The organism is Bacillus sp. FSL K6-1366 (assembly GCF_037976695.1).
Classification (GTDB): Bacteria; Bacillota; Bacilli; order Bacillales; family Bacillaceae; genus Bacillus; species Bacillus subtilis.
This window is the reverse complement of record NZ_CP150268.1, coordinates 2,232,501-2,290,000: the sequence shown is the minus strand read 5'-3', so window position 1 is coordinate 2,290,000 and position 57,500 is coordinate 2,232,501. Positions and strand designations below refer to the sequence as shown.

The 57,500-nt window shown below is 43.1% G+C and carries 59 protein-coding genes, 2 tRNA genes and 4 rRNA genes (2 of these 65 cut by a window edge); 1 reads left to right on the top strand and 64 read right to left on the bottom strand.

Annotation, left to right across the window (positions count from 1 at the left end; translation table 11 throughout):
* From MHI44_RS12015 to metG, 49 genes are all read right to left on the bottom strand, one after another.
* Positions 1-307: ribosomal RNA gene (locus tag MHI44_RS12015) — 23S ribosomal RNA — on the bottom strand; it reaches 2,621 nt to the left of the window's first position.
* A 170-nt stretch (positions 308-477) separates the two neighbouring features.
* Positions 478-2,027, bottom strand: a 16S ribosomal RNA gene (locus tag MHI44_RS12010).
* The 16S and 23S rRNA genes sit together here, the layout of an rRNA operon.
* Positions 2,028-2,336: 309 nt before the next feature.
* Positions 2,337-3,836, bottom strand: coding sequence for a lysine--tRNA ligase (gene lysS, locus MHI44_RS12005; RefSeq protein WP_003226674.1), 1,500 nt, complete (start codon positions 3,834-3,836; stop codon positions 2,337-2,339).
* A 91-nt stretch (positions 3,837-3,927) separates the two neighbouring features.
* Entirely contained in the window at positions 3,928-4,929 is a 1,002-nt protein-coding gene (gene dusB / locus MHI44_RS12000; RefSeq protein WP_014475588.1) for a tRNA dihydrouridine synthase DusB, read from the bottom strand.
* Between the two features lie 23 nt (positions 4,930-4,952).
* Complete coding sequence (locus MHI44_RS11995) at positions 4,953-5,162, bottom strand: helix-turn-helix transcriptional regulator (RefSeq protein WP_003226678.1); 210 nt, start codon at positions 5,160-5,162, stop codon at positions 4,953-4,955.
* Complete coding sequence (folK, locus tag MHI44_RS11990; protein ID WP_003242690.1) at positions 5,114-5,617, bottom strand: 2-amino-4-hydroxy-6-hydroxymethyldihydropteridine diphosphokinase; 504 nt, start codon at positions 5,615-5,617, stop codon at positions 5,114-5,116. Before folK ends, MHI44_RS11995 begins: the two co-directional genes overlap by 49 nt.
* Positions 5,614-5,976, bottom strand: coding sequence for a dihydroneopterin aldolase (gene folB, locus MHI44_RS11985; protein ID WP_014478613.1), 363 nt, complete (start codon positions 5,974-5,976; stop codon positions 5,614-5,616). Before folB ends, folK begins: the two co-directional genes overlap by 4 nt.
* Entirely contained in the window at positions 5,969-6,826 is an 858-nt protein-coding gene (folP, locus tag MHI44_RS11980) for a dihydropteroate synthase (protein WP_339201993.1), read from the bottom strand. Before folP ends, folB begins: the two co-directional genes overlap by 8 nt.
* Positions 6,808-7,689 (bottom strand): aminodeoxychorismate lyase, encoded by an 882-nt coding sequence (gene pabC / locus MHI44_RS11975; protein WP_024571696.1) that lies wholly within the window; start codon positions 7,687-7,689, stop codon positions 6,808-6,810. Before pabC ends, folP begins: the two co-directional genes overlap by 19 nt.
* A complete protein-coding gene (gene pabA / locus MHI44_RS11970) occupies positions 7,689-8,273 on the bottom strand; it encodes an aminodeoxychorismate/anthranilate synthase component II (protein WP_015715111.1) in 585 nt (194 codons plus the stop codon). The genes pabC and pabA overlap by 1 nt, the downstream gene beginning before the upstream one ends.
* Positions 8,274-8,286: 13 nt before the next feature.
* Entirely contained in the window at positions 8,287-9,699 is a 1,413-nt protein-coding gene (locus MHI44_RS11965; RefSeq protein ID WP_317680318.1) for an anthranilate synthase component I family protein, read from the bottom strand.
* A gap of 167 nt (positions 9,700-9,866) precedes the next feature.
* Positions 9,867-10,793 (bottom strand): cysteine synthase A, encoded by a 927-nt coding sequence (gene cysK, locus MHI44_RS11960; protein ID WP_003218399.1) that lies wholly within the window; start codon positions 10,791-10,793, stop codon positions 9,867-9,869.
* 75 nt (positions 10,794-10,868) lie between these two features.
* Positions 10,869-11,762 carry a peptidyl-prolyl cis-trans isomerase gene (locus tag MHI44_RS11955; protein WP_141950067.1) on the bottom strand — a complete coding sequence of 298 codons (894 nt, stop codon included), beginning with the start codon at positions 11,760-11,762 and terminating at the stop codon, positions 10,869-10,871.
* 46 nt (positions 11,763-11,808) lie between these two features.
* On the bottom strand, positions 11,809-12,684 hold the full coding sequence (gene hslO / locus MHI44_RS11950; protein ID WP_003226695.1) for a redox-regulated molecular chaperone HslO: 876 nt from the start codon (positions 12,682-12,684) through the stop codon (positions 11,809-11,811).
* 11 nt (positions 12,685-12,695) lie between these two features.
* The gene (locus MHI44_RS11945; RefSeq protein ID WP_010886388.1) at positions 12,696-13,472 is read right to left on the bottom strand and encodes a type III pantothenate kinase; all 777 of its coding nucleotides are present in this window, start codon (positions 13,470-13,472) and stop codon (positions 12,696-12,698) included.
* 194 nt (positions 13,473-13,666) lie between these two features.
* Entirely contained in the window at positions 13,667-15,580 is a 1,914-nt protein-coding gene (gene ftsH, locus MHI44_RS11940) for an ATP-dependent zinc metalloprotease FtsH (protein WP_003243881.1), read from the bottom strand.
* Positions 15,581-15,677: 97 nt separating this feature from the next.
* A complete protein-coding gene (hpt, locus tag MHI44_RS11935; RefSeq protein ID WP_003226700.1) occupies positions 15,678-16,220 on the bottom strand; it encodes a hypoxanthine phosphoribosyltransferase in 543 nt (180 codons plus the stop codon).
* Complete coding sequence (tilS, locus tag MHI44_RS11930; protein WP_167407792.1) at positions 16,217-17,635, bottom strand: tRNA lysidine(34) synthetase TilS; 1,419 nt, start codon at positions 17,633-17,635, stop codon at positions 16,217-16,219. Before tilS ends, hpt begins: the two co-directional genes overlap by 4 nt.
* A 103-nt stretch (positions 17,636-17,738) precedes the next feature.
* Positions 17,739-18,755: a serine/threonine protein kinase PrkT gene (gene prkT, locus MHI44_RS11925; RefSeq protein WP_032723090.1), complete on the bottom strand. Its 1,017-nt coding sequence runs from the start codon at positions 18,753-18,755 to the stop codon at positions 17,739-17,741.
* Complete coding sequence (locus tag MHI44_RS11920) at positions 18,721-19,458, bottom strand: VWA domain-containing protein (protein ID WP_003243782.1); 738 nt, start codon at positions 19,456-19,458, stop codon at positions 18,721-18,723. The genes prkT and MHI44_RS11920 overlap by 35 nt, the downstream gene beginning before the upstream one ends.
* A gap of 84 nt (positions 19,459-19,542) precedes the next feature.
* Positions 19,543-22,026, bottom strand: coding sequence for a stage II sporulation protein E (spoIIE, locus tag MHI44_RS11915; protein ID WP_015253002.1), 2,484 nt, complete (start codon positions 22,024-22,026; stop codon positions 19,543-19,545).
* Positions 22,027-22,225: 199 nt separating this feature from the next.
* Positions 22,226-22,297: transfer RNA gene (locus MHI44_RS11910), tRNA-Glu, on the bottom strand.
* A 9-nt stretch (positions 22,298-22,306) separates the two neighbouring features.
* Positions 22,307-22,383 (bottom strand) — tRNA-Met (locus MHI44_RS11905).
* A gap of 168 nt (positions 22,384-22,551) precedes the next feature.
* Positions 22,552-22,938, bottom strand: coding sequence for a S1 domain-containing RNA-binding protein (locus MHI44_RS11900; RefSeq protein ID WP_003218379.1), 387 nt, complete (start codon positions 22,936-22,938; stop codon positions 22,552-22,554).
* 80 nt (positions 22,939-23,018) lie between these two features.
* Complete coding sequence (gene divIC / locus MHI44_RS11895; protein ID WP_003243211.1) at positions 23,019-23,396, bottom strand: cell division protein DivIC; 378 nt, start codon at positions 23,394-23,396, stop codon at positions 23,019-23,021.
* Positions 23,397-23,413: 17 nt separating this feature from the next.
* The gene (gene yabQ / locus MHI44_RS11890) at positions 23,414-24,049 is read right to left on the bottom strand and encodes a spore cortex biosynthesis protein YabQ (RefSeq protein ID WP_003243260.1); all 636 of its coding nucleotides are present in this window, start codon (positions 24,047-24,049) and stop codon (positions 23,414-23,416) included.
* The gene (gene yabP / locus MHI44_RS11885; protein ID WP_003226714.1) at positions 24,046-24,348 is read right to left on the bottom strand and encodes a sporulation protein YabP; all 303 of its coding nucleotides are present in this window, start codon (positions 24,346-24,348) and stop codon (positions 24,046-24,048) included. Before yabP ends, yabQ begins: the two co-directional genes overlap by 4 nt.
* Positions 24,349-24,426: 78 nt before the next feature.
* Positions 24,427-24,687 (bottom strand): S4 domain-containing protein, encoded by a 261-nt coding sequence (locus MHI44_RS11880; protein ID WP_003226716.1) that lies wholly within the window; start codon positions 24,685-24,687, stop codon positions 24,427-24,429.
* 2 nt (positions 24,688-24,689) lie between these two features.
* Positions 24,690-26,159, bottom strand: coding sequence for a nucleoside triphosphate pyrophosphohydrolase (mazG, locus tag MHI44_RS11875; RefSeq protein ID WP_339201988.1), 1,470 nt, complete (start codon positions 26,157-26,159; stop codon positions 24,690-24,692).
* A complete protein-coding gene (locus MHI44_RS11870) occupies positions 26,149-27,747 on the bottom strand; it encodes a polysaccharide biosynthesis protein (RefSeq protein ID WP_339201987.1) in 1,599 nt (532 codons plus the stop codon). The genes mazG and MHI44_RS11870 overlap by 11 nt, the downstream gene beginning before the upstream one ends.
* A gap of 181 nt (positions 27,748-27,928) precedes the next feature.
* Positions 27,929-28,465 (bottom strand): stage V sporulation protein T, encoded by a 537-nt coding sequence (gene spoVT, locus MHI44_RS11865; protein WP_003218365.1) that lies wholly within the window; start codon positions 28,463-28,465, stop codon positions 27,929-27,931.
* 135 nt (positions 28,466-28,600) lie between these two features.
* Entirely contained in the window at positions 28,601-32,134 is a 3,534-nt protein-coding gene (mfd, locus tag MHI44_RS11860; RefSeq protein ID WP_041850256.1) for a transcription-repair coupling factor, read from the bottom strand.
* Positions 32,135-32,203: 69 nt separating this feature from the next.
* Positions 32,204-32,434, bottom strand: coding sequence for an anti-sigma-F factor Fin (gene fin, locus MHI44_RS11855; RefSeq protein ID WP_003243417.1), 231 nt, complete (start codon positions 32,432-32,434; stop codon positions 32,204-32,206).
* Between the two features lie 59 nt (positions 32,435-32,493).
* Positions 32,494-33,060 carry an aminoacyl-tRNA hydrolase gene (gene pth, locus MHI44_RS11850; protein ID WP_003226727.1) on the bottom strand — a complete coding sequence of 189 codons (567 nt, stop codon included), beginning with the start codon at positions 33,058-33,060 and terminating at the stop codon, positions 32,494-32,496.
* 106 nt (positions 33,061-33,166) lie between these two features.
* Positions 33,167-33,781 (bottom strand): 50S ribosomal protein L25/general stress protein Ctc, encoded by a 615-nt coding sequence (locus MHI44_RS11845; RefSeq protein WP_003243443.1) that lies wholly within the window; start codon positions 33,779-33,781, stop codon positions 33,167-33,169.
* 84 nt (positions 33,782-33,865) lie between these two features.
* Complete coding sequence (locus MHI44_RS11840; RefSeq protein ID WP_003218353.1) at positions 33,866-34,819, bottom strand: ribose-phosphate diphosphokinase; 954 nt, start codon at positions 34,817-34,819, stop codon at positions 33,866-33,868.
* Positions 34,820-34,841: 22 nt separating this feature from the next.
* Positions 34,842-36,212 (bottom strand): bifunctional UDP-N-acetylglucosamine diphosphorylase/glucosamine-1-phosphate N-acetyltransferase GlmU, encoded by a 1,371-nt coding sequence (glmU, locus tag MHI44_RS11835; protein ID WP_017696375.1) that lies wholly within the window; start codon positions 36,210-36,212, stop codon positions 34,842-34,844.
* 193 nt (positions 36,213-36,405) lie between these two features.
* Complete coding sequence (gene spoVG, locus MHI44_RS11830) at positions 36,406-36,699, bottom strand: septation regulator SpoVG (protein ID WP_003218346.1); 294 nt, start codon at positions 36,697-36,699, stop codon at positions 36,406-36,408.
* Between the two features lie 194 nt (positions 36,700-36,893).
* The gene (gene ridA, locus MHI44_RS11825) at positions 36,894-37,271 is read right to left on the bottom strand and encodes a 2-iminobutanoate/2-iminopropanoate deaminase (RefSeq protein ID WP_003226738.1); all 378 of its coding nucleotides are present in this window, start codon (positions 37,269-37,271) and stop codon (positions 36,894-36,896) included.
* Complete coding sequence (gene purR / locus MHI44_RS11820) at positions 37,268-38,125, bottom strand: pur operon repressor (RefSeq protein WP_003218342.1); 858 nt, start codon at positions 38,123-38,125, stop codon at positions 37,268-37,270. Before purR ends, ridA begins: the two co-directional genes overlap by 4 nt.
* 55 nt (positions 38,126-38,180) lie before the next feature.
* Positions 38,181-39,050 carry a 4-(cytidine 5'-diphospho)-2-C-methyl-D-erythritol kinase gene (gene ispE, locus MHI44_RS11815; protein WP_003226742.1) on the bottom strand — a complete coding sequence of 290 codons (870 nt, stop codon included), beginning with the start codon at positions 39,048-39,050 and terminating at the stop codon, positions 38,181-38,183.
* A gap of 147 nt (positions 39,051-39,197) precedes the next feature.
* A complete protein-coding gene (locus MHI44_RS11810; protein ID WP_003218333.1) occupies positions 39,198-39,383 on the bottom strand; it encodes a small, acid-soluble spore protein, alpha/beta type in 186 nt (61 codons plus the stop codon).
* A gap of 159 nt (positions 39,384-39,542) precedes the next feature.
* On the bottom strand, positions 39,543-39,803 hold the full coding sequence (locus tag MHI44_RS11805) for a Veg family protein (RefSeq protein WP_003218330.1): 261 nt from the start codon (positions 39,801-39,803) through the stop codon (positions 39,543-39,545).
* 210 nt (positions 39,804-40,013) lie between these two features.
* The gene (gene prtG, locus MHI44_RS11800) at positions 40,014-40,886 is read right to left on the bottom strand and encodes a sporulation-specific protease PrtG (RefSeq protein WP_014475574.1); all 873 of its coding nucleotides are present in this window, start codon (positions 40,884-40,886) and stop codon (positions 40,014-40,016) included.
* Between the two features lie 161 nt (positions 40,887-41,047).
* Positions 41,048-41,926, bottom strand: a complete 879-nt coding sequence (gene rsmA / locus MHI44_RS11795) for a 16S rRNA (adenine(1518)-N(6)/adenine(1519)-N(6))-dimethyltransferase RsmA (RefSeq protein WP_029317169.1) — start codon at positions 41,924-41,926, stop codon at positions 41,048-41,050.
* On the bottom strand, positions 41,919-42,479 hold the full coding sequence (gene rnmV, locus MHI44_RS11790) for a ribonuclease M5 (protein ID WP_015253010.1): 561 nt from the start codon (positions 42,477-42,479) through the stop codon (positions 41,919-41,921). Before rnmV ends, rsmA begins: the two co-directional genes overlap by 8 nt.
* A gap of 144 nt (positions 42,480-42,623) precedes the next feature.
* Positions 42,624-43,937 (bottom strand): ubiquitin-like domain-containing protein, encoded by a 1,314-nt coding sequence (locus tag MHI44_RS11785; RefSeq protein WP_339201985.1) that lies wholly within the window; start codon positions 43,935-43,937, stop codon positions 42,624-42,626.
* 155 nt (positions 43,938-44,092) lie between these two features.
* On the bottom strand, positions 44,093-44,860 hold the full coding sequence (locus tag MHI44_RS11780) for a TatD family hydrolase (RefSeq protein WP_014475570.1): 768 nt from the start codon (positions 44,858-44,860) through the stop codon (positions 44,093-44,095).
* Between the two features lie 78 nt (positions 44,861-44,938).
* Positions 44,939-46,933 (bottom strand): methionine--tRNA ligase, encoded by a 1,995-nt coding sequence (metG, locus tag MHI44_RS11775; protein ID WP_015253011.1) that lies wholly within the window; start codon positions 46,931-46,933, stop codon positions 44,939-44,941.
* Between the two features lie 494 nt (positions 46,934-47,427).
* On the opposite strand from metG, the gene abrB reads away from it, so the two are divergent.
* The gene (abrB, locus tag MHI44_RS11770; protein ID WP_003226760.1) at positions 47,428-47,718 is read left to right on the top strand and encodes a transition state genes transcriptional regulator AbrB; all 291 of its coding nucleotides are present in this window, start codon (positions 47,428-47,430) and stop codon (positions 47,716-47,718) included.
* 48 nt (positions 47,719-47,766) lie between these two features.
* On the opposite strand, the gene rsmI is transcribed toward abrB, so the two are convergent.
* From rsmI to MHI44_RS11695, 15 genes are all read right to left on the bottom strand, one after another.
* The gene (gene rsmI, locus MHI44_RS11765; protein ID WP_019712967.1) at positions 47,767-48,645 is read right to left on the bottom strand and encodes a 16S rRNA (cytidine(1402)-2'-O)-methyltransferase; all 879 of its coding nucleotides are present in this window, start codon (positions 48,643-48,645) and stop codon (positions 47,767-47,769) included.
* Positions 48,620-48,919 (bottom strand): GIY-YIG nuclease family protein, encoded by a 300-nt coding sequence (locus MHI44_RS11760; RefSeq protein ID WP_003242983.1) that lies wholly within the window; start codon positions 48,917-48,919, stop codon positions 48,620-48,622. The genes rsmI and MHI44_RS11760 overlap by 26 nt, the downstream gene beginning before the upstream one ends.
* A complete protein-coding gene (locus MHI44_RS11755) occupies positions 48,906-49,649 on the bottom strand; it encodes a tRNA1(Val) (adenine(37)-N6)-methyltransferase (RefSeq protein ID WP_213420508.1) in 744 nt (247 codons plus the stop codon). Before MHI44_RS11755 ends, MHI44_RS11760 begins: the two co-directional genes overlap by 14 nt.
* A gap of 58 nt (positions 49,650-49,707) precedes the next feature.
* Complete coding sequence (yabA, locus tag MHI44_RS11750; RefSeq protein WP_003218308.1) at positions 49,708-50,067, bottom strand: replication initiation-control protein YabA; 360 nt, start codon at positions 50,065-50,067, stop codon at positions 49,708-49,710.
* Between the two features lie 14 nt (positions 50,068-50,081).
* Positions 50,082-50,909: a competence/sporulation regulator complex protein RicT gene (ricT, locus tag MHI44_RS11745; RefSeq protein ID WP_003226767.1), complete on the bottom strand. Its 828-nt coding sequence runs from the start codon at positions 50,907-50,909 to the stop codon at positions 50,082-50,084.
* Positions 50,910-50,911: 2 nt separating this feature from the next.
* Positions 50,912-51,901, bottom strand: coding sequence for a DNA polymerase III subunit delta' (gene holB / locus MHI44_RS11740; protein ID WP_003226770.1), 990 nt, complete (start codon positions 51,899-51,901; stop codon positions 50,912-50,914).
* 11 nt (positions 51,902-51,912) lie between these two features.
* On the bottom strand, positions 51,913-52,353 hold the full coding sequence (locus MHI44_RS11735) for a YaaR family protein (protein WP_009966249.1): 441 nt from the start codon (positions 52,351-52,353) through the stop codon (positions 51,913-51,915).
* 12 nt (positions 52,354-52,365) lie between these two features.
* A complete protein-coding gene (gene darA, locus MHI44_RS11730; RefSeq protein WP_003242755.1) occupies positions 52,366-52,695 on the bottom strand; it encodes a cyclic di-AMP receptor DarA in 330 nt (109 codons plus the stop codon).
* Between the two features lie 73 nt (positions 52,696-52,768).
* The gene (gene tmk, locus MHI44_RS11725) at positions 52,769-53,407 is read right to left on the bottom strand and encodes a dTMP kinase (RefSeq protein WP_015253015.1); all 639 of its coding nucleotides are present in this window, start codon (positions 53,405-53,407) and stop codon (positions 52,769-52,771) included.
* Positions 53,404-54,846, bottom strand: coding sequence for an aminotransferase class I/II-fold pyridoxal phosphate-dependent enzyme (locus MHI44_RS11720; RefSeq protein ID WP_339201983.1), 1,443 nt, complete (start codon positions 54,844-54,846; stop codon positions 53,404-53,406). The genes tmk and MHI44_RS11720 overlap by 4 nt, the downstream gene beginning before the upstream one ends.
* Positions 54,847-54,927: 81 nt before the next feature.
* Entirely contained in the window at positions 54,928-56,088 is a 1,161-nt protein-coding gene (locus MHI44_RS11715) for a toxic anion resistance protein (protein WP_033885427.1), read from the bottom strand.
* Positions 56,089-56,106: 18 nt separating this feature from the next.
* Positions 56,107-56,721, bottom strand: coding sequence for a 5-bromo-4-chloroindolyl phosphate hydrolysis family protein (locus MHI44_RS11710; protein WP_167407779.1), 615 nt, complete (start codon positions 56,719-56,721; stop codon positions 56,107-56,109).
* 119 nt (positions 56,722-56,840) lie between these two features.
* Positions 56,841-57,035 (bottom strand): anti-sigma-G factor, encoded by a 195-nt coding sequence (csfB, locus tag MHI44_RS11705; RefSeq protein WP_339201982.1) that lies wholly within the window; start codon positions 57,033-57,035, stop codon positions 56,841-56,843.
* Between the two features lie 178 nt (positions 57,036-57,213).
* Positions 57,214-57,329 (bottom strand): 5S ribosomal RNA (gene rrf / locus MHI44_RS11700).
* A gap of 55 nt (positions 57,330-57,384) precedes the next feature.
* Positions 57,385-57,500, bottom strand: a 23S ribosomal RNA gene (locus MHI44_RS11695); it runs 2,812 nt beyond the window's last position.

Below are 57,500 nucleotides of genomic sequence, written 5' to 3'. Positions count from 1 at the left end.
TGTCCTACAACCCCAAGAGGCAAGCCTCTTGGTTTGGGCTAATCCCGTTTCGCTCGCCGCTACTCAGGGAATCGCATTTGCTTTCTCTTCCTCCGGGTACTTAGATGTTTCAGTTCCCCGGGTCTGCCTTCTCATATCCTATGAATTCAGATATGGATACCACTCCATTACGAGTGGTGGGTTTCCCCATTCGGAAATCTCCGGATCAAAGCTTGCTTACAGCTCCCCGAAGCATATCGGTGTTCGTCCCGTCCTTCATCGGCTCCTAGTGCCAAGGCATCCACCGTGCGCCCTTTCTAACTTAACCGTTAAAAAGAATCACTATGTGATATCTTGTATTACTAATTGAATGTGATGTCTACTGTTATCTAGTTTTCAAAGAACACGTTTCGAAGGAATGATCCTTCAAAACTAAACAAGACAGGGAACGTTCTGTTTATAAGACCCAAGGTCTTATATTCCGTATAATATCCTTAGAAAGGAGGTGATCCAGCCGCACCTTCCGATACGGCTACCTTGTTACGACTTCACCCCAATCATCTGTCCCACCTTCGGCGGCTGGCTCCTAAAAGGTTACCTCACCGACTTCGGGTGTTACAAACTCTCGTGGTGTGACGGGCGGTGTGTACAAGGCCCGGGAACGTATTCACCGCGGCATGCTGATCCGCGATTACTAGCGATTCCAGCTTCACGCAGTCGAGTTGCAGACTGCGATCCGAACTGAGAACAGATTTGTGGGATTGGCTTAACCTCGCGGTTTCGCTGCCCTTTGTTCTGTCCATTGTAGCACGTGTGTAGCCCAGGTCATAAGGGGCATGATGATTTGACGTCATCCCCACCTTCCTCCGGTTTGTCACCGGCAGTCACCTTAGAGTGCCCAACTGAATGCTGGCAACTAAGATCAAGGGTTGCGCTCGTTGCGGGACTTAACCCAACATCTCACGACACGAGCTGACGACAACCATGCACCACCTGTCACTCTGCCCCCGAAGGGGACGTCCTATCTCTAGGATTGTCAGAGGATGTCAAGACCTGGTAAGGTTCTTCGCGTTGCTTCGAATTAAACCACATGCTCCACCGCTTGTGCGGGCCCCCGTCAATTCCTTTGAGTTTCAGTCTTGCGACCGTACTCCCCAGGCGGAGTGCTTAATGCGTTAGCTGCAGCACTAAGGGGCGGAAACCCCCTAACACTTAGCACTCATCGTTTACGGCGTGGACTACCAGGGTATCTAATCCTGTTCGCTCCCCACGCTTTCGCTCCTCAGCGTCAGTTACAGACCAGAGAGTCGCCTTCGCCACTGGTGTTCCTCCACATCTCTACGCATTTCACCGCTACACGTGGAATTCCACTCTCCTCTTCTGCACTCAAGTTCCCCAGTTTCCAATGACCCTCCCCGGTTGAGCCGGGGGCTTTCACATCAGACTTAAGAAACCGCCTGCGAGCCCTTTACGCCCAATAATTCCGGACAACGCTTGCCACCTACGTATTACCGCGGCTGCTGGCACGTAGTTAGCCGTGGCTTTCTGGTTAGGTACCGTCAAGGTACCGCCCTATTCGAACGGTACTTGTTCTTCCCTAACAACAGAGCTTTACGATCCGAAAACCTTCATCACTCACGCGGCGTTGCTCCGTCAGACTTTCGTCCATTGCGGAAGATTCCCTACTGCTGCCTCCCGTAGGAGTCTGGGCCGTGTCTCAGTCCCAGTGTGGCCGATCACCCTCTCAGGTCGGCTACGCATCGTCGCCTTGGTGAGCCGTTACCTCACCAACTAGCTAATGCGCCGCGGGTCCATCTGTAAGTGGTAGCCGAAGCCACCTTTTATGTTTGAACCATGCGGTTCAAACAACCATCCGGTATTAGCCCCGGTTTCCCGGAGTTATCCCAGTCTTACAGGCAGGTTACCCACGTGTTACTCACCCGTCCGCCGCTAACATCAGGGAGCAAGCTCCCATCTGTCCGCTCGACTTGCATGTATTAGGCACGCCGCCAGCGTTCGTCCTGAGCCAGGATCAAACTCTCCGATAAAGTAGTTTGACTGACTACGCACATCGCTGTGCGATTTTTAAAAACTGAATTAACAGGTACGTTTTGTCTTGTTTAGTTTTCAAAGATCATTTTGTTCACTTCGTTCAAGCGACTTTATTATTATAACTCGTTGACTCAGTGAAGTCAACAACTTTTTTGAAGTTCTTTTTTTCGTTATCGCCTTGTTTAGCGGCAACGAATAATAATATACCACCTAGTAAATAATAGTGCAATAGTTTTTTTGAAGAAATACTAAGGAATTTAAAAAGAGCGGCATCCTTTCCCTATGGAGGATACCGCTCTTCTTTATTAGCGTTGTCTCATTTGCGGGAATAACAGCACATCGCGAATAGAAGGGGCATTCGTCAGCAGCATAACCAGACGGTCGATACCGATGCCTAAACCTCCTGTTGGCGGCATACCGTATTCCAGAGCTTCAACAAAGTCTTCATCCATTAGATGAGCTTCATCATTACCGGCTTCACGCTCTTTTAATTGCGCTTCAAAGCGTTCTCTTTGATCAATAGGATCATTCAGCTCTGTAAACGCGTTGGCATGTTCACGGCCAACGATAAACAGCTCAAAACGGTCTGTAAAACGCGGGTCCTCAGGGTTTTTCTTAGCAAGAGGAGAAATTTCTACAGGATGCCCGTAAATAAACGTTGGCTGAATAAGCGTTTCTTCAATTTTTTGTTCGAAGAATTCGTTGATGATATGCCCTACTGTCATAGAATCTTTAATTTCTACACCATGTTCTTTTGCATATTCACGCGCCTGCTCAACAGTAACCTCTTCCCAGAAATCAACGCCAGTCGCTTCTTTGACTGCGTCAACCATATGGATTCTTTTCCACTCCGGTTTAAGGTCGATTTGCTCTTCCCCGTATTGAATCGTAGTTGTGCCAAGCACTTCTTGGGCGATATGAGCGACAAGGTTTTCAGTTAAGCTCATGATATCTTTATAGTCCGCATATGCTTCATATAACTCAATCATTGTAAATTCAGGGTTATGGCGTGTAGAGACACCTTCGTTACGGAAAACACGGCCGATTTCATATACTTTTTCTAAACCGCCGACAATTAGACGTTTTAGGTGCAGTTCGATAGCAATACGCATATAGAGTGGAATGTCTAACGCGTTGTGGTGAGTGATAAACGGACGTGCAGAAGCTCCCCCAGGAATGCTGTGCATTGTAGGTGTTTCTACTTCTAAGTATCCATGATCATCAAGGTATCTTCTCATAGCTTGAATGATCTTGCTTCGTGTAATAAACGTATGTTTGCTGTCTGGGTTTACGATAAGATCCAGGTAGCGCTGACGGTAGCGCTGCTCAACGTCTTTTAAACCATGGTATTTGTCAGGAAGCGGACGAAGCGCTTTTGTCAGCAATTCAAAGGAAGTTGCTTTAACAGACAATTCGCCTACATTTGTTTTGAAGACTTTTCCGGTTACGCCGATAAGATCACCGAGGTCAGAAGACTTGAAGATTTCATATTGGTCGTCACCGACACTGTCTTTTCTTACGTAGATTTGGATTTGGCCTTCTAAATCCTGAAGATGGGCAAAGCCGGCTTTTCCTTTGCCGCGTTTTGTCATCATGCGGCCTGCGATTGTAACTTCAATCGCTTTTTCTTCTAACTCTTCTTTGGTTAGATCTTGATATGCCGAAATAACTTCTTGAGACTGATGAGTTCTTTCAAAACGTGCGCCGAATGGATCGATGCCGTTATCTCTCAGCTGATTCATTTTATCGCGTCTGACTTGCAGCTGATCATTCAATTCTTCATGGTTATGCTCTTCTTGACTCATTGTTATCACTCCATTACAGATATTGTTTCATGAAAAAAGCAGAAAAACTGCCAGCGTAAAACTAGCAGTGAGCAGCAAATAGAGGTGAGTATTATCCTACTTTTGCATTTTGAAGCTCTTTTGCCTCAACTTCAACCGTAAATGCATCTAAAAGCTGTACAAACTCTTCTCTCGTCTCGCAATGATTGATTTCATTACGAACGTTCGCATTGCCTTTCACGCCTTTCAGATACCATGCAGCGTGCTTTCTCATTTCTCTTACCGCTACGTTTTCACCTTTTAAGTCAATCAGGCGGTCAAGATGCAGTTTGCATACGGCCATTTTTTCGCGTACTTGCGGCTCTTCTTTTAATTCACCTGTTTCAAGATACTGAACCGTACGGTAAATCATCCACGGGTTGCCCAATGCAGCGCGTCCGATCATAACCCCGTCTACTCCTGTCTCATCGAGCATACGCTTAGCATCCTGCGGTGTCTTAACATCGCCGTTTCCGATAACCGGAATCGATACTGATTGTTTTACTTCTTTGATGATATCCCAGTTTGCCGTTCCTTCGTACATCTGCACTCTCGTACGGCCGTGAAGCGCAACTGCTTTACCGCCCGCACGTTCTACAGCCTGTGCATTTTTCACTGCGAAAATGTGGTCTTCATCCCAGCCCATTCTCATTTTCACTGTAACTGGTTTATTAACAGCATCCACTACTGCAGAAACCATTTCGTAAATCTTATCAGGATCGAGAAGCCATTTGGCTCCCGCATCGCATTTTGTAATCTTCGGCACGGGACATCCCATGTTAATATCAATGATATCAGCAGTTGTGTTTTGGTCTACAAACTTCGCCGCTTCCACAAGGGTTTCCTTTTTTCCTCCGAAAATTTGAAGGCTCAGTGGTTTCTCACGTTCATCAATATAAAGCATACCCATTGTTCTTGCATTGTTGTAAAGGATCGCTTTGTCACTGACCATTTCAGCGCATACCAATCCGGCTCCGAATTCCTTTACAGTCAATCTGAACGCAGAGTTGCAGACACCAGCCATAGGTGCGAGCACAACCCGGTTTTTCAATTGAATATCTCCGATTTTGAACAATTTTTCTCCTCCTTTCATTTGTTCTATTTTTCTGGCGGCGCCAATTCGTCCGCACTTATATTTAAAACATCTGCTGCATCTTGAATGATGGCAGCTGACGGCAATCGGTTTCCGCGTTCAATTTCGCCGAGAATAGAAACTGATATACCTAATGCTTTTGCAAATCCTTCTTGAGTATAACCTTTCAGCTTTCTGAATGCACGAATTCGTCTACCCCAGATTTCTGCTTCCATACTCTTACACCTTCTTGGTCTGTTTCGGCGCTTGTAGCCTCTTTTTCAACCTGCTGGCAAATTTCCGCAAGCGGCGCAAGGACAAACAAACGCTCATACATTCTCGGATGCGGAACAATTAGTTGCTCTGTTTCAATATTTTCACGATTAAATAACAAAATGTCAAGGTCTGCCGTCCGCGGCCCCCATCTTACTTCCCTTGTTCTGCCTAATTCATTTTCTATCTGCTGCGTCAGTTCAAGGAGTTCAAAAGGGTTCAGTGATGTCTTGATTTCAACAGCCATATTCAAAAATTGAGCTTGATCTTCGTATCCGACCGGGTCAGTTTCGTAAATAGACGACACTTTAGTGACTGTCACCGCAGCATGCTGATGCAGTAAAGCCACTGCTTGCCTTAAATACGTTTCTCTATCTCCAATATTAGATCCAAGTGCAATATAAGCTATGTTGTTCATGACTTTTTTCTCGTAATTTCAATTGCTACTGATTTATAGTGTCCGGGAATTGGCGGGTCTGGCTTAATCACTTTCACCGTACATTGCTGAACAGGCTGAAATTTTTCGAGAACAGTGCCAGCAATACGTTCCGCCAGCGTTTCCACCAATTTTACAGGCTCCCCTTCCACGATATCTTTACATACGTGATAGAGCTCAGCATAGTTGATCGTTTGCTCAAGGTCGTCTGTTTGTCCGGCCTTGCTTAAATCCAGCTCAGCGGTTAAATCGACTTTAAACCGCTGGCCAAGTTTGTTTTCTTCTTTGAACACACCGTGATATCCGTAAAACTCCATACCTTCTACATAAACTTTATCCATGGTGCACCCCTCCCTTATTCAGCATCGCGTCCATCATTTTCGCCATTCTGGCAATTTGCTTTACATCATGGACCCTGACAATGTCACAGCCTTTTTGAATGCCGAGACACACAGTCGCGCCTGTGCCCTCAGCCCGCTCCTCAGGCGGAAGATCCAGAACACGTCCGATGAATCTTTTTCGGGAGGTTGCCAGAAGAACCGGATACCCCAGCCCGCTGAAAATCTCTAGTTTGTTCATCACTGCCAAGTTATCGTGATAGGTTTTCGCGAAACCGATACCGGGATCAAGAATAATGTTCTTCTCGTCTACTCCGGCCTCAACAACAATTTTTACACTCTCCATTAAGTCCGACAGCATATCCGGCAATAAGTCATTGTAGTTTCTTTCAGGGCGGTTATGCATGAGAACAATTGGAACATTATGTTCAGCTGCAACGGAAGCCATCTTCGGATCATGTTTGGCTCCCCAAATATCATTGATAATGGATGCGCCGGCTTTCACTGCTTCATCTGCGACAGAAGCCTTGTACGTGTCTATAGAAATAGGAACACCAAGCTCTTTCGTAATCCGCTCAATCACCGGAATGACTCTGGACATCTCCTCATCCTCAGATACGCACTCAGCGCCAGGCCTTGTCGATTCCCCTCCGATATCAATGATATGGGCACCATCATCGATCATCTCTTTCGCGTGCAGCAGCGCCTTGTCCAAGCTGTCATATTTCCCACCGTCCGAGAAAGAGTCAGGCGTTACGTTTAAAATTCCCATCACCAGCGTCTTCTCTTTATATGATAAAGCGCTGGGCTTAGTGTGGATTACTTGTGTTTGATCTATTGTGTGCTGCGCCATGCTCTTCCTCCCTTTTCATACATCATGTTCTTTATTTCTTTTTTGTATAACAATTGAAGAGCGGAGGTTGCTTCTCCGCTTTGGCTTCCATAGTTTACTTCTTCTATTTTAGTAAACGGGATGATTTCAAGAACCGAGTTCGTCATCCACGCTTCGTCAGCTGTCAAGAGAGCTTCTAGCTCATATCGGCCCGTTTTGAGCTCCAGGCCGATATTCTTTGCATTTTCTATGATAAAACGTCTCGTGACGCCGTCCAGAATACCGGTATCAAGCGATGGCGTATAGATACAGCGAGCTTTTCTCCAGAAGACATTAGATATGATACCCTCTGCAACAGCTCCATCCTCCGTTAAGAAAATTCCCTCGACACGCGGATCATTTCCAATTTCCCGTTTCGCATACATATTATTTAGATAATGATGAGATTTTAACCGGAACGATCCCTCTGGAGTGTTTCTCCGTATCGATAAAACCTTTCCTTCTTTTTGCAAAGGAAGACTTTCTGGTTTCAGCTGATTCACAAAGCATAAAACGGTCGGCTTATCGTACGTCTGGGCGACAAAGCCTTTATCGCTGATTCCCGCTGATATGTTCAGTCTGACGCGGGCATTGCCATCCTTGATATCATTTAGCTTAAGCAGCTTGTCCAGCATCTCAAGGATCTCATGCTTTGAAACAGTATATTCGATTTGCAGATCCTTAAGCGCGCGTTCAAGCCTTTCTATATGCCAATCAAGCAAAAACGGGCAGCCTTCGTAGAGCCTGAAGGTTTCGAAAACACCGATCCCATATAAAAACCCATGGTCAAAAGGAGAAAGAACTGCATCTTTCTCCTCCATATACCGGCCGTTCACATATATCATCACGCAATAACTTCCTTGCGATATGTCTCAATAAAATTTCTGAGCATTTCTTTCCCAAAGGAGGTCATAATAGACTCTGGGTGAAATTGCACGCCCTCTATCGGGAGGTCATTGTGGCGAATAGCCATGATTTCTCCTTCTTTCGTTTGTGCTGTTACTGTAAAACAGTTTGGCAGCGTCTCAGGTTTTACGATCAGCGAGTGGTATCGCGTCGCAACAAGGGGGTTTTTCAACCCTTCAAAAATGGTTTTGCCGTCATGCTCGATATCCGAGGTTTTCCCGTGCATAAGCCGTTCTGCCCTAACAACATCACCACCGAACACTTGTGCGATGGACTGATGTCCGAGACATACACCGAAAATAGGAATTTTCCCTGCGAAATGTTTAATTGCTTCGAGGCTGATTCCCGCCTCATCAGGGCTGCACGGTCCGGGAGATATCATCAGAAAGTCCGGAGACAGTTCTTCAATTTCTTCGATTGTGATGCTGTCATTGCGTTTCACAACCAGCTCTTCCCCAAGCTCGCCCAAATACTGTACCAAGTTGTACGTGAATGAATCGTAGTTATCAATCATTAAAATCATTTCTCCGCTCACCTCATCTAATTTTTGTCTCTTCTTTGCTCAGCTCTAATGCTCTTTGCATCGCAAAAGCTTTTTTGAATGATTCCTTGTATTCGTGCTTCGGAACAGAATCAATCACAACTCCTGCGCCGGACTGCATAAATGCCTGCCCTCCGGTTGCATAAATGGTTCGAATGACGATATTAAACTGCAGATCGTGATTATATCCAAACCATCCTATAGATCCAGTATAAAGCCCTCGGCGTGTCGGCTCAAGTTCTTCTATAATTTCCATCGTTCTTACTTTTGGTGCACCAGTAATGGTTCCTCCGGGAAACACAGCATGAATAATATCTACAGCATCATACCCATCCTGCAGTTCACCTTGGACATTAGACACAATGTGCATCACATGCGAGTATTTTTCAATTGCCATGAATTCATTTACGCGCACAGACCCGTAACGTGATACTCTTCCCAGATCATTTCGCTCAAGATCAACCAGCATGACATGTTCCGCGCGTTCTTTTTCATTGTGTATCAATTCGTTTGCAAGCGCCTCGTCTTCTTCATTTGTTTTCCCTCTGGAACGGGTGCCCGCAATCGGTCTTGTCTCTAATAGCTTGCCCTTTTTGCTGACAAGCAGTTCAGGCGATCCGCAAATGATTTGGAAATCAGGTGTTTCTAAATACGCCATATAAGGAGAAGGATTTACTTCTCTCAAGGTTTTGTAAATTTGATATGGGTGGGCAGACAGTGACTGTGACTGCCTTATTGATAGATTGACTTGAAACACATCTCCGCTGGCAATGTATTGTTTGATTTTCTCTACAGCTTGTGAGAACCCATCCTCGGTAAATGGCGCCGCGAAGGAACCATCTGTTTCAGGGTTCATCTCTCGCGAAGAGACAGCGGGAAGCTCAGTCAGCCACATCTGCTCTAACTCAGATAGCCTCACATCCGCTGTTTCCTGATCAGAACCATTAACATGAGTAATCAGCCATAGAGACTCTTCTTGATGGTCATAAACTGCTATATCATCAAAAACAAGAAAATAAATATCTGGTGTTTCTAGATCATCTAATGAGAGCATTTTAAAATTTTCAATGTACCGTGCGTAATCATAGCTGAGAAACCCGATTGCCCCGCCTTGAAAGTCAGGGAACTCATGATTCGTTTCTGTTTCCAGCGTTTCAAACCAGCTGTGGAAGGCCCGTAATGGATCACCTTCTTTAAACAGCATCTCATCACCATGCTTAATTGTAGTTATTCCGTCTTTTCCTTTCACAGTCGCAATTGGATCAAGACCGGCTATACTATATCTGCCGCCTCTTGCACTTTCGAGAAGTACATGATGTTTTCGGGATTGCGCAAGTTTCTCAAATTGTTGTAAGAATGAGTCTTTTTGAAAAGGTACTTTTTTGCCTGCCGGTCTGCGTTGTGCCATTTGTATCATTCCTCTATTTTCTTTTTTACTTGTTTTTAATTGTAAAGCAATGTTGTTAGTGAAAAAAGTGAATTTCTCTTCCAAGAATAACATTCGTCGCAGACATGGCATATTTGATGCACGAAATATAAAAAAACTCCCGGCGGGACCGGGAGTTTTGGCTTTTTTTAATCGAATTGATACAGCGGCGTGCTTAGATAACGTTCGCCATTACTTGGAATGATGGCCAATACTTTTTTGCCTTTTCCGAGTTTTTTTGCTACTTGAAGAGCAGCATAAATTGCCGCACCTGATGAGATGCCTCCGAGAATTCCTTCTTCACGTGCAGCTCTGCGGGCATATTCGAATGCTTCTTCATTCTTCACAGGGAAGATTTCATCATATACTTCAGTGTTTAAGATGTCCGGCACGAATCCAGCTCCGATTCCCTGAATTTTGTGGGGGCCTGGTTTTCCTCCTGAAAGCACTGGGGAATCTGACGGTTCAACAGCGTAAATCTTGATGGAAGGGTATGCTTCCTTCAGCACTTCGCCCGCTCCCGTAATCGTTCCGCCCGTTCCGATTCCGGCTACAAATGCGTCAAGCTGGTCATCACCGAATTGCTCAACGATTTCTTTACCCGTTGTTTGGCGGTGAATTTCTGGGTTAGAAGGGTTGTTAAACTGCTGCGGCACAAAGTATCCGTGTTTTTCAGCAAGCTCTTCAGCTTTCTTAATGGCGCCTTTCATGCCTTCCGCACCAGGAGTCAGCACAAGCTCAGCACCGTATGCGCGAAGAAGGTTGCGGCGCTCCATGCTCATTGTATCAGGCATAACCAAAATGGCTTTTAATCCTTTAGCAGCAGCAACCATTGCAAGCCCAATTCCAGTATTTCCGCTTGTCGGTTCAATGATTGTATCACCGGCTTTTAATTTTCCTTCTTTTTCAGCCGCTTCAATCATGGCTAAACCGATACGGTCTTTTACACTGCTTCCAGGGTTCATGTATTCAAGTTTTAGATATACATCCGCACTGTTTTCATCTGCAAGGCGATTTAATTTAACGATTGGCGTATTCCCAATTAATTCAGTAATGGAGTTTGCTACACGTACCATTCTCGACACCTCAATTTCCGACTATTTGTATTGGTATTATGTATATAATCTATCAATTTCAAAATTTTTTGTCAATCACTTAGTACTTTTTTCCCCATAAAACCAAGATACATCGGCTTCTTTCCAAAGTGTCTTAACTGTCGCTTTATCACCTAGCTGATCCATTGCGATTTGCCGTCTGATCTGGCCCTTTACTTCATCAAATGAGAACGTTCTTGCCTTTAGTTTTTCTTTCAGCTGGATAATGGCATATCCGTTGCTGACCTTTATTGGTTCCTGAGACCATTCATCCTCTTTGAGTGTTTTCGCCTCTTCAATGTATGCTGATGGAATGTTGTCTGATGCCTCTGTGACAAAACCTAAATCTCCGCCGTATGGTGATGTATATCTGTCAGTGGATCTTTCGGCAGCGACAGCTTCAAAGCTTGATCCGCCTTTCAGTTCTTTCAGGACTTCTCTCGCTTCTTCTTCATCTTTTACAACAATGTGCCGAATTCGATACGAATCATCAAACTGATATAGTTCCTTATTTTTATGATAGAATGATTCCAATTCTTTGTTTGAGATATCGATATCTCTTGTTAACAATTCCTCAAGGAGGATATTATAACGAATTTGGTCTTTCCACTCTTTCTCCGTCGTATGTTCATCTTCGTAAAAGGAATTATTGACCGCTTTAATCAGCAAAAACTCACGATCAACTTCGCTTTTGGATATTTTAAGGTTGTTCTTTTTAGCCAGCTGCTCAACAACTCGGACATTGATCATATCTTCAAGCGTTGACTTACCATACTGATCTTCCATTTCTTTCAGCCATTCTTCTCTTGTCACACTCTTGCCCCCGATAGTCGCAATAGACTCACCGGATGACGATGCGCCGGCTTGGGATTTCGTCAGCGTATATGCAACAGCAATACAGCATACCAACAGCGCCCCTAAAATAATGGTCCAGATTGTTCTTGATTTCAAACCTGCTTTCAGCCCCTTTTCTCAAATTAAAAACCCGCTAAAGAGCTTAGCGGGTAGTTTGGTCACGAAGCCCTTCCAGCTCTTCTTTTGTAAATAAGTACTTTTCATTACAAAAATGGCATACTGCTTCGGCTTGTCCATCTTCTTCTATCATATCTTGAATTTCTTTTTTGCCTAGTCCTAAAATGGCTGTTTCGAACCGTTCTTTTGAACAAGGGCAATGGAATCTGACAGGCATCGTTTCCAAAATCTCAGGTTTCTCGCCTAGGACTTCTTCTAAAATTTCTTCTGGTGTCAGCCCTTTTTGGATGAGCTTAGAAATCGGCTCTACTTGAGATAGACGCTGTTCAATTTTTGTGATTGTTTCATCATCTGTTCCCGGCATCAGCTGAATAATAAAGCCCCCTGCCGCAAGAATGGTATTGTCAGGATTTACGAGCACACCTACCCCCACTGATGAAGGAACCTGCTCAGATGATACAAGATAGTAAGTGAAATCATCGCCTAATTCTCCTGAAACGATTTCTACTTGTCCTGTGAAGAACTCGCGCAAACCTAAATCTTTTACGACACTTAACGTTCCGTTTGTTCCAACCGCACGTCTGACATCAAGCTTACCTTGTTCATTTAAATCAAAATGAACTTGCGGGTTAGAGACATAGGCTCTGACTTCTCCTTTGGCATTGGCATCAGCTACAATAGCTCCGATCGGACCTCCGCCCTCGATTTTCACGGTCAGCTTATCATCGCCCTTCAGCATAGCGCCGAGCATAAGTGAAGCTGTCATTGTGCGGCCCAGTGCAGCGGATGCTGTCGGCCACGTACCATGGCGTCTTTGTCCCTCATTTACCATATCAGTCGTTCTCGCCGCATAAGCCCGAACTTTTCCGTCATACGCAAGTGCTTTTACTAAATAATCCATTACTAAACCTCCTATACACTTCCTACGCGGTTTCTTTCATAAATCAATTCCAGCCCTTTTAGGGTTAAGAATGGATCAACGATGTCTATACAATCTGATTCGTTCGCAATGAGCGGCGCCAGGCCTCCTGTCGCAATGACCTTTGGTTCCTGTTTTGCCTGCCATTTCATTCGCTTAACGATTCCTTCCACTTGGCCGACATAGCCAAATAAAATTCCAGATTGCATCGCGCTAACAGTGTTTTTTCCGATAATATTGTCGGGCCGGGTGATTTCGATACGCGGAAGCTTTGCTGCACGCGAGTAAAGCGCCTCTGTCGAAATTGTAATCCCAGGGGCAATCGCCCCGCCCATGTATTGTTTGTTTTCATCAATATAGCAGTACGTTGTGGCGGTTCCGAAATCGACAACAATTAATGGATTGCCGTATAAGTGTATCGCAGCGACAGCATTTACGATTCTGTCTGCCCCCACTTCTTTCGGATTGTCATATTTTATATTTAAACCGGTTTTCATACCTGGACCAACAATTTGAGGCTCGATATGAAAGTATTTTGTGCACATTCTTTCTAACGCAAACATGATTGGCGGCACTACTGACGAAATAATAATGCCATCTATCTGTTCAAACATAAGCCCGGAGTGATCAAATAAGGAGCGCAAAATCATCCCAAACTCATCTTCTGTTTTATGCCTGCTTGTTTCTATACGCCAGTGATATTCTAATTTTCCATCATGATATACACCAAGTACAGTATTGGTGTTCCCCACATCGATAACCAGTAACAACCTCTATCACCACTTTTGAATAGTTTCTCTACTTTACTTTTTACAAACATTCTACAATACCATACACGATCAGCGGCTCATTTGTAAACAAATCGATACCAGAATTGGATGATTGCAAAAGCCGCACCTGAGCCCATAATTTACATAAAAAAACTGCCAGCGTCAGCCGGCAGTTTTTTTAGAAAGAAAGCGAATTACTCTTTCGTATCGTCTTTCTTTTCTTCTGTTTTTGTCAGAATGTTTACTTTCACATCATCGTTCTTTTCATCATCTGAGAAATTACGCTCAGGTAATGTTCCATGATCGATAAGGTGTTTGATTTGTTCAGCGTCAAGCGTTTCAACTTTCAGAAGCGTTTGGGCAATCAATTCAAGCTTGTCACGATTTTCAGTCAGGATTTGTTTCGCACGCTCATAACATTCTTTGATGATGCGCTGAATTTCCTGATCAATTTCGTAAGCGATTTGATCACTGTAGTTCTGTTCGTTGTTGAAATCACGGCCTAAGAATACCTGACCGCCCTGAGACTGTCCAAATTGCAACGGTCCCAGTTTTTCTGACATACCGAATTCTGTAACCATTCGTCTTGCAATATTCGTCGCACGCTGGAAGTCATTGTGCGCCCCTGTGCTGACTTCACCGAAGATAATCTCTTCAGCAACACGTCCGCCCAAGAGGCCGACAATTTTATCAAGCAGCTCCGGCTTTGTTTGGAAATAACGGTCTTCTCTTGGCAGCATAACAGCATAACCGCCAGCCTGGCCCCGAGGAACAATCGTTACTTTATGAACCATATCTGCCTCATCTAAAACGAGACCGATAACGGTGTGTCCGCCTTCGTGATAAGCCACGATATTGCGTTCTTTCTTGGAGATAACGCGGCTCTTCTTAGCGGGTCCGGCAATTACACGGTCCGTCGCTTCGTCAATATCACGCGCATCGATTTTTTTCTTGTTTTGACGAGCCGCTACAAGCGCAGCTTCATTCAAGAGGTTTTCTAAGTCAGCGCCTGAGAAGCCTGGTGTTCTCATGGCAATTGATTTTAGGTTAACCGTTTCATCCAGCGGTTTGTTTCTCGCATGGACTTTCAATACAGCTTCACGGCCAATGACATCTGGGCGGTCCACTGTGATTTGACGGTCAAAACGTCCCGGACGAAGTAAGGCTGGGTCCAAGATGTCCGCACGGTTCGTCGCAGCAATGATGATAATTCCTTCATTAGCGCTGAATCCGTCCATTTCAACAAGCAATTGGTTTAGCGTCTGTTCACGTTCATCGTGTCCACCGCCGAGACCAGCGCCACGCTGGCGTCCGACTGCGTCAATTTCATCAATGAAGATCAAACAAGGCGCATTCTTTTTCGCATTTTCAAACAAGTCACGCACACGGGAAGCACCGACCCCTACAAACATTTCAACGAAATCAGATCCGCTGATGCTGAAGAAAGGTACGCCGGCTTCTCCTGCACAAGCCTTGGCAAGCAATGTTTTACCGGTACCCGGAGGTCCGACTAAAAGCACGCCTTTCGGTATTCTGGCGCCGAGCTCGGCAAACTTGCGGGGATCTTTCAGAAACTCAACAACTTCAACAAGTTCTTGCTTTTCTTCGTCAGCCCCTGCAACGTCTTTAAATTTGACGCGTTTCTTTTCCTCTGTATACAGCTTCGCTTTACTCTTGCCAAAGTTCATGACACGGCTGCCGCCGCCTTGAGCCTGATTGAGCAGGAAGAAAAACAGAATAAAGATAATGACAAATGGGATGATGGTCGTCAGGAACGTCACCCATCCGCTTGTTTCTTGCGCGGGCTCAACCTTTACGTCTGTCTTTTTCAAAGCGTTAAATATCTGGTCTGCTCCCTTTCCTTCAGGAACATGAGTCAAAAAGTATTGATCTTTGTCGTAGTTTTTCAGCTGCCCTTTTACCTCATAAACACCTCTGACAGGCTGAACCGATACGCTATCAACTTTCCCGTCATCCAGGTTTTTGATGAACGTACTGTACGACATATTTTCTGTTTTCGGATTTGAGGTCTGGAAGTAGCTCACAACCCCGATTACTACTAATAAAATAAGTAAATAAAAAATGGTATTACGGAAGACCCGATTCATTCCTTACCTCCTCCCACAGTAAGCACAACTATGTTCAATAGTACCATAGAAAATCATTCCAATACAAACAATAACCATCTCGGAAGCAGGCTGCCGATCAGCTTTCATAAACTGCCGGTTTTAACACTCCGATATAAGGCAGATTGCGATAGCGCTCAGCATAATCAAGTCCGTAACCCACTACAAACGCGTCAGGAACTTCAAAACCGACAAAGTCTGCTTTGATGTCCGCTTTTCTTCCGCTCGGTTTATCCAAAAGGGTAACAATCTTAATTGATTTTGCTTTACGGTATCGGAAGAGCTCTACGAGATAACTTAAGGTTAACCCACTGTCGATGATATCTTCAATAATTAAGATGTCCCGGCCCTCTACAGATGTATCCAAATCTTTAATGATTTTTACTTCTCCAGAAGAAACCGTAGAATTTCCGTAGCTTGATACATCCATGAAATCCATTTCCAAATATGTATCAATATGCTTGATAAGATCCGCCATAAAAGGAAGTGCTCCTTTTAACACACCGATTGCCAACGGAAATGTATCTTGATACTCGCTCGTTAATTCTGCACCTAACTCTTTTACTTTCTTTTGTATCTCTTCCTCTGAGATCAGTACTTTCTCGATATCATGTTTCATCATGATTTTGCTTGCCCCCTACACTTTTCATGCTGTCTATATTGTAATACAATGCGGTCGCTGTTTGGAATCACAAGATCTTCAAAAATTGATTTTTTCAAGCCAGGTATCCAGATAATTTCACCGCTTGCGTCCGTCACAATCGGCCAGTTGTCTCTTTCTTGGAGAGGCAATTTCTTATCAATAAATATATCCTTTACCTTTTTTGAGCCGTTCATCCCTTTTAGTTTGATCCGGTCTCCAGCTTTTCTCGTCCGGATTGTTAAGGGAAATCGCACCTTTTTTTCACTTGTGATAAAAACAGCATTCCCATGTTCTTCAGGCGAGTCCGCATAATGCCTTGCCTCTATCAGATATCCATTAGGGAGCACTGCCGTTTCATCAGCAGCTCCGCTAATTTGGTATTCAAAGGGAACATTTTTGCACTGCCATTGTTCAAATGTAAACAAACATGTCTGATATGATTTGACCACCTTCAGTCCTTTCGGAAAGTCCAGTACTCCTGAAGGACTGCCATTTTCCGCCCAATCGAGAAACTGCTGAATGTGATGGGCTGAAAAGGATGATGGAACGTTTTCATAAAGATAGTTTAATATTAGTTGAACTCCTCTTCTTTGTAAAGGCATCGGGAGGGCAAGCAATTGAGAGGAATTGATTTCAACTGATGTATTAGACTGGCTTGTGATTACTTTATTCATTTCATCTTTCGTTAATGACTGTAAGAATTGCTCATCTTCCGTCAGTGCTTCACTCACTTTCTGAAACCTTTTATGCACATCCGGAGATTCCTGCTTCATAAACGGGAGCACTGTTTTTCTGAATCTGTTTCTTGTGTAGTCATCTTTGGCGTTGCTTTCATCCGTCCGGTAGCTCAAGCCGTTTTCACGGCAATAGTGAAGGATCTCTTCCTTTGTAATGGTTAAGAACGGCCTGATAATCCGCCCCGTCCCAAAACGTCTAACCGGTTGCATTCCCGCAAGTCCCGTTCCAAGCGTACCCTTAGCCAGTTTCATAAGCATTGTTTCAACCTGGTCATCACCATGATGCGCAAGAGCCAGATAGTCCGCTTGGTGCTTCGACATGATTTCCTCAAAAAACTGGTAGCGGCAATCGCGTGCTGCAGCCTGCTTATTGAGTCCTTTTTCCTGTGCATATGCGGTTACATTGATTTGAGCCGTTTCGCACACGAGCTGTTCAGCTTTACAATAAGCTTGGACAAAACGCATGTCCTCTTCGGATTCCGCACCTCTGAACCGATGGTCAACGTGAGCTGCAATAACATTCGCTGAACGGCCGCATAACGTATGCAACGCGTGAAGAAGAGCCATTGAGTCCGGACCGCCAGAAACGCCTACAATGATCGTCGCCCCTTTTAACGTAAGATTGTGTTTGTTTAAAAAATCTTTGACACTTTTCACAATGTCCTCCTCACAATGAGCAGGTATTTTAAAGATATTCATATCCTAACACTTTCAACCCCTCCAAGCAAAGAAGAAGCATAGGCTCTGCAGTTTGCACCATTCAGATTAAGAAAAAGATAATATAGGCGAAATAAAGCGCTAAAACACTGATCACGATCAGCGTTGTTTCAAATAACCCCCCTGACTTAGCCGGTTTCTGTTTTGGGGTATATCGCGTCTTCGTTATTTTTCCTTGGCGCGGTTTTTGCTGTCTTTGTCGTGTGGCAGGCTGCGGTGATGCTTTTATAGGCTGTTTTCTTTGTGCTGCTTTTTGCCCCGCGTCCAGCATATCCTTTTTCATTTCATCTGCGGATTGATAATCTCCGTTCAAGGCTGAAAAAAGCACTTTTTTATACTTTTGAAGCAGCGGGTTTCCTTCGATGAGAGACCTAAGCTGTTCTTTGGGCTGGTTCGTTTTCTTAAATTCTTTTTTATGCACACTGTTGATCATAATCATGGCAACTGCGAACAGATCATAGGATGGCTCTGCCTTTCTTGTTCCATACCCCCAATAGCCTCTGTCATAAAACTCCGTATACTCTTTTATCGCCCGGCCTTCCTTTGTCGTGCCGCCCACATCAATGCAGCGGATCCTTGCGGGCGGACCAGTTACGATCAGATTATCAGGTTTAAGATCGCCGAATATCCATCCTTGCTGGTGAAGCACCGATAAGCTGGATAACAGCTGAATCATTAATACAGGTATCCACTCTGCTCCTTTATCACTGACATACTTCAAAAGCAGCGGCCCTTTTATGTATTCCATTGCATAAAATGAAACTTTCGTATTGGTACCGGGAATATAAGCATCATCCGTATCAAAAAAAGAAGGCCCCATCGTAACGGACTGGGCCTTTGAGAAAGATTTCAAGACATTCACTTCAGAAGTAATAGACAGGCTGTCATCACTCACCTTTAAGGCAACATGTCCATCTGATGCTTCTGCCAAATACACAATTCCATTGGCCCCTTTACCAAGCTGTTTACGCAATGTATAAGTGTTTCCATTCCACTTGCCTTTGATTATCGTACCCGGCTTGAGGCTACATGCCAAACTCGTCAAAGCGTCGTTCATCATCTGCCAGCATGCCCCTTCTTGAGCGTATTTTTTCAAACTGCAGTGTCGCTTCACGAATTGCCGGACCTGTCGGCGTGATGCCGCCTGTCGAAAGCTTTGCAAAGAGTGTGGAAAGAGATTGCAGCTTCGGTGTCCAGTTCAGCACAAGCTCGACCTCTTGTTTTTTCCCGGGAAATATACACATCGCAAATTCGTTATTCCCGATTCGAGAATTGAGGCTTACAGACAAATCAATCAGTGCCTCTTTTACTGTTGGAAGCTTTGGCGCCATACTTGCACTTGTATCAACAAGAACCAAAACCTGAAGATGCACCGTTTCTCCAAGCTCGTCTACCACTTCCATGACTTCGCCGCGTTTTTCCGGGGAAAGCTCTTCCATTTCCACATTCTTTCCGAGAATCTGTTTCAGTTCTTGATTGACTACACCTTGTAAGGTTTGCGTCATCGCTTTTTTTGTTACCATTTGAACAGTTTGTGAAAGCTGAGATGCATAAACGACTTGATGCACGCCTCCTCCGGCAAGTGCAATCCCTTCGACTTCCTTCATTGCCTCAGGGTCAATTTGATTTTCTTCCATTATACCAATGACATTTACCGTAATCCCCTGCTCTTTAGCAAAAGCAGCCATTGCAAGCGGGTCTTCCCCATGGTTTGAGCAGCCATCCGTTATCAGCAAAATTTGATTTAAATGTCCGTTGTTCACATTCATTCCTCCTGGAGAATACGAGGATTCTCAGATTCATATATTCCCATCTTCGCCAGAAGAAATTTGATTTATACGGAAGCGTTATGAAATTTCTTGTTTGTTTTGAAAGATTGCCGGAACAGGAATGGATGCCCACTTCGGTGTATTGTGATCAATCCGGACAACAACAACAGTCATATCGTCCTCAATTTGGCCGGATCTTGTGCGGATGACTTCTTCCATAAGCAAATCGGCAATCTCCTGCGGGTCATTTGTTTTCAACCCTTTCATTTTACGTTTCATCCATAAGTCGTGATTTTCCACATGCTTAGGCCCCTCAAAAATGCCATCACTCATCATAATTAAGAGGTCACCCGCTTTCAGCTGTTCACTCACAACCTCCACATCGAATTCATTAATAATACCGATTGGCAGATTGCTCGCTTGAACTTTCATGACCTGGTCACCCCGTTTGATAAAGCTAGGCGTCGATCCAACCTTCAAAAATTTACAGCTGGCATCTTGAAGATCGATAATAGACAGGTCAAGCGTGGAATATATTTCGTCAGTTGTCCTTAGAGACAGTATGCTGTTGATCGTTTTAATTGCTATTTTTTCATCAATTCCCGATTCAAGGATTTTTTCAAGAAGCTTGATCGTTTCATTGCTTTCAAAGTGCGCTCTTGCGCCATTGCCCATTCCGTCACTGATTGCTGCAGCATATTTTCTGGCTCCAAGCTCCATCATGCTGTAGCTGTCGCCGGAGACAAGGCCGCCGCCCTTCGCAGCGTGAGCAGCTCCCGTGGACACCCTGTATGATTTTGTTGATCCAAAGGCGACATGGCTGTATCCATTCGGATGCGGAGAGTGCTGTTCGGCTTTCACAAGAATTTGTTCCTCCAGAATGTCAGACAGCATAGGGGCAATGATTTTTTCACTTTCTCCATGTCCGCTGAACGGAATGGTCATTTCAATATCGATATTTCCTTGTTCAAGACTATAGATCTCGACATGCTGAATCTCAATTCCGAAATGCTGAAGCGCTTCTATGATTTGCTCTTCCTGCAAAAAGTGCTGTTCTCGCTCTCTTTTTATTTCCCGAGAAAAGTCGGCCATAACCTCAGAAACGCCTAAAAGCTGTTCAGCAACAAGGCGTCTGCTGTCCTGGACTTTTTTCTTGAGAGTCAAATGGGCATGGTGATGTGCGAGCTCATCCTCAATCAGCTCTTCAACCTGCTTGGATTTAGAACAATACTGTTGAAACTCTTTTTTCAGCCTTCGGTTTGATGCATATTCTTTTTCCTCTGTTTCAAGCATAACTTGTTTCATTAAATCATATGTTTTATCAAAGTTCTGTACCCAGCACCTGTTTTTCTTGTAGCACGTCTGACAGGAATGCTCCGTGATTTTGCTTAAGAACAGATCAACTTCACTGTCATCTGTCTGTTCGTCTGATGCTTGGTAAAAGGTTGCAAAGCTTTCAGACAGCGCGTGAAATACATTGGAGAACTGGTCTACCTTCTGAGCAGTGACATCTCGGATTTTTCTAGCGTATTGCTGTTGCTCTTGAAGATGCTCGACAGTTCCCGGAATATATCTCGCCACTTTCCTTGTAATAGATTGAGGTGTGAGCAAAAACAGGCCGACTGCGATTAATGACTCATAGAGCGTGGTCATCAGACCGGCAGAGCCTTCACCATATAAAGATATAAGAAGTGATCCAACGATCAGACCGATTGCTGCACCCGCTTTTTTTCCTTCCTTCAGCAAACCGCCCAATAAACCGGAAAAAGCAAGCAGACTCATTTGATATAGGTTTCCGATATTCGCCAAGCCAAGAATCAGGCCGGTCACAACACCAACCGTACAGCCGATGCTTGCTCCGCCAATAAAGGAAAAACTCAATACAACATAACGAGCCAATATATGTTCTGCCTGCATCCCTTGGTAGGACAAGCCGGCCAGCCCCGTTAAAACAGAGGCAATAAGAATCATAAAGCAAATGATTTCCTCTATTTTTAATGATTGTTTCACTTTTTTCACAGTAAAAATCGGAAGGCTCTGAAGGAAAATCAGTGTTAAGATAAACGACAGTCCAGCCTCAACGATAGCCATTACATAATCATAGGTTGTAAATACGCCATTTTGGGCATAAACAAACCCGGCTCTTGCTGCAGCCATCGAGAAGAACACGACAATCGGGAGTGCTTTTACACGATCGTCGGTAATGAAGGCAGCCACTTTAGAAAATACGAAGAATGCCAGCAATGCCGCCAGTATGAGCAATGAGTGCTTTGGAGATATGGTCAGCGCACCTGCAAGCACAGCCAAAACCGCATAAAACGCTTTGTCTCTTCTGATGAGAAGCATCGCTCCAAAGAAAGGAAGTGCGAAAGGAAGCACCTCGGATAATATGAAAGCCCGTCCAAGCAAAAATCCGATGACAACATAAATGAATCCTTTATAGAAAAACAGTGAATGCAAATGATGAGTCACCAGCTTCGTGCCCCTGTTAAAAAACGATTGGAGTTTTTCCAAAGCTTGTCCCGCCATTGGCCCGTTCACTCTTCTTTCTGCTTTTTCCATTCCTCTCATCTCCCACCTGTTATATTCGTTGCCTGTCATTATAGCGAAAGCACAGATAGGATTTTGTCAAAAGAAGGTAACAATACCAAAGAAATCTTCGACGGTTTCTGCCTTGATATTCGTTTATGAAAAGAATTTCCGGAATGTTGTCTAAAAATGAAAAAAATCGGCTTCTGCAAGAGAAACCGATTTTTTAGGATGACCCGTACGGGATTCGAACCCGTGTTACCGCCGTGAAAGGGCGGTGTCTTAACCGCTTGACCAACGGGCCAAACAAATATGGTAGCGGCGGAGGGGATCGAACCCCCGACCTCACGGGTATGAACCGTACGCTCTAGCCAGCTGAGCTACACCGCCATATTGTTTTGTGCTTCTAAGCACAAGTTATATAATACAAAGGTTTGTCTCTTTCGTCAACAGAAACTTTAATGTTGTAATTTTCTGACTCTTAAAGAGAATGAGGATAATAAAAAAGCATCCGTCGGGATGAACGGATGCTTCATTTATTTTATAGAAAGCAGCAAGTTATCCTCTTCTTGCTCCGCGCCCTCCACGTTTTGATTCCGTATTGCGTTTTAAAGATGACAAGCGATCTTCGCTGTCTTTTAAAAACTTATTCATTTTCTGTTCAAAAGATTCTTTCGGACGGAAATCATTTCTAGGTCTGGCTTGCGGACGGTCTTTAGCTTTTTTAATAGATAAACCAATTTTCCCGTCTTTTTCAACGTTGATGACTTTCACTTCAACTTGGTCGCCGACTTTTAAGTGGTCGTTAATGTCTTTGACATAATTATCAGCTACCTCACTAATGTGAACGAGACCGGTTGAGCCTCCAGGCAATTCAACAAATGCTCCAAAATTTGTAATACCTGTAATTTTCCCTTGCAACTTGCTGCCAACTTCAATCGACATAAAAAAAGTGCTCCTCCTTAGGCTTATAAAAAGATCGTTTGCTTAATTATACCTAAATAAAAATTTAAGTGTCAACAAGGCTACTTGCTCTTCTTCTCCACATTGAAGATAATTTCTCCGTCTCCAGACATGAATAAGTCCCTTCTGGCAAGCTCTGTGACGTAATCCTCATCCTTCAATTTGGATATTTCTTCTTTTAAATCCGTTTGTTTTGTCTTTAAACTTTTCAGTTCTTTTTCAAGCTGTTCTTTCTTTTCTTCTTTTGCACTAAGGGAAGATGTTTGGGACCATACAGAGCTTGCCAGCACAATTGCCGTCAGGAATACTAGGGCGCCGAATACAGTTAACCGTCTGTACAGCCCTTTGCGTCTTCGTTTCTTCAGCTGATTTTGCCGTTCTACTTGTTCTTTATAGTCGTTTTGTATTTCAGTTATCGTTCGTTCCCTGGAAAAATTCAAACCAGACGGTCCTCCTTTCATCTCTTCAAAAACCGTGTGATGGTCGTTCTTATGGTTATCAATAGTTTCTTCTTCTTTTTGAGAAATCCTGCACCTTTTTCAAAATAACGTCTAAAAGTTAGACGCATTTTCACAGGAAGAAGTTTCAAACATTGTTTCGCGATAAAACGGATCGGAAAACACAGAACCATGACTATTTTATATAGACACAGCAGGAGAAAACCTATCAGGCTGTATGTTTTCTTGAATAAAAATGCCGCCAGCCAGATGATCGCTCCGCATGTCCACACAATAGGACGAAATAACACGTGCTGAATGAGTTTTTTGAAGAATTGATAAACAGAAACAACAAGGTAAATGACGAATTTCAGTATTTTTATATAGATTCGTTTGCAAAGGCTCTGATACGTCGCAACGCCCAGCAGAACCGCTAAAAAGATGTAAATCCTGAATTCTCCCTCATTTACATGAAGCAAGACATAAAAGAAAAGCAGCCCTTGCATAATCCAGAAAAGAATATCATGAATAAATAATAGCCATCTGGCTGTTTTGGCACGAATGACAAAGAGCCGGTATGTATCAAGCGAAGCACCAAGCCAGAGACCCATACCGGACATCGCCAGCATTGTATAGAATTGTGTCGTCAGCGTCATTTAAACAACTTGCTAAAAAACCCTTTAGCTTTATCCCCTTGTTGTTCGTCTAAGTACACTAAATCAAATACCCTGCCTTTAATCGAAACAATCCCTTTTTCCACATCAAGATTTTTCATCTGCAGGTTTTGGCCTCTGACGGAGAGCATTCCCATCACCGTTTCCAGCAGGAATTCTTCGTTATCAAAACTCTCCACATGCTTAACCCCAGAAATATCTAAATGCTTCCGGCCTTTCATTGTCACATCATGCTGTTCCGGAACAGACGAAGAACCTTTTTGATCATAATATGAATTCATCTATTCAGCCCCCATATCCTCGATACTTTTAGCATTATTACTGCATTGTATGAGGTAGGGGATTTTTTTAGAACAAGCCTATTCGCCGAGTTTTTCTTCTTTTAGAATCGTGTACATGTTTGCAGCTTCTTCTTTTTTCGTCGTGTCTTTCAATTCATTAACTTGAACCGTTACAAGCTTTTGGCCGAAGCGGACCGTTAGTTCATCTCCCGGTTTTACGTCAGAGCTTGCTTTAGCTTGGTTTCCGTTAATAGAGATTCGTCCTTGGTCAGCTACTTCCTTCGCTAGTGTACGCCGTTTGATCAGCCGTGATACTTTCAAAAATTTATCTAATCTCATATCTATGATCTCCTCTCAGTTTCTTTTGCTTCATTCCACAGTTTGTCCATGTCCTCAAGGGACATATCAGCCAGCTCGACTCCCTCTTCCTTCGCTGTTTCCTCAATGTACGAGAACCGTCTCCGGAATTTGTCATTAGTCATGGTCAGCGCTTCCTCTGGCTCTATTTTGTAGAAGCGGGCTACATTCACCAGCGCGAACAAAATGTCGCCAAACTCAGCTTTAAGATTGTGTTCGTGAGGAGCTTCAGAAACCTCAGAAGAAAATTCCTTCATTTCCTCACTTACCTTTTCCCAAATATCGCTGACGTCTTCCCAGTCAAAACCAACCTTCGCTGCTTTTTTCTGCAATTTAGCAGCTTTCGAAAGAGCTGGAAGGGTTTTCGGCACGCTGTCTAGTAACGATGATTCAGATGTATTTTTTTCGGCCTTTTTTATATCTTCCCAATTGGCCAAAACATCGTTTTCATCCTGAACCTTAACATCTTTAAACACATGGGGATGTCTTCGGACCATTTTTTCACTGATTCCTTTTATGACATCATCAATTGTGAAATAACCTTCATCTTCACCAATTTGCGCGTGAAGCAAGACCTGAAGCAAAACGTCGCCAAGCTCTTCGATCATATGGTCTGTGTCTTCTTCGTCAATAGCTTCGAGAAGCTCATAACATTCTTCAATCATGTACTGCTTTAATGACTGATGCGTCTGCTTTTTATCCCACGGACATCCATTAGGTCCGCGAAGCTCTCTGATGATGCTTCGGAACGTGGAGAATTCGTGATAAAGCAGCTTCTCTTCTTTAATCGGCGGAATATACACACTTGTTAAGTTGTTCAAGGCGACATTGCGGTCCAGCTCAAATAATGGCACTGTCCTGATCTCCTCGCCACGGCTGCCTGCTGCAGTCACAATGACGACCTCATAATCATCAGGCAGCTTCTCCATCAATGTCAGCTTGACTTCAGAAGCCGTCATTTGGTCGTAAACCTGACATATGATCAGATGATGTCTGAGCTCAAGCTCGTCCGCGGACAATGTGCCGGCATCCACAAATTGAAAACCTTCAATCGGGTCAATTTGCAAGGCATTGAATGTGGCATCAAGGAAACTTTGTCCTCCCGCGACTTTCACTTGAACATTTTCCTTTTCCTGCCGCTCCGTCAGCAGCTGAACTGTTTTTTCTGCGACAAAAGGGTGTCCCGGCACAGCGTAAACCACGTCCTCACGCCGCGCCGCTTCAAAGAGGATATCTGCAATTTCTTCATATACCGCCTCGAACTGATCATGTTTCTCATATATATCATCAAAGAAACGGATGTTCTTCGTTTCTTTTTCAAGCTCCTCAATTAAAGGATGATCCTTGGTTCTGACATACAGCGTACCTGCCTTCGTCAGCAGCTTGTGTATACCAATTGTCAACTGGTCCATGTCTCCGGCACCAAGTCCCACGACTGTAATTTTACCCGCCATTTTGTTCTCTCCTTCTCATGAATTTGCTTAACTTGCTGCCGAATGGCACACTGTTCAGCTCTTCATCTGTAAATATTCCCAATCTCATCATACAATAAATAAACACCGCGCCACCAATGGCAACAGCAGAAAGGCTCTCAATCACAGCCGCTCCTCTTCCTGTTGCAGGAAACAAGAAAGTCCAGAAACGCATATACGCAAGCAAGACAGCTGACATCAAAAGAGCAGATCCAATAATCGGAATCAAAACGCCTCTAAGCTTATCGAGCCATTCCTTTTGCCGAAGCTGATACAAGTTAAGGCCGGCGACAGCCGCAAAGGAAGCCGCTGTCGCAAGCGATGCGCCTTCAATCCCATAGCGCGGAACCAAAAGTGTGTTTAACACCCATTTCACCGCAACACCCGCGCCCACCGCTATCGCTGGAAAAACTGTGTAACCCGCTCCCTGTAAGACTGCCGCTGCCGTTACCGCCATAGATGCAAACAAAATGGAGCAGCTAAATACTTGTAACGCACCTGTCCCTTCTCCATTTTGAAACAGCATGATATTTACCGGCTTTAGAATGCAAATCAACCCAGCCGATGCGCCTGTACCGAGCACAAGGCATAGTTTCAAAGATGACGTGATTTTTTCTTTCATGATCTTCAGCTCATTGTTTTTTACAGCCATAGAAATATACGGAACGAGTGACGTCGCAATGCTTACCGCGAAAATTGAACCGAGCTGCAGCAAGGGTTGTCCCCGATCATAGATCCCCTTTAGGCGTTTTGCTTCTTCGCTTGCCTCACCACCCGAAAGCAATGCATATAAATTCAAAGCATCAACAAGCTGGATAAACAAAAGCAGCAAACTGCTTACACAAATTGTAACCGAATATAAAAGCAGTTTTTTCGTCAATTCTTTTGTTGTGATGACATTTTCATTTTGCCTATCCGTTTGGTTGTCTCTATTCGTTTTAAACCAAAAAAACCTCAGTATCATCAATGCAACCAAACTTCCGGCAAGAGAGCCTGAAGCGGCTGCCGCTCCCGCAGTATAAAGCGAGGCTCCCTTTTTCACGAGCCAAAATGATAAACCCAAGAGCACTGCAACACGCAGAAACTGCTCTGTCATCTGTGATAAGGCTGAAGGGAGCATTTCGTGCCGCCCCTGAAAACCGCCTCTAAGCAACGCGACAAATGGGAACAGCAGAAACGCGTACGCGGTCACTTGAATTAACACGGCTAGATGCGAATCTCCCATAAAGAGTGCAATAGGAACAGCACCCAGATATAAACAAAGAAATAATAAAATACCGATTAAAGACAAAAACAACGCAGATATTTTTAATATGGTGTGATGATTTTTTTCACTATAATCATTCATCAGCTTTGAAATAATGACTGGAAATCCTGATGTGGACAGCATGACCGCAATACCAAGAAAGGGATATACCTGCTGATATATATAAAATCCAACATCGCCGACAATGTTTTGAAATGGGACTCTGTAAACAGCGCTTAAAATTTTTGTGATGACGCCTGCCAGAATTAAAACAAAAGCCCCCTGCCAAATCCAATGCCGTTTAACGCCTATTGAATCGTCCATCCAAAAGCTCCTTCCCAACGTTAGGGGCAATACGGTTCACGTATTACCGCGGCACAAATAAAAACGAGGTTATTATACCACATCCCAACCCTTGGATTCCTTTTTCGGCACGCATGAAAAAGAACAGCGTCCCAAGGAGAGCTGTTCTTTACATACCTATTTTCGAAGAAAGGAATAAGACCTACTGTTCCATTTGACGAGCCAAAAATCCAGCTGCTGTTTCAACGGCTTTATGCTCTACTTCGCCCATTGTCTGATCTTTTGAAAAGATCACCACAGCACCTATCGGATCACCGTTCGCCACAATTGGGCCGACAGTATAAGAATTCATGTCCTCATCAATTCCATTCACAAGCTGTACTGATTTCGCATCACTCTCAAGCACGGAGCTGCGCTGATCCATTGTTCTTTCCAGCATTTCGCTGATTGACTTGTTTAAGTAATCTTTTTTGGAGCTGCCGGACACGGCAATATATACATCACGATCACAAATCAGCACTGAATGGCCGAGGCTGTCGTAAAGCGCGTCTGCATACTCCTTTGCAAAGTCTCCAAGCTCACTGATCGGAGAGTACTTTTTCAAAATCACTTCTCCGTCACGATCTACAAAAATCTCAAGCGGATCGCCTTCCCTGATTCTCAGAGTTCTTCGAATTTCTTTAGGAATCACGACCCGACCTAAGTCATCAATACGACGTACGATACCGGTTGCTTTCATCTCTGGTGCCTCTCTTTCATTTGATGGTATATACATGTGGGAAAGACCTAAAGCAGTTACTTTATGTACCTTCCGCCTCGCTTGAAATTAGTATCCGTCACATCAAATGTAATATACACCAGAGAGTAACAAAATTTACGTTGATGAAATGGTTTGTTTTTTCACATCTTTTAAGCCCTTCAGCATGCCCAGCACGGTGTCGAGCCATTCATCAGCACTACGGCCTTTCGTCTGTATGGAGATTTTGAGTTTTTTCCCTTCCATTCCCAGTCCGATTTGTCTGCCATATTTATTTCCAAGCTCAAACAGCTTCTGTCCGTCAATTTCAGCACTTGCTTCTTCAGAAATCGTCAATCTGACAGCATCTTTATCCTGCTTAATCAGCTCGACACGTTCCTGTCTCGCATAGACTTTCATTTCTGCAACAGTAAACAAGTATTCGACTTCTTTTGGATAGTTTCCAAAGCGGTCGATCATTTCATCTTGAAGCTCATTCTTCTCTTCGATTGTCGCCACAGACCTGAAGCGTTTATACATATCAATTTTCTGTTTGCCGTCTTGAATATAAGTTTCCGGAATATACGCATCAAGCTCGACATCAATTTCTGTTTCAAACTGCTCTGTCTTCGCTGTGTCTCCTTTACGCTCCTCAATGGCCTCCTTCAGCATTTGTGAATAGAGGTCAAATCCGACCGAATCGATGAAGCCATGCTGCTGGGCACCAAGAAGATTCCCAGCTCCGCGAATCGTTAAGTCACGCATTGCGATTTTAAAACCGGAACCTAGCTCTGTGAATTCTTTAATAGCCTGCAGCCTTTTTTCAGCCACTTCTGTCAGCACTTTATCCCGGCGATACGTGAAGTACGCATACGCCACACGGTTAGAACGGCCGACACGCCCCCGCAGCTGGTAAAGCTGAGAAAGTCCCATCTTGTCGGCGTCAAATACGATCAGCGTATTGACGTTCGGGATGTCCACGCCAGTTTCGATAATGGTTGTGCTGACGAGAACGTCTGATTCTCCTTCAAGGAAACTTAGCATAACGGTTTCTAATTCATTTTCTGTCATTTTCCCATGCGCATATGCTACCTTCGCGTCAGGGACTAGCATTGAAATTTCATCCGCTTTCCGCTCAATGTCCTCTACCCGGTTGTACAAGAAATAGACCTGGCCTCCGCGTGCAAGCTCACGTTCAATCGCCTCTCTGACAAGAGCGCCGTTATATTCCACAACATACGTCTGTACGGGGAAGCGATTTTCCGGCGGAGTCTCGATGACTGAAAGGTCCCTTACGCCAAGCATAGACATATGCAGCGTACGCGGAATCGGCGTTGCTGTTAACGTTAATACATCAACATTGGCTTTTATTTGCTTGATCTTTTCTTTATGGGTTACACCGAAACGCTGCTCTTCATCAATGATGAGGAGCCCTAAGTCTTTATACACGACATCCTTTGATAGCAGCCGATGCGTCCCGATGACGATATCAACCGTTCCGTTTTTCAGCCCTTTGATTGTTTCGTTTGCTTCTTTTCTCGTTCTGAACCTGCTGAGAAGGCCGATATTAATCGGATAGTCCTGGAAGCGCTCTTTTATGGTTTCATAGTGCTGCTGTGCCAAAATGGTTGTCGGAACGAGCAGAGCTACCTGCTTTCCGTCACCGATCGCCTTAAACGCGGCACGTATGGCAACCTCTGTTTTACCGTAGCCCACATCTCCGCACAGCAAGCGGTCCATCGGACGTTCTCTTTCCATGTCTTTTTTGATTTCGTGAATCGAACGGAGCTGATCCTCAGTCTCTTGATAAGGGAAAGCCGATTCGAATTCACGCTGCATCTCATGGTCAGGAGAAAACGCATAGCCCTTGCTCGCTTCTCTTTCGGCATACAGCTTAATTAAGTCGTCAGCAATATCCTGAACGGATGTCTCTACTTTTTTCTTGACCCGCTTCCATTCACTTCCGCCTAATTTATACAGCTTTGGCTCTTTTCCTTCGGAGCCGACATATTTTTGGACCTGATCAATTTGTTCTACAGGGACGTAAAGCTTGTCACTGCCCTGATAATGTATATTTAAATAGTCTTTATGAATGCCGTTGATTTCAAGAGTTTCGATCCCCAGGTATTTTCCGATCCCGTGATTAATATGAACGACATAATCTCCAATTTGAAGCTCAGAATAGCTTTTGATGCGTTCTGCATTGGTAAGCTTCTGTTTTCGCGGCTTCTTCTTTACACGGTTTTTGAACAGTTCTTCTTCCGTAATAACGGCAAGCTTCATTAACGGCAGCTCAAATCCTGATTGGAGCTCGCCTTCCATGATATAGACCTGTCCCTGAACAAGCGCTTTTTTGCTGTCTGTCACGGCGGCCTCGATATCATAATCAGCCAAAACAGATGACAATTTCTGTGTACGTTCCTTGTTTGCTCCTAAGAACACAACAGTGAAATTTGATTTTTTAAAACGCTCCATTTCGCCCGCAAGCACGTTCATTTGGCCATGGAAACTCTGCATTTGTCGGCCTGACACATTGACAATATTTTGCGGGCTCGTATGGTGTACATGCCGCAAAAATAAAGAGTAGTACAGCAGAGGCCGTTTTTGCTCAGCCACTATTTTCTGGAAGCTGAATGACAAACGAATATCATGCAAAATCTTCCCTTCCTCAAGAAGATTTGTGATAAACTCCGCTTCTTCTTTTTGAAGCTGTTCTTCCATCTCATGAATCCGACTGACTTCATCCAAAATCAGAAGTGTATTATCAGGTGTATAATCTAGTAAACTAGCAGGCTTTTCATAGAAATATGAGAGATACTTCACGAGCTCCTGATCTGTCTGGCCTTCAGACAAGCGTTCTTTATCGTGAGAAATATTCGCATGAAGTATTTCTTTTTGTTTGTCAGCCTTTAATTTTTTCAGGCTCGCGGCAAGACCACTATCGATTTTCTCCATCGCCCGCGCTTTTTCTTCCGGTCTGATAATTAATTCCTTCGCGGGACCGATATTGATTGAGGTAAGGGTCTCAATTGACCGCTGATCATCTGAATTAAAGCTGCGGATTGAATCCACCTCGGTGTCAAAAAGTTCAATTCTCACCGGATTCTCTGAAGTCAACGGATAAATGTCAATGATTCCCCCGCGAATACTGAATTCCCCGGGCGCAGAAACCATATCAGACCGCTCATACCCTACCTCTACCAGCCGTGAGGCAAGCTGGTCAGGTTCGATATCATGGCCTACTTGAATGAGCATCTGGCTGCTTTTCCACACCTCAACAGGCGGCAGCATTCTTCTGATTGCCGCTACCGGAGCAACGACAATTGGCGCTTCTCCATTCGTTAGTCTATTAATGACATCTAATCGCTGCGCCCGCAATTCAGGGCTTGCAACTGCGATTTCTGATGAAATGAGTTCATTGACGGGGTACAAAAGGACAGACCGATCCTCTAGAAGTGAAGTCAGATCATCTGTTACTTTCTGGGCTTGATATAAGTTATGGGTGATGAGAAAGATAGGCTTATTCGTTTCATTAGCCAGAGCAGAAGTAAAAACAGAACGCGCGGAACCCGACAGACCCGCGAGCAGCTGTTCCTTCAGGCCCTCGTGTAAACCGTTGATGATGGATTTAAAGTCATCGCTTTCTTTTATAAAGGTTTGAATGTTGTCCATATGGCCCCTCCTCTCTGTTTCCTGCGAGAACAGAAAAACGCTTTGGTCTAGTGTCTACACCAAAGCTTTTTATTGAATAAATGTGTGATATTCGTGGTAATGCGGATTTCGGTCAAGCGCCTCTTGGCAGTCTTCACATATCGTCAAAACATGGACATCTCCATTTTCTTTATAAGAAATCATATCGTTTCTTTCCTCATTTGTTAAGTGCTGAAATCCAAGTGAGTCTGTCGATACCATTGAAGATTCGAGACTGCCTACTTTCACTCCGCAATGACGACAATAATAATGCAAAGCCATACAAGGGACCTCCTGATGAAAAAGTCATTTTGGTGTAGTATGGACTTTGTTGTTACATTTTATACCTTTGCGTTAAATTCGTTCATGACTTCTAAAAACGGTTTACTCAAAGAAGCCTCACAAGCCTTTACAGATTTATCAACCGCTTCTTCGATCTCAGGTGCCTCCTCCTTGGTAAAGGAGCCTAACACATAATCAACGACCTTCATGCCGTTTACAGGCCGGCCGATTCCGATGCGGATACGGTCAAACTCGGATGTTCCAAGATGCTGGATCAGTGATTTGATGCCATTGTGCCCTCCGGCGCTTCCTTTCGTTCTTAAACGGATCTTGCCAGTCGGAAGGTCAAGGTCGTCGTAAATGACTGTCAAATCTTCGTTATCGACATCATAGTAGTCCATTAAAGGCCGCAAACATTCTCCTGATAAATTCATATATGTAAGCGGTTTAACAAGTAGAACCTTTTTGCCGGAAACAAATCCGGTTCCGTATAATCCGTTAAATTTATTTTGATTCAGCTCTATATTCCATTCCTTTGCAAGCTGATCTATCACCATAAATCCGACATTATGCCGTGTATTTTCATAGTTCTTCCCCGGGTTTCCGAGACCGGCAATCACAAGCATGGCGAATCCTCCCTTAGTCACATAACTCCCGTCTTCATAATCGGGCTATAATTCTTCTCATTCTAGCACAAAAGACGTAACCGCGGGAGGGTTACGCCTTAAGCTATTATTGTTCGTTTTCACCTTCTGGCTGAGCATCGGCAGATTCCTCTTCATCGACCTCAGCTGCTTCCTGCTGCTGCGGAGGAAGGATTGAAGCCACAACCTCATCTGATTCATGATTAAAGGAGTAGTCACCGCCAGCAGGCAAATCCGCAATCGTCAGTACTTCATTTACATCGAGGCTTGAAATATCAGCCTCAATCGTTTGCGGAATGGCTTTTGGCTTGGCCTTTACAGTAAGTGCATATAACGGCTGCTGCAGTACGCCTCCGTTTTTCACTCCAATGGCTTCTCCGGTCAGATGAATCGGAACTTCCACTTCAATGTCCTCACTCATATTAACTACTTGAAAATCAGCATGAGTGATTTCATTTTTCAGCGGGTCCGTCTGCAGGTCTGTTACCATGACGGAGTGTTTTTCTCCGCTGACCTCAAGCGTAATGACTGCATTTTTGCCTTCGTCCCTCAGCGTTTTGATGAGCTCCACACTGTCTAATGACACAGGTTTGTTGCCCGTATCCTTCCCATATATGATACCTGGAACATGTCCTGAAGTACGGATATTCCGAAGAGACGAACGAGTAAAGTCCGTTCTTTCTTTTGCCGTTAAAGTTGCCATATTCAGCACCATCCTATTGTCGTTTTAGTTGTCCTATTACAAACAATACCCATAACGATAAGGATTTAAACCTCGAAAAATGGTTTAGCTGAACAGATAGCTGACTGATTGCTGCTCATGAACGCGAATAATCGCTTCGGCCAGAAGCGGTCCGACTGAAAGCTGCTTAAAGCGTTCAATTTTCTTTTCTTCAGGAAGCTTGATGCTGTTTGTCACAACAAGCTCTTTAATTGTTGAATTATTAATCCGTTCAACCGCAGGGCCTGATAGTACAGGGTGTGTACAGCATGCATATACTTCTTTCGCTCCGTTTTCAACGAGCGCATTAGCAGCAAGTGTAATCGTACCTGCAGTATCAATAATGTCATCGATGAGGATAGCAGTCTTCCCTTCGATGTTACCTACAATATTCATGACTTCCGCCACGTTTGGACGCGGACGGCGTTTATCGATAATCGCAATTGGCGCTTTTAGTCGGTCAGCCAGTTTGCGGGCACGTGTCACACCGCCATGGTCTGGTGAAACAATGACGATATCTTCAAGATTTTTGCCTTCAAAATATTCTCCTAAAATCGGAACACCCATTAAGTGGTCAATCGGTATATCAAAGAATCCTTGAATTTGCGGCGCATGCAGGTCAAGTGCAATCACACGAGTCGCACCGGCTGTTTCAAGCAGGTTAGCGAAAAGTTTAGCTGTTATTGGCTCACGGGATCTTGCTTTTCTGTCTTGACGCGCATAACCGTAATAAGGAATAACAATGTTAATCGTTTTTGCAGAAGCGCGTTTTAACGCATCTACCATAATCAGCAGTTCCATAATATGCTCGTTAACGGGGTCACTTGTAGACTGGATGATGTAACAATCACATCCGCGAATACTTTCTTCGATATTAATTTGGACTTCCCCGTCACTAAATCTTGTGACAGAACATTTCCCTAATTGAACTCCAACTATATCTGCGATTTCTTTTGCAAGCTCTGGATTCGAATTCAAAGAAAAAATCTTTAAATTCTTATCTCCGTATTGATTAGACATGGATAAACCTCCGAATTTAGGATTATTTTTTATGAATATTTTTCACATAATCGTCTTTATTTACTTGTCTCGCTCTGGCAATAGCAAGTGCTTTTCCAGGTACATCTTCCGTAACAGTTGAACCTGCCGCCACATAAGCGCCTTCTCCGACTGTGACAGGGGCAACCAAGTTGGAATTGCAGCCGATAAACGCGCCATCTTCAATTTTTGTCAAATACTTATTCTTTCCATCATAATTGACAGTAATTGAACCGCAGCCCAGGTTTACATCAGTGCCTACCTCAGCATCGCCGACATAGCTTAGATGAGATGCCTTGCTTCGGTCTCCGAATTGAGTCTTTTTAATTTCTACAAAATTCCCGATCTTCACTTCATTTCCGATGACAGAATCAGGTCTGATGTGAGCAAAAGGTCCTATGTTTACATCATTCCCCACTTTACTGTGATTGACTACCGATTGTTTAATAACCGTACGGCTGCCAATGGCACTATTCATAATCTCCGTATGAGGGCCAATAATCGTATCTTCTCCGATTTGCACCTCACCTTTAATCACAGTTCCAGGGTAAATCACAGTATCGCTTCCGATAACAGCGTCAGGAGAAATATACGTATTCATCGGGTCGATCAACGTCACGCCATTTTGCATATGCCGTTTATTAATGCGCTCTTTCATAAATTGTTCTGCCTGAGAGAGAGCAACTCTATCATTAACTCCGAGCGTTTCTTGGAAATTACCAGTCTGGTAAGCGGCAACAGTTTCGCCTTCATTTTTAAGAATCTCTATGACATCCGGCAAATAATACTCGCCTTGGGCATTATCATTAGACACCAGATCAATAGCCCGAAATAGCGCTTCATTGTCAAAACAATACGTACCGGTGTTGATCTCAGTTACAAGACGTTCTTCTTCAGAGGCGTCCTTATGCTCAACTATTTTTTGAACCGCTCCGTTTTCGCTGCGAATAATGCGGCCGTATCCGGTTGGATCTTCTGCAACCGCAGTTAAAATCGTAGCTTTCGCTTCTCTTTGTGTATGTTCTTTCAGCATCTGTTCCATCGTCTCTGCTGTCAAAAGCGGCGTATCTCCGCAAATGACAATCGTGACGCCTTTTTCGTCAGCAAGAAATGGCTGTGCCTGTTTTACAGCATGAGCAGTGCCAAGCTGTTCTGCTTGAAGCGCGTACTCGCTTTTATCACCAAGCTGCTTTTTCACTTCTTCCGCACCATGTCCGACAATCGTGACAAGCTTCGATAAAGATAATTTTAAGGCTTCGTCCACGACGTGCTCTACCATAGGCTTACCGCAAACTGGATGAAGGACTTTATAAAGCTTCGATTTCATTCTCGTTCCTTGTCCAGCCGCTAAAACAACTGCAAACCGCTTATCCATTTATTGGCCTCCAATATCCCTTTTATCCATAGAAAAATATATCCTAAATATCTTCTGATTTCAAGGAGACTTCATGAAGTGCAAGAATTTTCTATTGAGTGCAACTAAGTTTGAAAAATCAGAATTAAAAAAAGGACCGCCGGCAAAAGGCTTATGTCAGCCCTTTCAGCAGTCCTTGCTTTTTGGTTATTTTTTAAGAAGCTCCAGCTTCTTCGAATTCTAATGCTTCAGTGTCACCCAGACGATGATACTCATTTAACACGGCATCTTGAATCTTTCCTCGCGTGCTTGAATTAATAGGATGAGCAATATCGCGGAACTCTCCATCAGGGGTGCGTTTACTCGGCATCGCAACGAAAAGACCATTGTTTCCATCAATCACACGAATATCATGTACAACAAATTCGTGATCCAGCGTGATGGATGCAATCGCTCTCATGCGACCATCGGTATTCACGCGGCGTAATCTTACGTCAGTAACTTCCACAGTAGTTCACCACCTTTTCCCTATATAAAAGCATTAGTGTATCAATTCCACGATTTTTTCTGAAATCCTGCTCGTTTTTAAAATATTTTTTGAAAAAATAGGATATAGTTACACAATTAGGTCATAAAGCTTTCATTTCGGGCATAAGGTAAATAAAAAAGTGATCCCGGGCTCTCCCAGAATCACTTTTCTTATTATTTCACCAGTGCAATAACTTCAATCTCGACTAACGCATCCTTCGGGAGTCTCGCGACTTCAACACAAGATCTCGCCGGTTTGTGAGTGTCAAAGTATTGTCCGTACACTTCGTTTACTTCCGCAAACTGTTCCATATCCGCGATAAATACAGTTGCTTTGACAACTGTTTCAAAAGAAGCACCCGCTTCTTCCAGAACCGCCTTTAAATTGCTGAATACTTGATGAGTCTGCTCCTTAATATCGCCGTTCACCATTTCGCCTGAGGGAGTCAAAGGGATTTGGCCTGAGCTGTAAAACATATTGTTGACGATAATCCCTTGTGAATAAGGCCCGATTGCCGCTGGGGCATGTTTTGTGTGGACTGCTTTTGTCATGATTCTGTCTCTCCATTCTTTAAAAGATTGTCTTTAAAAAAACGCAGAAAATTGCCATTCTGAATTTCAATGGACTTCTCTTTCATGTTGATGGTTGAAAGAGTAAGAAGTGACATATATTCATCAACAAGACGTTCATCTACTCCTTCGGCTTCAACTAAGACGCCGATTCCCGCCACATTTGCGTTAAACTCATCCAACAGGTTAATCATACCATTAATTGTGCCGCCTGCTTTCATAAAGTCATCAATAATGAGTACGTTTGAACCCGTTTTCATGCTTCTTTTCGCAAGTGACATTGTTTGAATGCGGTTTGAGGAGCCTGAAACGTAATTAATGCTGACTGTGGAGCCCTCTGTTACCTTATTGTCTTTACGAACGATCACAACAGGCACATTCAAATAGCTTGCAGCTGCGTACGCAAGAGGGATGCCTTTCGTGGCAACGGTCATGACAACATCAATTTCGCGCTCTGCAAACACGGAAGCAAACAGCTTCCCTACCTTGGAGAGTACAGATGGCTTTCCTAAGATATCCGTTAAATATACATAACCGCCCGGAAGGATACGCTCAGGATTTGCCAGCGACTGTCCAAGTGTCTGCACAAACTCTTCAGCTTCAGCCTGCTTCATTTTCGGAATATATTTAACGCCTCCGGCAGCTCCGGGAACAGTAAGCAAAGTACCAATCCCCTGCTGTTCAAAGGTTTGTTTAATAATTGTTAAATCTTCACTGATGGATGATTTTGCAGATTCATACCGCTCAGAGAAAAAGGTTAGCGGTATTAACTCGTGCGGATGGGTTAACAAATAATTTGTTAAGTCCACCAATCTGCCGCTGCGACGAAACTTCATGAACTTACCCCCAAAATCCGAATATTTTAAGATCAATATAACTTAACATACGGATTTAATCAAGAGCGTTCTGTTCGCCGATCATTCTCACCGCATAAACTTGATCGCAGAAGCCTCTTAACCCGTTATAAATTCTCTGCACCTTCGACTCATACTGAACCAGTCCAAACACTGTCGGGCCGCTCCCGCTCATTAGCACGGCATCTGCACCAAAGCGTTTCATCTGATTTTTGATCATCGCAACTTCAGGATGCATATCGAGCGTAACAGATTCAAGCACATTGCCTAAACGGCTGCACATCTTCTGAAAACTCTTTTCTTCTATCGCCTCGATCATGCCTTGTACATCGGGATGCTCTATACCATCCAGTTTCAGCGCTCTGTACACTTCAGCAGTTGAAACACCGATAGTCGGCTTCGCTAAAATGACCCAGCAGTGCGGAGGCGTGCTGATATGTTTAATTTTCTCGCCGCGCCCTGTTGCTAATGCAGTTCCGCCATAGACACAAAATGAAACGTCAGAGCCAATTTCCGCTCCAAGCTCAGCAAGCGTTTCCGCAGACAGATTTAAATTCCACAGTCTGTTCAGCCCTCTGAGCGTCGCCGCCGCATCACTGCTCCCGCCGGCAAGACCGGCAGCCACCGGAATTACCTTCGTAATCATGATGGAAACTCCCTTTTTCACGTTGTATCTGTCCTTGATCAGCTTGGCAGCCTGATAAGCTAAGTTTCTTTGGTCATCAGGCACAAATCGGTTGTGGGAGGAAACCCTCACTTCATCCTCTGCAAGCTCCGTCAATTCAATTCGATCAGCTAAATCAATTGTCGTCATGATCATTTCGACTTCATGATAGCCATCCGGGCGTTTTCGGGTGACGTCAAGTGACAGATTGATCTTAGCTGGCGCTTTTTCTAAAATACGCATAGCTTTCACCTACTTCTCCATCTAAACATAAGTATGAACATTGTATCACATTTGAAGTACAGGATGAACATATCCATATTCAGCCCATTATGTATTTATATCCAAAATAAAAAAACCAGGGAACAGCACGTCCCCCGGGTCACATCCTTATCGGTTATTCTGATTCTGAGCCATTTGCTGTTCGGCGATTTCTATAGCGCGCTTTACCATGTTACCGGCATCGCGAGCCCTAATTTCGCCCCAGCCGCCATTTTTTACTGTGTCATAAAAACCAAGGTCTTTAGCCAGCTCATATTTAAACTCATCTGACATAACTCCACGACGTCTGCCCAAACGAAACAACCCCTTTTTTAGAAGTGATAGCCATTCGTGCACGTCACGATAATATGTGACTGTTTTATCTTTTGTTAAATCAGATGGAACTTTCGTTTAAATTACTGGAAACCAAAAAAGGGCAAAACAAAAAGCAGTAAACAAAAGGTTCACTGCCCGTTAAAATGCCACTGAGCTTGCGGCGTCATCATTAAATGTCAGCTCAACAGTCTCAGTCAAAATATCAGCATAACTGTATGAAACTCTTTCAAACGAGTTCTCGTCTTGATCTAGTTGTATCACAAAAACAGAAGGGTACGTCTCAGCTAAAATGCCCGAACGCTCAATCGTTTTTCGGCGGCCACCGTTTGCTTTTAACGTCAGCCTTTTACCTAAATTCCCATCAAGCGATCTTTTAATATCGGACAACGTCTTCGCCATTGCATCCACCTCACTACATTTATTGTACAACACGAGCCCATTTTTGTCAAATAAAATTTAAATTATATCAACGTTAATAAGACGTTGTCAATAAAATTATTTTGACAAAATTCTATGATTCCTCAATTATGTTCCGCAAGTTTCGGTAAATTATGTATCATTATGTAAAATAAAAAACCCGCATAGCTCTCCTATGCAGGTTTTCAACTGTTAATTGGACTTATAAGGCATACCAATTCTCAGAACTCCTCTTGTTTCAATACCTCCAAGCCCTTTCTCTCTTGTCAGCGTATTACGGAGCACTTCCCATACATTAATCCGTTCCATAAACGGCGTAAAGCTGATCTTCGCGACGATATATACCGGATCAAGCGCATGAATATTAACTCTTGACGGTGAACTCGCAAAATTCGCACCCGCTCTGATGAGTGATTCAAAATGGGATTGGCAGGCCCCCGCAAAAATAACAAGCTGATCTAAGTGAGGGATCTTTTTTCGGGCTGTTTGAACTGTTTCAACAAAGTGCTTAGAATGTCTGTACGCATTCAAATCATCAATGCCGCCCTTTTGCTTCGAATACGCATCATGCCCTGTGATCACCAGGATATCAGGTCGATATTTGTCGAGCAATTCTTCAATAGAAGCAGACATTTTCTTTTCATGGCAATGGATGCCATAGACCGGCACTCCAATTTTTTTATAGACATTCAGGCATTTTTTCAGATATGCTTCATCGCCATCCAGATGAAGCACTTTGCCCGGCATATGGAAATAATGCTCCTGATGCTGATATTGGCTTGTCGCATAGTACTCCTGTTTTTCTCTGAGCAGCTTATAATCCTGGCGGAGCAATTCGAGCGACTCATTCATTCTGCTCTCATCTTTCTTTTTCCGCATCATCTGCTCATCTTTTTTCACTGCTACCAGATCAGAAAAATCCGAATCAGCAATCAGCCTGACTTCATCTCCATGCAAAATGGCAATTGAATTTCCTTTGCTTGTTTGCTCTATTCCTATAATTCGAAACAAAACATCCATCTGATAGGATTTTCTGGCTACCATATCCCCTATTTGAAATTGCACATTCCTCACTCCACACATAGACTAAGCCTCATCATGAAAGAAAGAGCCTTGAGAAAGCGCCTTTTTTCGCTGAGTCCAAGTTTTTTCTTATCATTGAATGAAAGGTCCTTCTCTAGCCTATGTAGCGGCAGTCCATGTGGTGCGCAAAACAAAAAGCCCTTTTAGAAAAGGGCTTTATACAATCCGTTAGACAGCGCTGCGAACTCCTCAATAGACAGAGATTCACCTCGGCGCTTACCGTCAATATTTGTTTCTTCAAGCACTTGCTCAATTGTTGATTTTTGCGCTTTTCCTTCAGGCAGATTGTTAACTAAGTTATTGAGCAGCGTTTTACGACGCTGTGCAAAGCTTGCCTTGATGAGCTGAAAGAAAAAGGATTCGTTTTCCACGTCCACTGCCGGGCCGTCTCGGAGAACCAGACGGATGACTGCGGAATCGACATTAGGCTGAGGAACAAATACGGTTTTCGGAACGATCATCACCGTTTTGGCTTCTGTATAAAACTGCACCGCGATTGAAAGCGAGCCGTACTCCTTAGATGAAGGATCAGCCGCCATGCGCTCAGCCACTTCTTTTTGCAGCATGACCACAATTCCTTTCAGCGGAAGATGTTCTTCAAGCAGTTTCATGATAATCGGTGTTGTTACGTAATAAGGAAGGTTGGCAACTACCATGATCTCATCACAATCTTGAAATTGTTCTTCAATGACCGATTTGACATCAGCCTTTAACACGTCATGATGAATGACAGTAACATTGTCGTAAGGTGACAGCGTATCCTTCAGAATCGGCAATAATCGCTGATCAATCTCAAATGCCACGACCTTTTTCGCCCGCTTGGCAAGCTGTTCGGTTAAAGCCCCGATTCCCGGGCCGATTTCAATGACACCTGTTTTCTCAGTCACTTCCGCGTGATCAACAATTCTGTTTAAAATGTTCGTATCAATTAAGAAATTCTGTCCTAAGCTCTTTTTAAAAGAAAAACCGTATTTCTTCAGTATCTCTTTCGTTCTAATCGGTGTCGCAATATCTTTATTCATTCTGTTCCTCCCGCATAACGGTATCGAGCGCACTCATAAAATCACTTTTTTTAATTTGAAACATTTGCAGCCGTTTTTGAAGCTGTTTGCCATTTGTATAGCCGATTTTCAACAGATCACCCAGTCGTTCCCGGCGGCGTTTGGCCGCAGGCCCGCCTATTAGTCCGGCATGAATCAAATCCTCAGCTGAAATGTCACTCGGCTGCGCTTCCATCTCCTCATGCACATTTTCTAAACATGCCCTAATGCTTTCAACCGATGCATGCTCCACACCAATTCCCCGCTTGTTTTTAGGTTTGGCAAGATGTTTTGGCAAAAATGCATGCTTACAGCCGGGTACAGCCTCTGAGATGGTTTTGCGAATCTTCTCTCCCGGAAAGTCCGGATCCGTTAAAATAATGACGCCTCTGGTCTTCTGGGCCAAACGGATTTGGTCAATAACATGATCATCGATGGCTGAGCCATTTGTTTCAATTGTGTCTGCATCAACAGCCAATTTGATGCGGGCCGTATCATCACGCCCCTCGACCACAATGATCTCTTTAATTTTCATTATTTCCTCCAAGACAAAATAAAAACTTTTGTATATTCATGAAACTTTTTCTTATGTCGAGCGTCTAATAAGCAGAAAATGCACTTTGTCTATTATAACGAAAAAAACAGAGGGCGCAAAACCCTCTGAATACATAAGTATATACTAATTTAAGATTTTAATTTTGACTGTTTTATTTCCCCATCGGTACGCCGATGATTTCTCTGGGAAAAAGACGTCTATCTTGTTCCCTTTAATCGCTGAACCGGTATCTGCAGCAATGGCATATCCATAGCCTTCCACGTGGACTTTGGAGCCTAGCGGAATGACATTTGGATCCACAGCGATGACTTTGGCATTCGGATTATTTTTTAAATTGACGCCTGTCGCTGTATGTCCTGAACAACCGCTGCAGCTTGCCGTATAAGCCGTAGATGATACAGTCATGACTTTGCCTGTTGATTCATTGCTGCGGGACACAACTGTTTTTGAATCACCTGAAGCACTGACCGTTTCAACTTTTGGACTGCTTTGCTTTGTGCCGACAGCAATCACTTTATCTTTGCTTTGTTCAGCTGTTTCTTCTTTTACAAGCTCTCTGGACACTTCTTTACCGTTTTCTTTAACGACTTCGAAATGTTTTTTTAGCTTGCCTTCTTTTCCTTTTTGGACGACCTTTTCTTTCCCTTTTTCAAGAGAAGCGTCTTCTTGCTTTTTCACATCGAACGCAATCTTCTCTTCAACTACATCGGTGACCTTTTCGATACGAGTAATTGTAATATCAGCCTTTCCTTTCGTCAGCTTTGCATCTAACGCAGGCTTGATTTTATCTTCGTCTTTTATGTTCATCTTTTGCTGTTTTAAAAAGTCAGCGACCGTAGTCGAAGTCGTCCAGATCTTCTTTTGTTTCCCTGCATCATTCACAGTAACCTGAAATGCGGGCTCTATGTTAATCTTCATGTCTTTCGAAATATCTGTATCTATTGCGGGATCAATTTGATCTTGTTCTTTCACATCAACATCTTGTTCGTCCAGTAATGCACCGACCGTTTTTGCTGTTGACCATAACGTCTTTTCTTCCCCGTTTATTGTAAGCTTCACAGGTTTTGCAGCCTCATACACAACGTCCATGTCTACTGTTATCTTTGTCTGTTTAGCAGGTGTGATCTTGTCTTCGTCTCTTGTCTTTATATCAAGCGTCTCCAAAAGATCACCGACTGTATTTGCATGTGTGCGTATATGTTTCTTTTTGCCATTGATAGAAACTGAGACTGATTGTTTCGTCAGCTCATGAGCCGCGTACGCAGTCCCGCTTCCTGCCAAAAGCAAACAAGCAGCAACCAGAATGACTTTGCTTTTGCTAAGCTTTACGGAAAACAGCTTTTTCATTTTTTGTGTGATGAAAAACGCCTCCTTCTCCTCGGAGAGATTATATAGAGTATCTAAAAGGCTGTCAACCCTCCCTTCTCTTTCTCCCAAAAGCTCAGTGTCCTCTTCATTATCCTGAAATACACTGAGAAACGGAAGAAAGACTTGTCGACAAACCTATCCTATGAGGAGAAGAAAGCATGTAGAACTTTTATAGAAAAACGCTGTAAGGGACAAGCTCTTACAAAACCCGCTAGCGTTTTTTGTCAGTTTATACGGAAAAGTCTTTTCGCATTTTCAGTCGTGATGGAAGCAATCTCTTCAAAGGTCATTTCTTTTAATTCGGCGATTTGTTCTGCCACATATTTCACATAGCTTGGCTCATTTCTTTTCCCGCGGAAAGGGTGCGGTGTGAGAAACGGGCAGTCCGTTTCAATCAGCAGCCGGTCATTGGGAATTTCCTTCACTACTTCCTTCGGTTTCTTCGCATTTTTAAATGTCACCGGTCCCCCAAATGATAAATAAAAATTCATTTTCATGCATTCTCTTGCCACTTCCGCACTTCCTGTAAAGCAGTGCATGATTCCGCCCACAGCTTCTGCGCCTTCCTCTTTCAAAATGGTCACGACATCCTCCGTTGCATCACGGTTATGAATGATAATAGGCAAATTGACCTCTTTCGCTAAGGCGATTTGTTTTCTAAACACCTCTTTTTGAATATCTTTAGGTGATTTATCCCAATGATAATCCAGTCCCATTTCCCCTATCGCTACCACTTTCTCATGAGCAGAAAGCTCTTTAATCCACGCTAAGTCTTCCTCTGTCATGTCAATAGCGTCAACAGGGTGCCAGCCAATGGCTGCATAAATAAAATCATATTCCTCAATCATTTCCATCGCACGGGTAATCGTCGGACGGTCAAAACCAACTACGACAATTCGTTCAACTTTTTCAGCTTTTGCCCGTTCAATAACCTCTTCAAGATCAGTATCATATTGTTCTGCATTTAAATGCGCGTGAGTGTCAAACAACATAAGTGACAAACTCCTTTCTTGTCGAAACACAAAAGGTGTTCGACGAATTGTTACACGTGAAACACCTTTTGTTTATCATTATTTAATTCTTGTGCCTTTTGGTAACGACTGATCGATAGATACGACCTTTAAAACGCCGTCTGCTTCTCCTGCAAGGATCATACCTTGAGAAAGCTCTCCTCTGAGTTTAACCGGTTTTAGATTTGTTACACAAACGAGTTTTTTTCCAACAAGCTCTTCAGGCGTATAATGCTTCGCAATGCCGGATACAACTTGGCGCTTTTCAAAACCAAGATCAAGCTGCAGCTTCAATAAACGGTCTGCTTTTTTCACTGGCTCTGCCTCAATGACCTCAGCTACGCGAAGCTCTACATCCATGAATTGATCAATCGTAATTTCAGGTAAACGATCGACCTCTTGCGGCTCTTCTTCTTTTGTTTCTTCTTTCGCTGGTGCTGAACCTTGCATTTTCCCTTTGATGTAAGCAATTTCTTCTTCTGCCTCTAAACGAGGGAACAATGGATCGCCTTTTTGTACTTTTGTATCTTTCAGCTGGCCGAAAGCTGTAATGCTGTCCCAAGCTTTTAAAGATTCATCAGTAATGCCCAGCTGCTCGAACATTTTTTCAGGTGTTTTTGTTAAGAATGGCTGAAGCAGTACCGCTGAAATACGCAATGATTCAGCGAGGTGATACATAACTGATCGCAATTCTTCTTCTTTTGCCGGATCTTTCGCAAGCACCCATGGAGCTGTCTCATCAATGTATTTGTTTGTGCGGCTGATGAGCTGCCATAAAGTCGAAAGTGCTACCGAGAACTCCATATTTTCCATTGCTTTCTCATAAGCTTTCACTGTTTCTTCAGCAACGGAAGTGAGCGTTTGGTCAAATTCCGTAACAGCACCTTTGTAAGAACCGATTTGTCCGTCAAAATACTTATTAATCATCGCAACAGTACGATTCAATAGATTTCCTAAATCATTCGCTAAATCATAGTTGATTCGCTCAACAAATCCTTCCGGCGTGAAAACACCGTCTGATCCGAACGGCACTTCGCGAAGCAAGTAATAGCGAAGTTCGTCTAAACCATAGCGTTCAATTAATGTAACCGGATCTACAACGTTCCCTTTTGATTTCGACATTTTTCCGTCTTTCATCAAAAGCCAGCCATGCGCGAATACTTGCTTTGGCAGCGGAAGATCCAGCGCCATCAGCATAATTGGCCAGTAAATAGTATGGAATCGTACAATCTCCTTACCGACTAAATGAACATCGGCAGGCCAATATTTTTGATAAAGCTCATCATTTTCTGTATCATAACCGAGTGCCGTTAAATAGTTAAATAGTGCGTCAATCCAAACATATACAACATGCTTTGGATTTTCCGGCACCTTCACGCCCCAATCAAAAGTGGTACGTGATACTGCCAAATCCTCAAGTCCAGGTTTGATAAAGTTATTAATCATTTCGTTTTTGCGTGATTCTGGCTGAATGAATGTCGGGTTTTCTTCATAGTATTTCAGAAGGCGATCCGCGTATTTCCCCATGCGGAAGAAATAAGATTCCTCTTTGATCAATTCAACTGGGTGACCGCTGTCAGGGCTTTTTCCGCCGATGACCTCTCCCTTTTCATTCCGCTCAATATCAACGAGCTGAGTTTCCGTGTAGAACGTTTCATCAGGGATGCTGTACCAGCCTTCATACTCATCAAGATAGATGTCCCCGTTATCAAGAAGCTTTTGAAACACCTTTTCAATGACAACTTTATGCCGTTTTTCTGTCGTGCGGATAAAGTCGTCGTTTGAGATTTCAAGCTGCTTCCACAGTTTTTGAATATCTGCCGCTGCGCGATCCACATACTCCTGAGGTGTAATGTTTTCCTGTTCAGCTTTTTGCTGGATCTTTTGTCCATGCTCGTCCGTTCCCGTTAAATAGCGAACATCGAACCCTTTTAATCTTTTGTAACGTGCCATTGCATCTCCTGCGACTGTCGTATATGCATGGCCGATATGTAATTTTCCGCTCGGATAATAAATCGGTGTTGTAATGTAAAATGTATTGTTTTCTTGCGGCATCTTGAAACCTCCTAATCAGAATGTCAAAAAGCTCCCGCCCAAAGGACGAGAGCGGCGATAAGTGCAAATCATATATGAATATTATTTATATTTATCCTTTATCTATGATACCATCTTAGCCTTTAAGATCAAGAATATATACATACACCCTGAAAAAGAATAATTAAAATTAAAAATCTTTAATGAAAATAAAAAAAGTCTGTTCGTGTCGAATTTTGTCGTATATAATCAAATGAAATAAAAAACTTTGGTTCGAAAGTCTTGATTTAAAAGGATTTTTAGTAGGATAATAGCTTTATTAAATATTTATAAAATGCTGTTATTTCGGTAGTTTCTAAGACATTACTGACTATAAGAACTAATTCTTACAATCAATAGTAAACAAAATGATTGACGATTATTGGAAACCTTGTTATGCTATGAAGGTAAGGATTTTGTCGAATAATGACGAAGAAAAATATAATTTAAACAAATAAGTATCTCTTGGGAGGAGAATGTTTATGAAATCTACTGGTATTGTACGTAAAGTTGATGAATTAGGACGTGTAGTTATTCCTATCGAACTGCGTCGTACTCTTGGAATCGCAGAAAAAGATGCTCTTGAAATCTATGTTGATGATGAAAAAATCATCCTTAAAAAATATAAACCAAACATGACTTGCCAAGTAACTGGTGAAGTTTCTGATGATAACCTTAAACTTGCAGGCGGTAAATTGGTTCTTAGTAAAGAAGGCGCTGAGCAAATCATCAGCGAAATCCAAAACCAGCTTCAAAACCTTAAATAATCATTTCTTGTACAAAAAACGTTCTTGTTATGACACAAGAACGTTTTTTTATTGCTTAATATGGTAAGCATCGTACACTTCACGCTTTGGTACATTGCGATCGACTGCTGCTTTTTTAATGGCTTCTTTAGAAGTAGCGCCTTTCGAGATGTAATGCTCGACATGTTCTTTCGCAGTGAGGGTTTCCCACCATTGTTCTTCCTCATCTACCTCTTCATTATTACTTCCTTCTACAACAAGACAAAACTCGCCGCGTATCTGATCCTCGTTTGCCCATCCAATGACCTCGGATATCGTTCCTCGGATAAACTCTTCATATTTCTTAGTGAGTTCACGCGTTACAGCAATTTCCCGATCTCCTAATATCTCTGCCATCGCTGACAAGGTTTCCTTCAATCTGTGAGGCGCTTCATAAAAAATGATCGTTTCCCGCCGTTTTTTAAGGGCTTCAAGCTCCTTCTTCTTTTCTTTTTTCTGTCTGTTGAGAAAACCGTAAAAGAAAAAAGGCTGCGGTACAATACCTGATGCAATAAGAGCTGTTAATGCAGCATTTGCTCCCGGCAACGGAACAACATAACCGCCTATATCCGTAAAATCCTTTACAATTTCCGCTCCGGGATCAGAAATCGTCGGCAGACCGGCATCACTGACAAGAGCAATGTTTTTTCCCGATTTCAGCCATTCAATAATTTTGTGCCCACTGCTTTCTTTATTGTGTTCGTGATAGCTGACGAGCGGTGTTTCAATTTCATATACATGACAAAGCTTTTTCGTTTGCCTCGTATCTTCCGCAGCAATCGCATCCACTGATTTCAGCGTGTCGATCGCCCGGAATGTCATATCCTCTAGATTTCCGATTGGGGTTGGGACCAAGTAAAGAATCCCCATGTCCGACTTTCCATTAAAGCTCATTTGGCGCCTTAACATATACAGCCTCCTTGCTGTTTCGCTTTTCTTCTATATAAAGCTCTTTTTTCTTCCGAGTTAGTTTTTTGAAATAATATTCCGCCTGCATAGCTTCCCGCTTTGTTGAAAAGCTCTCGGCAAAAATTAATTCAACCGGACGTCTTACTTTTGTGTACTTTGCGCCCTTTCCATCATTGTGTGTTTTCACTCGTTTATGAAGATCGTTGGTATACCCGGCATACCAGCTATTGTCCTTACATTTCACGACGTAGAAGAAATGGTTATTTGTCTCCATATAAAATGGTCCTGATTTCTTTTGTATATTCATTTTGATCATCATAAACGAATAAAGGAGGAAGAATTTTTAAATCCGGGCGCCCGCCTTTGATACCTTCAACCAAAATGGTATTGGCTTCTTTCCCTTGCTTCGGATAGACAAATTGTACACGTTTCGGCTCGATTTGATAAGCCTTCATCAGTTCAAAAATCTCCAGAAGCCTTCCCGGCCGGTGAACAAGAGCTGCTTTTCCCCCTTGCTTGAGCAGCTTGCTGCTGACTGAAATGACCTCCTCCAGCGTGCAGTGGATTTCATGTCTTGCGATTCGGAGATGCTCGTTCATATTTTGTTCAGTTTGTTTCGGCGTTTTAAAATACGGCGGATTGCAGGTGACAACATCATATCGATTATGTCCAAGTTTCTCCGGCATGTTTTTCAGGTCATCATGTATGATCTCGATCTGATCGTCCAGCTTATTATACTCCACGCTGCGAATAGCCATATCATGCAGCCTTTCTTGTATTTCGACTCCCAGAATGTCTGCTTTTGATCTTGTACTGAGCAGCAGCGGCACAATACCATTGCCGGTGCATAAATCAACGATTTTCCCTTTTTGAATCGGAACGTACGCAAATTTGGACAGAAGCACAGCGTCCAACGAAAAAGCAAACACTGTTGGGCTTTGTATGATTTTCATGTCCTCTGCCAGCAAATAGTCTAATCTTTCATCATCATGTAATGAAACCATCTTCTTATCCTTTCAGTACCTTTGAAAAAGGCTCCCGTCTTATGCGGAAGCCTTTTCCCTATTTTTTATTTAAGAATGACAGACAGAAAAGACAATCCTCTTTTCGAACACTTCCATAGTGGACATTGCAGATATGAAATCCTTCTTGATACAGACGTGCCAGATTATCATATCCTTCCCCTATATCAGTTTGCTCTGTCTTCTGTGTTTTTGATTCTTTTTTATCAGCTTTGAACTTTTCAATCTGCTGCGTCGTATCGTCCAGCCGTTTGCGCAAATGCTTGTTTTCAAGCTGTAAATGATGATTTTCCTCAATCATCTCACCGATATGCTGCTTCAAATCCCCCAGCTGCCGGTACAGTGAACCAATTTGTTCTTCTAAGTTAATGACTGTATCAAATAACTCTTTTTTATCCAAGGTTCCACACCTCGTTAATCTGTGGTTTGTGCGGATACGACGCCCTCTTCCAAGAGCTCTTCCCAAGTATATTCTATCACTTTTTCACGGTTTATCAGTTCCACCTGAAGCACCCGTTCCAGAATATTTAGTCCGACGACCTTCGCGGGACCGTTTGCTGTCGTAATCATTTCTCCTATATCCGGAAGCTGTTCTTTTGCCGTCTCATACTCATCGTTCTCATATTTTAGACAGCACATCAATCGTCCGCAAAGACCCGAAATCTTCGTAGGATTTAAAGACAAGTTCTGATCCTTGGCCATTTTAATGGAAACGGGTTCAAAATCTCCAAGAAACGTTGAACAGCAAAGCATTCTTCCGCAAGGACCGATTCCTCCGAGCATTTTTGCCTCATCCCTCACTCCGATTTGGCGCAGCTCAATTCTTGTCTTAAAGATAGAAGCCAAATCCTTTACAAGCTCTCTAAAGTCGACTCGGCCGTCAGCAGTGAAGTAAAAAATGACTTTATTGCGATCAAACGTGAATTCAACATCGACCAGCTTCATATCCAAGCCATGCTCAATCACTTTCTTTTGGCAGATATCAAATGCTGATAGTGCTTCCTGTTTATTTTCTTCTACAATGAGAAGATCGCGCTCGTCAGCTACACGTATCACTTTTCGAAGGGGAAGCACCACATCATGCTCATCCACCTGTTTATTTGCAATTACGACCTGGCCGTACTCAACGCCTCTGACAGTTTCTACAATTACGCAGCTGTCATGTTCTATATGAAATCCATTCGGATCAAAATAATATATTTTACCCGCTTTCTTAAAGCGGACACCAATTACATTGTACAAGCTTATCCCTCCTGCAACATTAACACCAAGTGCTCCATTAATCCTTGTACATTCACATTGGAATGAAGCCGTTTCTTTGCTTCTAAAACAGCAAGTATCTGATTCGTAACGCTTTGTTGTGTTGATTGTAGCGCATGCTGTTTTATTGATTGGAATAAGTCTTGATAAATCAATTTATCTTCATTTCCTATTTGGATGGACAACACATCACGATATATCAATAAGAGCATATCAAGACCCATTTCTTGATGGGTTTTTTCTTTGAAAAAGGGCATCCATTGATCTTGAATAAAGAAAAAAGCATGTCCTTTCCGCTGGTGTAGGACTTCATACAATTTTATCACTTTCGCTCTAGACTCTGCAAACTCATCATTTCGACTTAATTCGACTGCTTCTGCTACATTATTGGTCATGTTGGCCAGAAGCCTTGCCATATGAGGCGAGACGTCCTGTTCGATCAGTCTGTCTTCAATTGCTTTCGGCTGCAAAGGCTGAAAAGGAAGGGTTTGGCATCTTGAAATGATGGTATCCAATAACCTTTGGGGCTGCTCAGTGATGAGGACGGCCATTGTGTCTTTGTTCGGTTCTTCTAAAAATTTCAGCAGGCTGTTCGCCGCATTTGCTGTCATTTGATCTGCGTGCGAAATAATATACAGCTTTTTATGCGATTCAAGTCCTGTCTTAGAAAACTCTTCTTGGAGCGCTTGAATTTGCGCCTTTTTGATTGATAAGCCATCAGGCTGAACAAGATGGAGATCAGGATGGTTCCCTGACTCTATCCGTTTACAGTTTCGGCAGCTCTCGCAAGGCTCCGCGCCATCCTCCAGACAAAAGAAGCTTTTTGCAAGAAGCAGCGCGGCATCAAGCTTGCCTGTTCCTTTTTTCCCCTCAAACAAATAAGCGTGTGATAGTCTGTCCTTCTCAATACTATTATATAAAAGCTTCATCACTCTGGGCTGAAGCTCGTTCATTTCCTTCCAGGATATTGCCATTGTATCACTCTCTATGTGTAAAGGTTAATTAATAAACCTTTTATTTCGCCAATACGCTCCAGCAAATCAATTGCCGGTTTTTCCTGATCCATCATCTCTTCCGTAAGCTGTATCAATTTGTCATCTATTTCTTTCACAAGTCCCAGCGTTCTGCTGTTCCCGTAAAGGTCAAAGCTTTTCGATGTTTCATGTGAAAGGCCGCTGTCCACAGCTTCTTTGACAAAACGTTTCACAAGTCCTTTAAATCTCGCTAAGTCTTTAAAATTCCGAGATTTCGTTAGCCTTTTTCCGAATGCCTCTATATCAGATAACAGCCTGGTAAGCTGATCAAGCTTCATTTTGCTGCTTTGGTTTTCCATTGATGTTTTAAACGATGCTGTGATCTCAGATGTTTTCACAGAGGGAATCTGCTTATTATCTATAAATGTACGTATATCTTTATTAATTTTCACAGTTTCAGATCCTTAAAATTGATGAAATTCATCGACTGGAAGGACAAATACTGTCGCTCCGCCAACTTCAACTTCGACTGGATAAGGGACATAAGAATCAGCATTTCCGCCCATTGGAGATACAGGGGCAATCATCTGATCACGTTTCTGCCCGTTTTCTTTAATGAGACTCAACGCTTTATTGACGCGTATATCCTCGACACCGATCATAAACGTTGTATTGCCTGATTTAAGAAATCCTCCTGTCGTCGCAAGCTTTGTGACTCTGAAGTTGTGATCCGTTAAGGTTTTCAAAAGTCTGTTGCTGTCCTGATCTTGTACAACTGCCACTATCAATTTCATCTGTGAAGGCCTCCTTTAGATTGGAAACAACGTGATCTCGTTTACATTATTATATCAACTATTGGGAAACAGGTCACAATTGAATTTTTTTCAACGCTTCATCGATTACCTTTAGAACATCCTGAACGACGAGGTCTTTGGATTGCCCGGCATCAACTGAATGAAATCTTTCCGGAAATCGCTTCATCAGCTCTTGATAACCTTCTTGTACTTTTGTATGAAAGTCCAGTTTTTCTAAATCGAGCCTGTTTTTCTCCCGTGAGCCGTTTGCGTAAATACGCTTCAGTCCTTCTTCCGGATCAATTGAAAAATAAACCGTTACATGGGGCATCATATCTCCAATGGCAAATTCATTAATCGACAGAACCTCATCAATTCCAAGTCCTCTTGCATATCCTTGATACGCAAGAGAACTGTCTATAAATCTGTCGCAAAGAACGATAAACCCCTGTTCTAAAGCAGGTTTTACTTTTTCAACTAAATGCTGGCGCCTTGCAGCCGCATATAAGAGAGCTTCTGTTTTTGGGTCCATTAATGTGTTGTTCTCATTCAGAATAACCTCTCGAATTTGTTCTGCAATATCTATTCCGCCTGGCTCTCGAGTTGCCATAACCTGAAGGCCTTCTGCTGTCAGTATGTTTTTGATCTCCTGCAGAACAGTCGTTTTTCCTGCACCTTCAGGACCTTCGAATGTAATAAATAAACCGCTCATGATTTCTCCTCTTCTATATAAACAAGTAGTTGTTTCTCTTTGGTTTTCATATTCCCTTGAACATGCGTTTTCATGCTGATCAAGCGGCTGAGCTTTTGCACACTTTCTTTTGTTATTCTTTCTCCCGCCATAATCATCGGGATACCCGGAGGATAAGGGATGATATCTTCTGCATTCAGCCGGCCAGCTGCTTCCTCAAAGCTCACATATTCTTTCTTAAACGAATGTAAGACCTTTTTTGGATAAGGCAAGACAGTAACAGGCTGCACACCCCATTCTGCAGAAACAAACGTCTGATCCGGAGGCGTTTTCTCAATCTCTTCATCGATGCTTCTAATGGTTTCAGCGTTTATGCTCCGTTTTCCTCCCAATGGGAGAACGAGCAGAACTTGATTTTCATCAGCAAGCTCAGTGAATATGTTAGCACGCTCTAAAATGCTTTGCAGCGTATAGCCAGAATGCCCGCGTTTTGAACGAATTGTGAGCTTCAGCGGGTCCGTGATGATCAGTGGATTAGCAGGGTTAACAGCTTCAGCATTTGTAAGTGAATCAAACGTTTGTTTAAGTGTTTGTATCCGCTGCAGAATGTCAGAAAGCTTTTGTTCTTCTATAATATGCTGTACATAAGCGCGGGCAATATCTAACGAAGCCATAATCGGATAAGACGGGCTGCTGCTTTGTAATCGGTTTAAATACTCTGCCACCCGATCCCTGTTAATCCTGCAGCTGCTGTTGAGATGCAAATAAGAACCCATCGTCATGGCAGGCAACGTTTTGTGGGCCGACTGAACAACAATATCTGCCCCCATTTTTAAAGCTGAGACCGGAAAAGGCTCACCTAAAATAAAATGTGCGCCATGCGCTTCATCGACCAAAACAGGAATCCCGTAATGATGGGCTTCAGTAATGATCTCAGTCAAATCAGCACTATGTCCGTAATATGTCGGATTGGTAAGTACCAAGCCTTTCGCATCTGGATATGCTTCCAGGGCCTCTTTAATTGTTCCAAGCGGAACATGCGTAGGCACATGCATCGCTGAATCAACGTCAGGTGCAAGATAAACCGGCTCAGCACCGGACAAATCAACAGCATGAAATACAGATTTATGACAGTTTCTTTGAACCAGAATTGTATCACCAGGTTCACAAACAGATAAAATCATCGCTAAGTTTCCGACAGTCGTACCATTTACCAGAAAAAAACTTTCCGCCGATCCATATAATTGACTGGCAAGCTCCTGAGCTTCCTTAATCACCCCAGAAGGATGATGGAGATCATCCAGTCCTGCCAGTTCAGTTACATCAATGGTGAGAAGCGGATCGAATATTGACTTAGCGTCATCAAAAAAGACATCTCCATTGTGATGTCCCGGAACATGAAATGAATGAGAATTTCTTCTCGCATGTTGAATTAATGCTTTATATAAAGGTGTGTTCATGAAAACAATCCTTTGAATGTGTCTTCTTACACCTTATTATATCGTGCCTCTGACAGAACTTAAAGCCAGACTTACTGGTAACTATCTTTCCTTTATTGTAAGCAGCTTTTGCTTTAGGTCGCCTTCCATCATCATCAGCTCTTCTTCTGCCTGACGGCGTTTGATTCGTCCTTCTTCTTGTATAGTCAGTGTTTCTTCAAGCGTGCTTATTAAGCTTTCCTGCACCTTTTTTAAGGTATCTATATCAACAAGGCCTCGTTCATTTGCTCGTACAGTTTCAATTGTATTGGTTTTTAAAAGCTCCGCATTTTTCAGCAAAAGCTCATTGGTTGTATCAGATACTTTCTGCTGTGCATCCACTGCATTGCGCTGCCTTAAAAGCGTCAGTGCAATGGCAACTTGATTTTTCCATAACGGAATCGCTGTCACAATGGATGACTGAATCTTTTCAGCTAACGCTTGGTTTGTATTTTGAATCAGCCTGATTTGCGGTGCACTTTGGATTGTAATTTGCCTGCTCAGCAGCAAATCATGCACCCTTTTATCTAACCGGTCAGCAAATTGAATTAAATCATTCACCTCTTGAACGGCCATTTGGTTATGATCACTCGATTCAGCCTGTTGCTTCAGTTCAGGAATCGTTTTTGTTTTTAATTCCTCCAGCTTCAGTTCTCCTGCAGCAATATAAACATTCAGCGCGGCAAAATATTCTTTATTTTTTTCATATAACTGCTCTAACAGCTTGTTGTCACTGATTAAAGCATTTTTAGAGTGCTCCAGCTTCAAGCTGATTTTGTCTATCTGCACACTGGTCTTTTGGTATTTAGACAGCACCTCTTGAAGAGAACTTGATACTCTTCCAAACATGCGTGCCAAAAAACCCTTTTTCTTAGATTGGAGATCATCAGGATTTACTTGCTCCAGCTTTTTCATCAGCTCTCCAAGTATTTCGCCAATCTCCCCGACATCCTTCTTTTGAACATGATTAATCATATCATGAGAAAAGTTCAGCAGTTTAGATTGAGCTTGTGAACCGTATAAGACAATGCTTTGCATATTTTTATGATCAATCTGTCCAGCAAGCTGAATTGCTTTTTCCTTGTTTTCCTCAGGAAGAACATCAACAAGCCGTACTTGCTCTTTCTCTGCTTTTACAGCCTCCGAACCTGGTATCTCTATGTTACCACCAAAAGGATCTGCCAATAATTCATCTATATGAAGGTCGCTTTGGTCTCGGTTCATCGCTCTTACCCTCTTCCCTTATTTCTTTAATGAATGTTTTGCTGCGTCTAATTCAAACTGCAACTCGTCAATTTCATCACCCATTGCTTGAGTTAAATCTTCCTCTAAACGCTTGGTCAATTCAGTAAGAGTGATGCGTGTCTCACTTAACGACATCGACAGTTCTTTGCTTTTTTTTGGGTGAGATGATAGAAAAGCATACTTCTCTGTCAATTCAACAACCGAATCGAGAGTTTGATAAAAAAATCGTTCTGCCTGATAAAACCGCTTTGGCTCTTTTTTGGTGAGGAGATAAATCCTTCTCACAATCCTTAGCATTTCTGCATTTTGCTTAAACATTTGAATGCTTTTAGCCTGAAACAAGGCTTTCCTAAGACGGACCATTTTCTGCCTTGCTTCCTCTAAGTTTTTCTTAATGTAAGCATACTCTCTTCCTGTCAATTCATGCTTTTTAAGAAATAACCGTCTTGCATTCCAGATGCCAGCTATATATACTGCTGCTCCAGAAGCAAGCCCATAAACAATAGATAAAAAAAGCGACTGGTTTAAACCAAAAAAGCTCAATATTCCAATGAAAACAAAAGTCGCACTGCTAGTTAAACTCCACACCAAAAAGTGAAAAAATCTCTGCATGAGATAATCGACTCCTGTGTCTATACTCAGTTTTAATATTATTATCTACTACGTTCAATCCTTAAACAAGTTTCATCTTCTTTTTATTATTAAGAGTACAAAAAAAGACCTTTTCAGGTCTATGAATATAATGGCGGTGTATGAATGCTCTTTAGTTTTTTTACGTAAAACGCATAGTCAGGATCAGAAGTTGGTGTAGAAATTACTTTTCTCTCACAATCTAAGCATATGAATTTCGTATAAAGATGAATGCCTCTATTCTTCTCTTGATCACAAATCACACATGTATGATTAAGTTTAACTGTTTCGTCCATCTTCTCCACCTCCGTACAGTTAGCCTCCCCTTAAAACGGATATTGTATACACTATTTAGACCTTTTTGAAACTTTAAATCAGTATATGGGCTATATAAGCCCTCGGTGTTTGTATTTGTTTGATTTTCTCGATCTTGAGTAAACAAAAAACCCAGCTCATTAAGCTGGGTTTAAGCTTGCTTGGCGGCGTCCTACTCTCACAGGGGGAAACCCCCGACTACCATCGGCGCTGAAGAGCTTAACTTCCGTGTTCGGTATGGGAACGGGTGTGACCTCTTCGCTATCGCCACCAAACAAATTGAGAGTGTTCTCTCAAAACTAGATAACAGGTGTGACATCATTCAAAAATATGGTTAAGTCCTCGATCGATTAGTATCTGTCAGCTCCATGTGTCGCCACACTTCCACCTCAGACCTATCAACCTGATCATCTTTCAGGGATCTTACTTCCTTGCGGAATGGGAAA

Bases quoted from the DNA above. Each gene is read 5' to 3' on its own strand.
- lysS (WP_003226674.1), bottom strand. From the start codon at position 3,836: ATGAGTCAAGAAGAGCATAACCATGAAGAATTGAATGATCAGCTGCAA.
- MHI44_RS11995 (WP_003226678.1), bottom strand. From the start codon at position 5,162: ATGGAAGCAGAAATCTGGGGTAGACGAATTCGTGCATTCAGAAAGCTG.
- folK (WP_003242690.1), bottom strand. From the start codon at position 5,617: ATGAACAACATAGCTTATATTGCACTTGGATCTAATATTGGAGATAGA.
- folB (WP_014478613.1), bottom strand. From the start codon at position 5,976: ATGGATAAAGTTTATGTAGAAGGTATGGAGTTTTACGGATATCACGGT.
- folP (WP_339201993.1), bottom strand. From the start codon at position 6,826: ATGGCGCAGCACACAATAGATCAAACACAAGTAATCCACACTAAGCCC.
- pabC (WP_024571696.1), bottom strand. From the start codon at position 7,689: ATGATATATGTGAACGGCCGGTATATGGAGGAGAAAGATGCAGTTCTT.
- pabA (WP_015715111.1), bottom strand. From the start codon at position 8,273: ATGATTTTAATGATTGATAACTACGATTCATTCACGTACAACTTGGTA.
- MHI44_RS11965 (WP_317680318.1), bottom strand. From the start codon at position 9,699: ATGGCACAACGCAGACCGGCAGGCAAAAAAGTACCTTTTCAAAAAGAC.
- cysK (WP_003218399.1), bottom strand. From the start codon at position 10,793: ATGGTACGTGTAGCAAACTCCATTACTGAATTAATTGGGAATACGCCA.
- hslO (WP_003226695.1), bottom strand. From the start codon at position 12,684: ATGGATTATTTAGTAAAAGCACTTGCGTATGACGGAAAAGTTCGGGCT.
- ftsH (WP_003243881.1), bottom strand. From the start codon at position 15,580: ATGAATCGGGTCTTCCGTAATACCATTTTTTATTTACTTATTTTATTA.
- hpt (WP_003226700.1), bottom strand. From the start codon at position 16,220: ATGATGAAACATGATATCGAGAAAGTACTGATCTCAGAGGAAGAGATA.
- prkT (WP_032723090.1), bottom strand. From the start codon at position 18,755: ATGATGAACGACGCTTTGACGAGTTTGGCATGTAGCCTCAAGCCGGGT.
- spoIIE (WP_015253002.1), bottom strand. From the start codon at position 22,026: ATGGAAAAAGCAGAAAGAAGAGTGAACGGGCCAATGGCGGGACAAGCT.
- MHI44_RS11900 (WP_003218379.1), bottom strand. From the start codon at position 22,938: ATGTCGATTGAAGTTGGCAGCAAGTTGCAAGGGAAAATTACAGGTATT.
- yabQ (WP_003243260.1), bottom strand. From the start codon at position 24,049: ATGACGCTGACGACACAATTCTATACAATGCTGGCGATGTCCGGTATG.
- yabP (WP_003226714.1), bottom strand. From the start codon at position 24,348: ATGAATTCATATTATGATCAAAAAGGTTCTTCGTCTGTTCCGGAACAG.
- MHI44_RS11880 (WP_003226716.1), bottom strand. From the start codon at position 24,687: ATGAGATTAGATAAATTTTTGAAAGTATCACGGCTGATCAAACGGCGT.
- mazG (WP_339201988.1), bottom strand. From the start codon at position 26,159: ATGGCGGGTAAAATTACAGTCGTGGGACTTGGTGCCGGAGACATGGAC.
- MHI44_RS11870 (WP_339201987.1), bottom strand. From the start codon at position 27,747: ATGGACGATTCAATAGGCGTTAAACGGCATTGGATTTGGCAGGGGGCT.
- spoVT (WP_003218365.1), bottom strand. From the start codon at position 28,465: ATGAAAGCAACCGGTATCGTACGTCGTATTGATGACTTAGGTCGGGTC.
- mfd (WP_041850256.1), bottom strand. From the start codon at position 32,134: ATGGACAACATTCAAACCTTTATAAAAGAAAGCGATGACTTTAAATCC.
- fin (WP_003243417.1), bottom strand. From the start codon at position 32,434: ATGGCTTTGCATTATTATTGTCGTCATTGCGGAGTGAAAGTAGGCAGT.
- pth (WP_003226727.1), bottom strand. From the start codon at position 33,060: ATGCTTGTGATTGCCGGTCTCGGAAACCCGGGGAAGAACTATGAAAAT.
- MHI44_RS11845 (WP_003243443.1), bottom strand. From the start codon at position 33,781: ATGGCAACTTTAACGGCAAAAGAAAGAACGGACTTTACTCGTTCGTCT.
- MHI44_RS11840 (WP_003218353.1), bottom strand. From the start codon at position 34,819: ATGTCTAATCAATACGGAGATAAGAATTTAAAGATTTTTTCTTTGAAT.
- glmU (WP_017696375.1), bottom strand. From the start codon at position 36,212: ATGGATAAGCGGTTTGCAGTTGTTTTAGCGGCTGGACAAGGAACGAGA.
- ridA (WP_003226738.1), bottom strand. From the start codon at position 37,271: ATGACAAAAGCAGTCCACACAAAACATGCCCCAGCGGCAATCGGGCCT.
- purR (WP_003218342.1), bottom strand. From the start codon at position 38,125: ATGAAGTTTCGTCGCAGCGGCAGATTGGTGGACTTAACAAATTATTTG.
- ispE (WP_003226742.1), bottom strand. From the start codon at position 39,050: ATGCGTATTTTAGAAAAAGCGCCAGCTAAGATCAATCTGTCACTTGAC.
- MHI44_RS11805 (WP_003218330.1), bottom strand. From the start codon at position 39,803: ATGGCGAAGACGTTGTCCGATATTAAAAGATCGCTTGATGGGAATTTA.
- rsmA (WP_029317169.1), bottom strand. From the start codon at position 41,926: ATGAATAAAGATATTGCGACACCGATTAGAACGAAAGAGATACTGAAG.
- rnmV (WP_015253010.1), bottom strand. From the start codon at position 42,479: ATGAAAATTAAAGAGATCATTGTGGTCGAGGGGCGTGATGATACGGCC.
- MHI44_RS11780 (WP_014475570.1), bottom strand. From the start codon at position 44,860: ATGTTGTTTGACACTCACGCGCATTTAAATGCAGAACAATATGATACT.
- metG (WP_015253011.1), bottom strand. From the start codon at position 46,933: ATGCCGCAAGAAAACAATACATTTTACATTACAACACCGATTTATTAT.
- abrB (WP_003226760.1), top strand. From the start codon at position 47,428: ATGTTTATGAAATCTACTGGTATTGTACGTAAAGTTGATGAATTAGGA.
- rsmI (WP_019712967.1), bottom strand. From the start codon at position 48,645: ATGTTAAGGCGCCAAATGAGCTTTAATGGAAAGTCGGACATGGGGATT.
- MHI44_RS11760 (WP_003242983.1), bottom strand. From the start codon at position 48,919: ATGGAGACAAATAACCATTTCTTCTACGTCGTGAAATGTAAGGACAAT.
- MHI44_RS11755 (WP_213420508.1), bottom strand. From the start codon at position 49,649: ATGGTTTCATTACATGATGATGAAAGATTAGACTATTTGCTGGCAGAG.
- holB (WP_003226770.1), bottom strand. From the start codon at position 51,901: ATGGCAATATCCTGGAAGGAAATGAACGAGCTTCAGCCCAGAGTGATG.
- darA (WP_003242755.1), bottom strand. From the start codon at position 52,695: ATGAAATTGATAGTGGCAGTTGTACAAGATCAGGACAGCAACAGACTT.
- tmk (WP_015253015.1), bottom strand. From the start codon at position 53,407: ATGAGCGGTTTATTTATTACATTCGAAGGTCCTGAAGGTGCAGGAAAA.
- MHI44_RS11720 (WP_339201983.1), bottom strand. From the start codon at position 54,846: ATGAACACACCTTTATATAAAGCATTAATTCAACATGCGAGAAGAAAT.
- MHI44_RS11715 (WP_033885427.1), bottom strand. From the start codon at position 56,088: ATGAACCGAGACCAAAGCGACCTTCATATAGATGAATTATTGGCAGAT.
- MHI44_RS11710 (WP_167407779.1), bottom strand. From the start codon at position 56,721: ATGCAGAGATTTTTTCACTTTTTGGTGTGGAGTTTAACTAGCAGTGCG.
- csfB (WP_339201982.1), bottom strand. From the start codon at position 57,035: ATGGACGAAACAGTTAAACTTAATCATACATGTGTGATTTGTGATCAA.